This is a genomic window from Demetria terragena DSM 11295, from assembly GCF_000376825.1.
GTDB classification, from domain to species: domain Bacteria; phylum Actinomycetota; class Actinomycetes; order Actinomycetales; family Dermatophilaceae; genus Demetria; species Demetria terragena.
Map to the genome: position 1 here is coordinate 571399 of NZ_AQXW01000004.1, position 56425 is coordinate 627823.

At 64.8% G+C, this 56425-nt stretch carries 57 protein-coding genes and 1 riboswitch (2 of these 58 running past the window's edge); of the genes, 34 read left to right on the forward strand and 23 right to left on the reverse strand.

The features are described from left to right. A protein-coding gene (locus F562_RS0106860) for a dipeptidase (RefSeq protein ID WP_018156202.1) crosses the window boundary here: on the reverse strand, window positions 1-16 show its beginning. 1349 nt of this gene lie to the left of the window's left edge; only the first 16 of its 1365 coding nucleotides appear in the window; the start codon lies at window positions 14-16; its stop codon lies beyond the left edge, outside the window. A gap of 48 nt (window positions 17-64) precedes the next feature. Between F562_RS0106860 and F562_RS0106865 the strand changes: the two genes are divergently transcribed. The 5 genes from F562_RS0106865 to F562_RS0106885 all read left to right on the forward strand — a co-directional run bounded on the left by F562_RS0106865 (window position 65) and on the right by F562_RS0106885 (window position 2092). Beyond that, a complete protein-coding gene (locus F562_RS0106865) occupies window positions 65-664 on the forward strand; it encodes a DUF3043 domain-containing protein (protein ID WP_245553621.1) in 600 nt (199 codons plus the stop codon). Beyond that, the gene (locus tag F562_RS0106870; protein ID WP_018156204.1) at window positions 664-873 is read left to right on the forward strand and encodes a hypothetical protein; all 210 of its coding nucleotides are present in this window, start codon (window positions 664-666) and stop codon (window positions 871-873) included. Before F562_RS0106865 ends, F562_RS0106870 begins: the two co-directional genes overlap by 1 nt. 98 nt (window positions 874-971) lie before the next feature. Next, window positions 972-1340: a hypothetical protein gene (locus F562_RS0106875; protein WP_018156205.1), complete on the forward strand. Its 369-nt coding sequence runs from the start codon at window positions 972-974 to the stop codon at window positions 1338-1340. Continuing rightward, window positions 1337-1708, forward strand: coding sequence for a hypothetical protein (locus tag F562_RS0106880; protein WP_018156206.1), 372 nt, complete (start codon window positions 1337-1339; stop codon window positions 1706-1708). The genes F562_RS0106875 and F562_RS0106880 overlap by 4 nt, the downstream gene beginning before the upstream one ends. A 12-nt stretch (window positions 1709-1720) precedes the next feature. Continuing rightward, window positions 1721-2092 carry a hypothetical protein gene (locus tag F562_RS0106885; RefSeq protein WP_018156207.1) on the forward strand — a complete coding sequence of 124 codons (372 nt, stop codon included), beginning with the start codon at window positions 1721-1723 and terminating at the stop codon, window positions 2090-2092. A gap of 91 nt (window positions 2093-2183) precedes the next feature. Here F562_RS0106885 and F562_RS0106890 read toward each other — a convergent pair whose 3' ends face one another. Together F562_RS0106890 and F562_RS0106895 are read right to left on the reverse strand one after the other, a co-directional pair. Then, window positions 2184-2996: an ABC transporter permease gene (locus F562_RS0106890; protein ID WP_018156208.1), complete on the reverse strand. Its 813-nt coding sequence runs from the start codon at window positions 2994-2996 to the stop codon at window positions 2184-2186. Beyond that, on the reverse strand, window positions 2993-3925 hold the full coding sequence (locus tag F562_RS0106895) for an ABC transporter ATP-binding protein (RefSeq protein WP_018156209.1): 933 nt from the start codon (window positions 3923-3925) through the stop codon (window positions 2993-2995). The genes F562_RS0106890 and F562_RS0106895 overlap by 4 nt, the downstream gene beginning before the upstream one ends. A gap of 109 nt (window positions 3926-4034) precedes the next feature. On the opposite strand from F562_RS0106895, the gene F562_RS0106900 reads away from it, so the two are divergent. The 7 genes from F562_RS0106900 to F562_RS18360 all read left to right on the forward strand — a co-directional run bounded on the left by F562_RS0106900 (window position 4035) and on the right by F562_RS18360 (window position 11549). Continuing rightward, window positions 4035-5669 carry a sensor histidine kinase gene (locus F562_RS0106900; RefSeq protein ID WP_169333369.1) on the forward strand — a complete coding sequence of 545 codons (1635 nt, stop codon included), beginning with the start codon at window positions 4035-4037 and terminating at the stop codon, window positions 5667-5669. Further along, window positions 5666-6364: a response regulator gene (locus F562_RS0106905; RefSeq protein ID WP_018156211.1), complete on the forward strand. Its 699-nt coding sequence runs from the start codon at window positions 5666-5668 to the stop codon at window positions 6362-6364. Before F562_RS0106900 ends, F562_RS0106905 begins: the two co-directional genes overlap by 4 nt. Window positions 6365-6412: 48 nt before the next feature. Continuing rightward, window positions 6413-6500: riboswitch (adenosylcobalamin-variant (AdoCbl-variant) riboswitch) on the forward strand. A 98-nt stretch (window positions 6501-6598) separates the two neighbouring features. Continuing rightward, window positions 6599-7303, forward strand: coding sequence for an SCO2322 family protein (locus tag F562_RS18355; protein ID WP_018156212.1), 705 nt, complete (start codon window positions 6599-6601; stop codon window positions 7301-7303). Between the two features lie 5 nt (window positions 7304-7308). Next, window positions 7309-8460, forward strand: a complete 1152-nt coding sequence (locus F562_RS0106915; RefSeq protein ID WP_018156213.1) for an energy-coupling factor transporter transmembrane component T — start codon at window positions 7309-7311, stop codon at window positions 8458-8460. Further along, window positions 8457-10070: an ABC transporter ATP-binding protein gene (locus F562_RS0106920; RefSeq protein ID WP_018156214.1), complete on the forward strand. Its 1614-nt coding sequence runs from the start codon at window positions 8457-8459 to the stop codon at window positions 10068-10070. The genes F562_RS0106915 and F562_RS0106920 overlap by 4 nt, the downstream gene beginning before the upstream one ends. Further along, window positions 10067-10942 (forward strand): ECF transporter S component, encoded by an 876-nt coding sequence (locus F562_RS0106925; RefSeq protein ID WP_018156215.1) that lies wholly within the window; start codon window positions 10067-10069, stop codon window positions 10940-10942. Before F562_RS0106920 ends, F562_RS0106925 begins: the two co-directional genes overlap by 4 nt. Window positions 10943-10985: 43 nt before the next feature. Then, on the forward strand, window positions 10986-11549 hold the full coding sequence (locus F562_RS18360; RefSeq protein WP_018156216.1) for a bifunctional adenosylcobinamide kinase/adenosylcobinamide-phosphate guanylyltransferase: 564 nt from the start codon (window positions 10986-10988) through the stop codon (window positions 11547-11549). Between the two features lie 15 nt (window positions 11550-11564). Here the strand turns inward: F562_RS18360 and F562_RS0106935 are convergent, their stop codons facing one another. Next, a complete protein-coding gene (locus F562_RS0106935) occupies window positions 11565-12995 on the reverse strand; it encodes an APC family permease (protein ID WP_018156217.1) in 1431 nt (476 codons plus the stop codon). Window positions 12996-13022: 27 nt separating this feature from the next. Beyond that, entirely contained in the window at window positions 13023-14129 is a 1107-nt protein-coding gene (gene gcvT / locus F562_RS0106940; RefSeq protein ID WP_040385254.1) for a glycine cleavage system aminomethyltransferase GcvT, read from the reverse strand. 95 nt (window positions 14130-14224) lie between these two features. On the opposite strand from gcvT, the gene F562_RS0106945 reads away from it, so the two are divergent. Next, window positions 14225-15730, forward strand: coding sequence for a leucyl aminopeptidase (locus F562_RS0106945; RefSeq protein WP_018156219.1), 1506 nt, complete (start codon window positions 14225-14227; stop codon window positions 15728-15730). A 90-nt stretch (window positions 15731-15820) separates the two neighbouring features. Here F562_RS0106945 and F562_RS0106950 read toward each other — a convergent pair whose 3' ends face one another. Next, window positions 15821-16027 carry a DUF5302 domain-containing protein gene (locus F562_RS0106950; RefSeq protein ID WP_026181073.1) on the reverse strand — a complete coding sequence of 69 codons (207 nt, stop codon included), beginning with the start codon at window positions 16025-16027 and terminating at the stop codon, window positions 15821-15823. Window positions 16028-16252: 225 nt separating this feature from the next. Between F562_RS0106950 and lpdA the strand changes: the two genes are divergently transcribed. From lpdA to F562_RS0106965, 3 genes are all read left to right on the forward strand, one after another. Further along, the gene (gene lpdA, locus F562_RS0106955) at window positions 16253-17635 is read left to right on the forward strand and encodes a dihydrolipoyl dehydrogenase (protein WP_018156221.1); all 1383 of its coding nucleotides are present in this window, start codon (window positions 16253-16255) and stop codon (window positions 17633-17635) included. Window positions 17636-17725: 90 nt separating this feature from the next. Then, window positions 17726-19528 carry a 2-oxoglutarate dehydrogenase, E2 component, dihydrolipoamide succinyltransferase gene (gene sucB, locus F562_RS0106960; protein ID WP_018156222.1) on the forward strand — a complete coding sequence of 601 codons (1803 nt, stop codon included), beginning with the start codon at window positions 17726-17728 and terminating at the stop codon, window positions 19526-19528. A gap of 5 nt (window positions 19529-19533) precedes the next feature. Continuing rightward, on the forward strand, window positions 19534-20442 hold the full coding sequence (locus F562_RS0106965) for a TIGR01777 family oxidoreductase (protein ID WP_018156223.1): 909 nt from the start codon (window positions 19534-19536) through the stop codon (window positions 20440-20442). Window positions 20443-20456: 14 nt separating this feature from the next. Here the strand turns inward: F562_RS0106965 and F562_RS0106970 are convergent, their stop codons facing one another. Further along, entirely contained in the window at window positions 20457-22019 is a 1563-nt protein-coding gene (locus tag F562_RS0106970; RefSeq protein ID WP_026181074.1) for a serine/threonine protein kinase, read from the reverse strand. A gap of 92 nt (window positions 22020-22111) precedes the next feature. Here F562_RS0106970 and F562_RS0106975 point away from each other — a divergent pair, with 92 nt between their 5' ends. Next, window positions 22112-23290, forward strand: coding sequence for a citrate/2-methylcitrate synthase (locus tag F562_RS0106975; RefSeq protein ID WP_018156225.1), 1179 nt, complete (start codon window positions 22112-22114; stop codon window positions 23288-23290). On the opposite strand, the gene F562_RS0106980 is transcribed toward F562_RS0106975, so the two are convergent. Next, window positions 23247-24389, reverse strand: a complete 1143-nt coding sequence (locus F562_RS0106980) for a citrate/2-methylcitrate synthase (RefSeq protein ID WP_018156226.1) — start codon at window positions 24387-24389, stop codon at window positions 23247-23249. The two genes, F562_RS0106975 and F562_RS0106980, sit on opposite strands and share 44 nt — an antisense overlap. A 134-nt stretch (window positions 24390-24523) precedes the next feature. Here F562_RS0106980 and dhaK point away from each other — a divergent pair, with 134 nt between their 5' ends. The 3 genes from dhaK to dhaM are packed head-to-tail and all read left to right on the forward strand — an operon-like array spanning window position 24524 to window position 28467. Then, window positions 24524-25525: a dihydroxyacetone kinase subunit DhaK gene (gene dhaK, locus F562_RS0106985; RefSeq protein ID WP_018156227.1), complete on the forward strand. Its 1002-nt coding sequence runs from the start codon at window positions 24524-24526 to the stop codon at window positions 25523-25525. Then, the gene (gene dhaL / locus F562_RS0106990; protein WP_018156228.1) at window positions 25526-26161 is read left to right on the forward strand and encodes a dihydroxyacetone kinase subunit DhaL; all 636 of its coding nucleotides are present in this window, start codon (window positions 25526-25528) and stop codon (window positions 26159-26161) included. Continuing rightward, the gene (gene dhaM, locus F562_RS0106995) at window positions 26158-28467 is read left to right on the forward strand and encodes a dihydroxyacetone kinase phosphoryl donor subunit DhaM (RefSeq protein ID WP_083915485.1); all 2310 of its coding nucleotides are present in this window, start codon (window positions 26158-26160) and stop codon (window positions 28465-28467) included. The genes dhaL and dhaM overlap by 4 nt, the downstream gene beginning before the upstream one ends. Window positions 28468-28469: 2 nt before the next feature. On the opposite strand, the gene F562_RS0107000 is transcribed toward dhaM, so the two are convergent. Further along, window positions 28470-29480 (reverse strand): Gfo/Idh/MocA family protein, encoded by a 1011-nt coding sequence (locus F562_RS0107000; RefSeq protein ID WP_018156230.1) that lies wholly within the window; start codon window positions 29478-29480, stop codon window positions 28470-28472. After that, complete coding sequence (locus tag F562_RS0107005) at window positions 29477-31675, reverse strand: MMPL family transporter (protein ID WP_018156231.1); 2199 nt, start codon at window positions 31673-31675, stop codon at window positions 29477-29479. The genes F562_RS0107000 and F562_RS0107005 overlap by 4 nt, the downstream gene beginning before the upstream one ends. A 33-nt stretch (window positions 31676-31708) precedes the next feature. On the opposite strand from F562_RS0107005, the gene lipB reads away from it, so the two are divergent. Continuing rightward, a complete protein-coding gene (gene lipB / locus F562_RS0107010) occupies window positions 31709-32341 on the forward strand; it encodes a lipoyl(octanoyl) transferase LipB (RefSeq protein ID WP_018156232.1) in 633 nt (210 codons plus the stop codon). Window positions 32342-32349: 8 nt separating this feature from the next. Here the strand turns inward: lipB and F562_RS0107015 are convergent, their stop codons facing one another. Next, window positions 32350-32901, reverse strand: a complete 552-nt coding sequence (locus F562_RS0107015) for a hypothetical protein (protein ID WP_169333370.1) — start codon at window positions 32899-32901, stop codon at window positions 32350-32352. 215 nt (window positions 32902-33116) lie between these two features. On the opposite strand from F562_RS0107015, the gene lipA reads away from it, so the two are divergent. The 4 genes from lipA to glnA all read left to right on the forward strand — a co-directional run bounded on the left by lipA (window position 33117) and on the right by glnA (window position 38010). Further along, window positions 33117-34142 (forward strand): lipoyl synthase, encoded by a 1026-nt coding sequence (gene lipA / locus F562_RS0107020; protein ID WP_018156234.1) that lies wholly within the window; start codon window positions 33117-33119, stop codon window positions 34140-34142. Between the two features lie 5 nt (window positions 34143-34147). Continuing rightward, window positions 34148-34924 carry a DUF4191 domain-containing protein gene (locus F562_RS0107025; RefSeq protein WP_018156235.1) on the forward strand — a complete coding sequence of 259 codons (777 nt, stop codon included), beginning with the start codon at window positions 34148-34150 and terminating at the stop codon, window positions 34922-34924. Window positions 34925-35182: 258 nt separating this feature from the next. Continuing rightward, window positions 35183-36370, forward strand: coding sequence for a Cmx/CmrA family chloramphenicol efflux MFS transporter (locus F562_RS0107030; RefSeq protein WP_018156236.1), 1188 nt, complete (start codon window positions 35183-35185; stop codon window positions 36368-36370). Between the two features lie 215 nt (window positions 36371-36585). Then, entirely contained in the window at window positions 36586-38010 is a 1425-nt protein-coding gene (gene glnA / locus F562_RS0107035) for a type I glutamate--ammonia ligase (RefSeq protein WP_018156237.1), read from the forward strand. 521 nt (window positions 38011-38531) lie between these two features. Here the strand turns inward: glnA and F562_RS0107040 are convergent. Together F562_RS0107040 and F562_RS18365 are read right to left on the reverse strand one after the other, a co-directional pair. After that, entirely contained in the window at window positions 38532-38879 is a 348-nt protein-coding gene (locus F562_RS0107040; protein WP_018156238.1) for a hypothetical protein, read from the reverse strand. Beyond that, window positions 38872-39198 (reverse strand): antibiotic biosynthesis monooxygenase family protein, encoded by a 327-nt coding sequence (locus F562_RS18365; protein WP_169333371.1) that lies wholly within the window; start codon window positions 39196-39198, stop codon window positions 38872-38874. The genes F562_RS0107040 and F562_RS18365 overlap by 8 nt, the downstream gene beginning before the upstream one ends. A gap of 197 nt (window positions 39199-39395) precedes the next feature. On the opposite strand from F562_RS18365, the gene F562_RS0107050 reads away from it, so the two are divergent. Then, window positions 39396-40283 (forward strand): helix-turn-helix domain-containing protein, encoded by an 888-nt coding sequence (locus tag F562_RS0107050; protein ID WP_169333372.1) that lies wholly within the window; start codon window positions 39396-39398, stop codon window positions 40281-40283. Between the two features lie 196 nt (window positions 40284-40479). Here F562_RS0107050 and F562_RS0107055 read toward each other — a convergent pair whose 3' ends face one another. Both F562_RS0107055 and F562_RS0107060 read right to left on the reverse strand, forming a co-directional pair. Continuing rightward, a complete protein-coding gene (locus tag F562_RS0107055; protein WP_018156240.1) occupies window positions 40480-42189 on the reverse strand; it encodes a ribonuclease H-like domain-containing protein in 1710 nt (569 codons plus the stop codon). After that, entirely contained in the window at window positions 42186-42545 is a 360-nt protein-coding gene (locus F562_RS0107060; RefSeq protein ID WP_026181077.1) for a DUF2200 domain-containing protein, read from the reverse strand. Before F562_RS0107060 ends, F562_RS0107055 begins: the two co-directional genes overlap by 4 nt. Window positions 42546-42651: 106 nt before the next feature. Between F562_RS0107060 and F562_RS0107065 the strand changes: the two genes are divergently transcribed. From F562_RS0107065 to F562_RS18370, 4 genes are all read left to right on the forward strand, one after another. Next, entirely contained in the window at window positions 42652-43437 is a 786-nt protein-coding gene (locus F562_RS0107065) for a nitrilase-related carbon-nitrogen hydrolase (RefSeq protein WP_018156242.1), read from the forward strand. Beyond that, window positions 43434-44765 (forward strand): APC family permease, encoded by a 1332-nt coding sequence (locus F562_RS0107070; protein WP_018156243.1) that lies wholly within the window; start codon window positions 43434-43436, stop codon window positions 44763-44765. Before F562_RS0107065 ends, F562_RS0107070 begins: the two co-directional genes overlap by 4 nt. Before the next feature lie 30 nt (window positions 44766-44795). After that, window positions 44796-45530: a DinB family protein gene (locus F562_RS0107075; RefSeq protein ID WP_018156244.1), complete on the forward strand. Its 735-nt coding sequence runs from the start codon at window positions 44796-44798 to the stop codon at window positions 45528-45530. 116 nt (window positions 45531-45646) lie between these two features. Continuing rightward, a complete protein-coding gene (locus F562_RS18370) occupies window positions 45647-46048 on the forward strand; it encodes a cupin domain-containing protein (RefSeq protein WP_156822567.1) in 402 nt (133 codons plus the stop codon). Window positions 46049-46051: 3 nt separating this feature from the next. Here the strand turns inward: F562_RS18370 and F562_RS0107085 are convergent, their stop codons facing one another. From F562_RS0107085 to F562_RS21365, 3 genes are read right to left on the reverse strand one after another with little or no spacing between them, the layout of a single operon-like run. Next, window positions 46052-47029 (reverse strand): NYN domain-containing protein, encoded by a 978-nt coding sequence (locus tag F562_RS0107085; protein WP_018156246.1) that lies wholly within the window; start codon window positions 47027-47029, stop codon window positions 46052-46054. Between the two features lie 25 nt (window positions 47030-47054). After that, window positions 47055-48182 carry a flavin monoamine oxidase family protein gene (locus tag F562_RS18375; protein WP_018156247.1) on the reverse strand — a complete coding sequence of 376 codons (1128 nt, stop codon included), beginning with the start codon at window positions 48180-48182 and terminating at the stop codon, window positions 47055-47057. Next, window positions 48125-48409: a flavin monoamine oxidase family protein gene (locus tag F562_RS21365; protein WP_156822568.1), complete on the reverse strand. Its 285-nt coding sequence runs from the start codon at window positions 48407-48409 to the stop codon at window positions 48125-48127. The genes F562_RS18375 and F562_RS21365 overlap by 58 nt, the downstream gene beginning before the upstream one ends. 117 nt (window positions 48410-48526) lie before the next feature. Between F562_RS21365 and F562_RS0107095 the strand changes: the two genes are divergently transcribed. Together F562_RS0107095 and F562_RS0107100 are read left to right on the forward strand one after the other, a co-directional pair. Continuing rightward, window positions 48527-50047 (forward strand): APC family permease, encoded by a 1521-nt coding sequence (locus F562_RS0107095; protein ID WP_018156249.1) that lies wholly within the window; start codon window positions 48527-48529, stop codon window positions 50045-50047. Window positions 50048-50050: 3 nt separating this feature from the next. Continuing rightward, window positions 50051-50464 carry a universal stress protein gene (locus F562_RS0107100; RefSeq protein ID WP_018156250.1) on the forward strand — a complete coding sequence of 138 codons (414 nt, stop codon included), beginning with the start codon at window positions 50051-50053 and terminating at the stop codon, window positions 50462-50464. Between the two features lie 24 nt (window positions 50465-50488). Here F562_RS0107100 and F562_RS0107105 read toward each other — a convergent pair whose 3' ends face one another. From F562_RS0107105 to F562_RS0107120, 4 genes are read right to left on the reverse strand one after another with little or no spacing between them, the layout of a single operon-like run. Further along, on the reverse strand, window positions 50489-51721 hold the full coding sequence (locus tag F562_RS0107105) for a chloride channel protein (RefSeq protein WP_018156251.1): 1233 nt from the start codon (window positions 51719-51721) through the stop codon (window positions 50489-50491). 19 nt (window positions 51722-51740) lie between these two features. Continuing rightward, complete coding sequence (locus F562_RS20090; RefSeq protein ID WP_156822569.1) at window positions 51741-52367, reverse strand: lysoplasmalogenase family protein; 627 nt, start codon at window positions 52365-52367, stop codon at window positions 51741-51743. 43 nt (window positions 52368-52410) lie between these two features. Beyond that, window positions 52411-53649, reverse strand: a complete 1239-nt coding sequence (locus F562_RS0107115; protein WP_018156253.1) for an acyl-CoA dehydrogenase family protein — start codon at window positions 53647-53649, stop codon at window positions 52411-52413. Window positions 53650-53700: 51 nt separating this feature from the next. Next, window positions 53701-54723, reverse strand: coding sequence for a phosphotransferase family protein (locus tag F562_RS0107120; protein WP_018156254.1), 1023 nt, complete (start codon window positions 54721-54723; stop codon window positions 53701-53703). A gap of 166 nt (window positions 54724-54889) precedes the next feature. On the opposite strand from F562_RS0107120, the gene F562_RS0107125 reads away from it, so the two are divergent. Both F562_RS0107125 and F562_RS0107130 read left to right on the forward strand, forming a co-directional pair. Beyond that, complete coding sequence (locus tag F562_RS0107125; protein WP_245553683.1) at window positions 54890-55729, forward strand: TetR-type transcription factor C-terminal domain-containing protein; 840 nt, start codon at window positions 54890-54892, stop codon at window positions 55727-55729. Further along, window positions 55726-55977, forward strand: coding sequence for a DUF4031 domain-containing protein (locus F562_RS0107130; protein ID WP_018156256.1), 252 nt, complete (start codon window positions 55726-55728; stop codon window positions 55975-55977). The genes F562_RS0107125 and F562_RS0107130 overlap by 4 nt, the downstream gene beginning before the upstream one ends. Here the strand turns inward: F562_RS0107130 and F562_RS0107135 are convergent. Next, window positions 55974-56425, reverse strand: the final stretch of a protein-coding gene (locus F562_RS0107135; protein WP_018156257.1) for a discoidin domain-containing protein. Its footprint extends 733 nt past the window's final position; the window shows 452 of its 1185 coding nt (coding positions 734-1185); its start codon lies beyond the right edge, outside the window; its stop codon occupies window positions 55974-55976. The genes F562_RS0107130 and F562_RS0107135 overlap by 4 nt on opposite strands.

The following is a 56425-nucleotide window of genomic DNA, read 5'->3' on the forward strand; positions in this document are numbered from 1 at the left end:
CAGGCAACGTGTTCACGACATCCAGTGTCTCTAGTAGACCCACGACAGCCGTAGAGTGGGTCCCGTGCTTGGCTGGAAAAAGAACACCTCAGAACCCGACGTCAACTCCGTGACCCCAGAATCGGTCACGTCTCCGACGCAGCCCGGCAAGAAGGGCCGCCCGACGCCTAAGCGCCGGGAATCCGAAGCCGCTCGCCGTCGCCCCCTTGTGCCGGACGACCGACAGGCCGCCAAGAAGGCCAACCGCGAGGAAGCACGCAAGGCCCGCATGACGCAGCGTGAGGCCATGGCCAGGGGCGATGAAAAAGCCCTTCCCGCCCGCGATCGTGGCCCGATCAAGCGCTTCATCCGCAATACCGTCGACTCCCGGTTATCCATCGGCGAGATCCTGCTGCCCCTCATGCTCATCGTGCTGGTCCTGATGTTCATTCGGGTCCAGGCTGTGGTGTTCTTCGCGATGATCCTGGTCTGGGGCATCGTCATCGCCGGCATCCTCGATGCCGTGCTGATGTGGCGTCGGACCAAGAAGGCGATCATCGAGAAGTTCGGCGAGGAGCCTCCACGCGGTTCTGCCTCGTACGCGGTGATGCGCTCATTCCAGATGCGGATCTCGCGGATGCCTAAGCCCCAGGTCAAGCGCGGCGACAAAAGCTGGAAAGCCTGATGTCCTGGACCTGGACGTACGCCGATGCGGCCGGGGCACCGGTCTCCGGCACGACCCTCGTCACCTCGGCGTTCCCGACCCAGTCCGACGCCGAGTCCTGGCTAGGTGAGTCCTGGCAGGACCTGGCCGACGCCGGCGTGGCAGCCGTCACGCTCCACGAAAACGACTCGGTCGTCTACGGCCCGATGAGTCTGACGCCGGAAAGCTAAGCGCAGCAGACCCTCCCGTAGTCTCGATGTAGTTCCGATATAGCCAGCCTCCCTAGCGTCACTGGTGTCTTGCACACCACGACACTAAGGAGCGCCACATGAAACGCGCTATCGCCTCAATGGGCGCAATCGCGGCCGGACTGACGTTCGCTCTCTCGAACGCCGCTCCGGCACAGGCTGCGGATAAGACCATCACCCTTAAGAACCCGTCCGGCACCGTCATCGCTCGGGCGACCTGGGACGACAGCCACGACACCCTGTGCGTGCGCAGTTTCGTCAAGGGCCGCACGGCGACCGTGACGATGGAACTCTTAGACGACCCGAAGTACCCGGTGGTGCGCAAGTCGCACGCAGGGTCCTCATCGACGGCAGCCTGCACCGGGAACCTTTCGATCCCTGAAGACAAGAGGGCGTTCGCGATCGTCGGCAATGAGGATCGCAGCACCGACGGGGTGTTCTTCACATGAGTTCGCGGACCATCCGTGCTCTCGCCAAGATGACCGCCGTGGCCGGAGCGCTCGCGACTACTGTCGCCGTCGCACCGACTGCCGAAGCCAACGACGTCACGCTGCTCTTGCGCGACGGCGGCAAGGTCGTCGCCAAGGCTTGGTACGACGACTCGGTCGACACCCTGTGCGTCCGCAGCCAGGTCAAAGGCACGATGGCCACCGTCCAGATCGGTCCGATCGACGGCGCACCCCGCGCCACGGCGCGAGACGCCGGCTTTGGAAAGTCGACCAACTGCACCGGCAACCTGTCCATCCCCGAAGACCGTCGGTTCTGGCTCCGTCTGGAGTCCAACGGCCGGTCCACGGACACCACCTTCTTCACGTAGAGGACCGCGGCAATGAAGCGAACCATCCTGATGACGGCTGCGTTGACCCTGGCCGCGACGACCGTGGCCGCACCAGCGGAGGCCGCTGACAAGACCATTCAACTGAAGAGCCCGTCGGGCTCAGTGCATGCCGTCCTGAACTGGGACGACTCGGTCGACACCCTGTGCCTGACCTTGAAGTCGACAGCGGGCAGCCCGCACGCCAGTGCCGACATGCGGCTGGCCGACGGATCCCATGCGCGCACGCTCAGCGCATCCCCGAGCAAACGAAAAGCCTGCACCGGCAACCTGTCGATCCCCGAGGACCGGCTGGGCGAGATGCGCGTCTACGGCAGCACCGACCGCTGGTCAGACACCAGCGGATGGAAGCCGTTCTACACCTGACTCACGCTGGCGGCCCAAGAACACGAACGGCCGGTACGCCCCTCCCCCGAGGTGGTACGTACCGGCCGTTTGTGTGCTGCCCGTTGAGCGACTACTTCACTTCGCTCCGAGTCAGACGCCACAACCCCGCGGCCAACGGAATGACCACCCACACGGCGATCGATGTCCCGAGTTTGGCCCAGGCGTCTCCAGTCATATTCGCCTCATATAGCGGAAGCAATGTCGCGTTGGTGTCGAGCCACATCGCGGCGTCCTTCAGCCACGAGATCGACTCCCCAAGGATCGACCACACCATGGGCAGGAGGAGGTAGGTCACGATGGCCGCCGGGGTGTTCTGCAAGATCATGCCGAACGCGACGCCCATCGAGATCACGACGAGTTGTCCCAGGAAGAGACCGACGACTGATTGCCATTCCACGCCCCAGGTGGGGTCAGTGCCTCGCAGCATCATGCCGAGCACGGTGGCAATCGCGGCGATCACGACACCGGCGCAGACCACGAGCACACCGAAGACCCACGACGCGACCAACTTGGCCAGGCCAACGCGAATCCGCCGGGGCTCCAGGGTGAAGGTGGCGAGCCCGGTGCGCTGCGACCATTCCGCTGTCACGAGCAAGATGCCGACCACTGGCAGCAGGAAGCTCTGCGGCAGATAGGTCACCATCACGAAGCTCTCGAAGTCCTTACCCTCGGAGCCTCCGGTGAACAACACGGCGCACAGCACCAGCAGGGTGATGATCCCGATGGCCGCGAGCAGCCATCGGCCGGCACGGGTGTCGACGCCTTTACGGAGCTCGGCTCGCACTAGCCGCCCAAAGGGCACTCCCTGGGTCGGAACATCGTCGAGTCGGCTCGGTAGCCGGATGCCGGCGCGGGCGGACGGGTTCGTTGTCGGGGCGCTCATGCTGCCAATCCCTCTCGTGCGTCATCAGCGGTGAGCTCAAGGAACATGTCCTCCAGCCCAGTGGACCCCGCGGTACGGAGTTCAGTCAGGACGATGCGATGCTGCGCCGCCACCGTGCCGACCTGGGTCGCCTCGGCCTGTACGACCAGACCCTGTGGGCCCTCTTCGACCTCATAACCCTCCTTGCGCAGCAAGCCCGCAAGGTTGGCGTCATCGAGACTCTTGGCGACGACCCCAGCGGCACTCATCAGTTCTGCCTTGGTGCCCGATGCCACGATCTTGCCGCGGCCAATCACCAGCAGATCGTCGGCGATGACCTCGATCTCGTGCAGCAAGTGCGAGGACAGGAAGACCGTGCCGCCCTCCTCGGCGTAGCCACGCAACAGGGAGCGCATCCAGCGAATACCTGCCGGGTCGAGACCATTGGCCGGCTCATCCAGGACGAGCACCTGCGGGTCGCCCATCAGCGCGTACGCGATCCCGAGGCGTTGGCGCATTCCGAGGCTGTAACCCCCGACGCGCCGGTCGGCTTCAACCTCTGAGAGGCCCACGACCGCGAGCATCTCCGTGACACGCTCCTTGGGCAAGCCCATGACGGTCGCGGCCAGGCTCAGGACCTCGCGGCCAGAGCGCCCGGAGTGCTGAGCGCTGGCATCCAGCAACACGCCGACATGGCGTCCGGGGTTAGGAAGTTCTTGGTACGGCCGACCAAGGACAGTCGCTGTCCCAGCGGAAGGCGGAGTGAGACCCACCATCATGCGCATGCACGTGGACTTCCCCGCGCCGTTCGGCCCGAGGAATCCAGTCACCTGGCCTGGGCGCACGGTGAAGCTCACGTCATCGACGGCGGTGTAGGAACCGTAGGTCCTCGTGAGGTTTTTGACTTCGATCATGGTCACCATCATTGAGGAGATACGGACATCGCGCATCAGCCGAGAGTCCCATTCATCGCGAACTTTGGTAGGGGATCTCCATCCGGAAGTAGCACGAGTCCGGCGGTGGCTCGCCCACAGGGTCCGCGGCTTCTACCCTGCTCAGGTGGCCGACACATCGATCTTTCAGCGCCAAGGCTGGGCCCTGTGGTCTCGCCTAGCCCTAGCGCTCGTGCTGGGGGTCGGGGCGCTGGCGATCACCGAGGCCGGCCCTGATCCCACCGTGCAAACCGGTGGCGCCTGGCCCTACGTTGATGCGCTGATTGGTCTCCTAGCCCTTCCCGCTGTCGCGTTCCGCCACCGGTGGCCAATCCCCGTGATGCTCATCACTGCGCTCCTGGCGAGCACCTCGAGTGTCGCTTCGGGGGCAGCCGTGGTTATCGCTGTGTCGGTGTGCACCCGCCATCGGTGGAAAGAAATGGTCCTCACCGGGCTGGCCACTTACACCAGTTCGGTGATCTACACCGTGCTGTTCGCCGCGAAGGAGGAGCGCATCGCCACGCTCGCATGGGCGATCGCACTGACCGCACTCATCGTGGCTACGGGCTGGCTGATCGGGGAATGGCGTAGAGATCGTCGAAACGCGTGGGGCAACGCCTGGAGGATGGTGCTCGCGCTGCTCGTAGGTTTCCTGCTCTGCGTTGCGGTTGCCGACCAAGGCACCGCGACGGGCTATCAAGATAACGACCTCTGGCTCGTCATCGACCTTCTGCTCGGACTCGTCGCCGCCGCGTTCATTCCGTTGCGGCGCACCCTGCCCGTGGCCACGCTCGTCATCACGGGTGCCATTGCCCTGGTATCAGCGACGGCGAGCGGCACGTTCATTCTCGTGCTCGTATCGATCGCGACCGGACGCAACTGGCGTCGCATCGCGCTCGCGGTTGGCATATCCCTCACCACCTCGTTCCTGTTTGGGGTGATCCACGGCATCCCAAACTCCGTCACCGATCTCATCCTCAACACACTGAGCACCGCTCTCGCGATCGCCTTCGGGCTGTTCATCGGCGCCCGGCGCGAGCTCGTCAACAACCTGCGGGCACAGGTCGACACCGCCCGGCGTGAGCAGGAAGCGCGCGTAGCTCAGGCCAGGACCCATGAGCGCACCCGCATCGCGCGGGAAATGCATGACGTTCTGGCCCATCGAATCTCCCTGGTCGCAATGCACTCCGGCGCTCTTGCTTTCCGCGATGACCTCCCGCCTGACCAGGTCCGCAGTACGGCCAACTTGCTCCACGAGACGTCCCACCAGGCGCTGGTAGAACTTCGCGAGGTTCTCGGTGTGCTGCGCGCCCAGGACGGCGAGCAGTCAGCGGCACCCGAGCCACCACAGCCCACGCTTGCAGACCTGGACGAACTCATCTCGTCAACGCGTGAAAGTGGTCAGCGCCTATCAGTAAGTCTCGAGGCAGACTTCATGACGGCGCCAAATGTGCTGTCCCGTAACGCTTTCCGCATAGTTCAAGAAAGTTTGACCAACGCACGGAAGCACGCGCCGGACGAGGACGTCGCGCTGACCCTAGCCGGACGCCCCGGTGACACCCTCACCATTGAAGTACGAAATACGCGCCCCACCAGGCCGCCTGGGCTGGCCGTGACACCTGGCTCCGGCTATGGCCTCGTGGGGCTGCGTGAACGCGCCAGCCTCAGCGGTGGCACGCTGACCGCGGGCCCGGATCGTCGGGGACACTTCGTGGTCCGAGCACGCCTGCCGTGGACCGTGGAAGAGGAGAGACTCACATGACATCGACCACAGGCGAGGCCGCGACAGACCAGCCCGCAATGATCCGTCTTGTCCTTGTGGACGACGACCCGCTGGTGCGCTCCGGGCTGCAGATGATTCTCGGCGGGTCACCCGACATCGAGATCGTGGCCGAGGCCGTCGACGGCGAGGATGCCCTCGAGAAAATCGAGAGATGCCAGCCCGATCTTGTGCTCATGGATGTCCGTATGCCGCGGCTCGACGGTGTCTCCGCCACCGAGCGGATCCTGGCCCGTCATGGTGAAAATGTCCGCGTTGTCGTCCTTACCACCTTCGACACCGATGACCTGGTCATGCGCGCCTTGCGCGCGGGAGCCAGTGGATTTCTCCTGAAAGACACGCCCCCGGCCCGACTCGTCGAGGCGGTGCGCACGGCCGCAGCCGGTCAGCCGATCCTCTCGCCACAGATCACGGCCAGCCTGATTGCCCAGGTGTCCGGTGCACCATCGGGTGATCGTGCCGCGCAAGCGCGCGCCCAACTAGCTCTCCTGAGCGAGCGCGAGTTGGAGGTGGCGCGGGCCGTCGGACAGGGCCTGTCGAACGCGGAAATCTCGCGATCGCTCTATCTCAGCGTTCCTACGGTCAAGGCGCATGTCTCCCGACTGCTCGACAAACTCGACTGCGCTAACCGCGTTCAAGTCGCGCTCGTCGTCCATGACGCAGGCGAAGACACGTAGTCCGTCTTTGACAAGGTCAGGGGCGGATGGGAATGTTCGCACACCGAATGTCTGTCTTTGAGGGGAAGCCGGTGTGACTCCGGCGCTGTCCCGCAACCGTGTGGCCCTGTGGCCGAGCCGGAGCACCTCGTAGACCGAATCGGCTCATTGATCCGTCGCGGAAATGCGGACGAGCCGGCATCGGGGCCTACCAGGCCCTCGCCTGCCGGACTTGCCCGGCAGGAGGAACTACTCATGACCATCGTTCACCGCGTGGCAACGCGTACCGCCGCAGCGTTCGCTGCCTTCCTCGGAGCCATGCTGTTCGCACTCAGCGTCGCGCCGACCGCAGACGCCGCCTCGGCCTACCGGTTCTGGGGTTACTTCCAACTCAAGGACGGCGCGTGGGCGTTCTCAACTAAGGGACCGGACCAGGTCAAGCCGGCTGATGGATCGGTCGAAGGGTGGCGCTATGCCCTCGCCGGACCTACTGACAGTCGGGCACCCCGCGACACGGTCTCGTTTAAGGAAGCATGCGCAGGTACCCCAGCCAAGGAAGGCACCAAGCGCGTCGGGGTGGTCATCGACTACGGCCGCACCGCGGACGCGGAGTCGGGCACCCCACCTAAGCCTGTCGCTGAGTGCGCCCAGGTACCGGCGGCTGCGAACGGGTCACAGGTGCTGGCAGCGGTCACCGACGCCGTGCGCGTCGAAAAGGGTCTGACCTGCGGGGTCGATGACTGGCCAGCCAAGGGCTGTGGTGGTGAAGTCAAGACGGTGCCTGCTGCCGCGAAGGCTAAAGACAAGCCGGTCTCGATCACGGCGCCCGCTGCGAAAGAAACCGACGAAGACTCCTCGAGTGCACCGATCCTGATCGGTGGTGGCGTGGTACTGGTTCTGCTCCTTGGTGGCGGCGCGGCCGTGGCGATGCGTCGGCGACAGAGCGCTGAGTCCGCCTGACGCGCGTGACGCCGCTCGCTGACCGACTCTCTCGCCCCCGGCTACTCCATCCGGTGGCGTGGTGGCTGTGGGGTTTGACGTTGGCTGCTGCCGCATCACGTACGACCAACCCGTTTTACCTCGTGGTGATTGTGCTGGTCATTGGCATTGTGGTCCTGCAACGGCGCGAGGTTGGTGCGTCTTCCACGCTGGGGATCTTCCTCGGTATTGCCGCGGTAGCGATCGCACTACGCGTTCTGATGACCATCGTGTTCGGCAACGGCGTGGTGGGAACGCACGTGCTATTCACCTTGCCCGAGATTCCGCTTCCGGACTGGCTGGCGGGGATCCGGCTCGGCGGGCCCGTCAGCCTTGAGGCGGTGCTCGTAGCGTTCTACTACGGGCTGCAGTTAGCCGCGATCTTGGTCTGTGTGGGCGCGTGCAACGTGCTCGCCGACCCGCGGAGATTGCTGCGCTATGTCCCGGCCACCCTGTATGACGTGGGGACCGCCATCGTGGTCGCCCTCACGTATGTCCCGCGGTTGGCAGAGGAAGCTCGCCAGGTACGCGCCGCGCGGCGCTTGCGCGGGCATTCAGGGCGGGGCGTGCGAGAGCTGGCCCGATTGGCCCTGCCCGTCATGGAAAGCTCGCTCGAACGCTCACTGCAACTCGCCGCGTCGATGGAATCACGCGGGTATGGCCGGATCACCCTCGATCCGCGGACTCGGCGCCGAGCCACGGCGATGACCGTCCTTGGACTCGTGGGGGTCGTGGTCGGTCTGTACGGACTGCTCGGCGGCTCCACGCCCACTGCCGTCGGCCTCCCCACGCTGCTCATCGGGTGTGCGCTGGCGCTCGGGGCCTTGCTCACCGGGGCCCGCCAGGACCGACGCACGCCCTATCGCCGCGACCGGTGGCGCCTGTCGGAGTGGCTGGTCCTGGCGAGCGCACTTCCCGCAGCCGTCGCCCTGACCATCCTTGCTGCGCATGGCGATCCTTCGATCATGCCGCGGCAGTCCCCAGCCGAGGTCCCCCAGGTGGTTCCACTCGCACTCGTCGCCCTCGCGCTTCCCAGCCTTGCGGGCATCCTCGCGCCTCGCACTCCCCGCCGCGCCCACCTTGAGGACCTCGCAGCCCAACGGGCACGCGACCTCGAACTTGAAGCGACGCCAGCATGATTCACCTGTCATCGGTGAAGGTGACCTATGCCAATGCACCGGCTCCGGCGCTCAGCACTCCCGATCTCATCATTCCCGAGGGCGACTTGGTGCTGCTCGTCGGACCGACCGGGAGCGGGAAGTCCACCCTCCTTCGTACCGTGAACGGTTTGGTGCCCCATTTCAGCGGCGGCCGGTTGACTGGTCGAGTTGTCGTCGACGGACGGGATACGCGCGATCACCGACCTCGCGACCTTGCCGAGGTGGTCGGTTTCGTCGGACAGGATCCACTGTCTTCCTTTGTGACCGAGACGGTCGAAGACGAAATCGCCTACGGCATGGAGACGCTCGCCATCGGGCCTGCTGCCATGCGCCGACGTGTCGAGGAAAGCCTCGATGTGCTGGGAGTCGCCGACCTGCGGAACCGCGCCCTCCTCGAATTGAGCGGCGGTCAGCAGCAACGTGTAGCGGTCGCCGCGGTCCTTGCTGCCGGGCCACGCATCTTGGTGATGGACGAACCCACCTCATCACTGGACCCGGTCTCGGCTGAAGATGTCCTTGCTGCCGTTCACCGCCTGGTGCATGACCTCGGGGTCACCGTGCTCATGGCCGAACACCGCCTTGAACGAGTGGTCCACCACGCCGACCAAGTCCTGTTGGTCGACCAGGGCCAGGTGTCCGAGCTGCTTGCACCCGCCGAGGCGATGGAACGCTCGCCGATCGCTCCACCGGTCGTTCGACTGGGGCGCAGGCTTGGATGGCGCCCGCTCCCCCTGTCGATTCGCGATGCTCGACGTCGGGCTGTCTCGACGAGAGAGGCGCAGTTTCCTGACCCTGCGCCGCAGCCGGGCGACCATGGGCCACCGCAGACCAGCGGCGTGGCCAGCAGTGTTGCGACCTCTCACGGGTTGCACGTACGGCGGCGTGGCGTGACCGCGCTAGGCGACCTCGATGTCTCCTTCGCTCCGGCCAAGGTCACCGCGCTGATGGGACGTAACGGCGCAGGCAAGTCCACCCTGCTTGGGTGTTTCTCGGGCCTGGTCAAACCGACGGCTGGTTCGGTGTCGATCGACGGCCTCGACCCCTCGGCCACGTCCCCGCAACGCATGCGCGGGCATGTCGGGATGGTGCCTCAGGATGCGCGAACTCTCCTCTACCACCCCACGATTGGCGCCGAGTGTGACGCTGCCGACCAGGAGGTCAAGGTCTCCTGCGGGACCACTCGCCAACTTCTTCAGCGACTCGCCGGGGACCTGGATGAGAGCACGCACCCGCGCGACCTGTCCGAGGGCGGGCGAGTCCTCTTGGCGCTGGCCATCATTCTGGTGGGTGAGCCGAAGGTACTGCTCCTGGATGAACCCACCCGCGGCCTCGACTATGGCGCAAAAACTCGCCTTGGCGAGATTCTTCAAGAACAAGCCGCGGCCGGGCGGACCGTCATCGTCGCGACCCACGATGTCGAGCTCGCCGCCGAGATTGCCGACGACGTCGTCCTACTCGCCGATGCCGAAGTCATCGGCCACGGCCCATCCCGCGAAATCCTCTGCGATTCACCAGCATTCGCCCCGCAGGTGGCCAAGATCATGCATCCGCGTGCCTTCCTGACCGTTGACGAGGTGCCGGCGCCATGACGGCGAAAGCCATCCACCCGAAGCCGCGACAGCCTGCCCCAGACCGGGAGATCATCCCGTGGGACCTGGCCACGTCCCTCAGCATGGTCCTGGTTACTGTCGTCGGCGCGGCCTCGTTCACTTGGCCGTTCTTCATCTCGGATGAGGCCGCCCTGGCCCACGGCAATGACGCTCCCTGGCTCTTTCCCGTACTGGTTGGCCTGTTAGGTGCGGTCCTTCTCGCCCAAGTCAGCCGAGGCGGCCTCGACGCCAAAGCCGTTGCCACACTTGGGGTTCTGGCCGCACTGGGCGGTGCTCTACGGGTGCTATCCGCTGGAACGGCTGGCCTGGAGCCGACGTTCTTTCTCATCATCCTGGGTGGCCGGGTGCTCGGGCGCGCTGGCGGATTCTTGCTCGGCGCGTTGGCGATCCTCACGGGCGCCTTCTTGACTGGCGGTGTGGGACCTTGGCTGCCGTACCAGATGCTGGCAGCAGGCTGGGTTGGGTTGGGCGCCGCGCTCCTTCCGCAGGTCTCGCCGCGGGCCGAGCGGTGGCTGCTAGCGGCATACGGGCTGCTCACCGGTGTGCTCTTTGGCGTGGTGATGAATCTGTGGTTTTGGCCATTCTTAGGTGCGAGCGCACCATCGGGCGCGGGCTTCGACGCGAGCGCGCCGCTGACCGATCAGCTCAGCAACTATGCCGTTTTCTATACCCTGACCTCGTTGGGATGGGACCTCCCACGCGGATTGCTCAACGGCGCGCTGCTCCTTCTCGCGGCGCCTACCCTCCTTGCTGCCTTACGCCGAGCCGTCCAACGCGCCGCATTTGGCGACACGAACAGTGTTGACACTGTTGCGGTTCAACCACGATCGAACGGCTCACCGATACAGTGAGTGAACGGATAACGGTGCACCACCAGCCAGGAGAGCCACACCGATGACCACGACCACACTCGTGCTCGGGGGGACCCAGAGCGGAATGAGCCGACACGCCCAATCGCTGTTGCCGCGTGACCACGCGGTCACCGCGATTGAGGTCCGCCAACCCGGAAGCCGCAGCGACCCCGAACGCTCCTCGCGGACTACGCGCGACCAGCAGGAGCGGCCACAAGAGTGGACGACCGTGGAGGCCACGGACATCACTCGGGCCATCATCCACGCTCGAAGTCCGGTTCTCGTGGACGATCTGGGCAGTTGGGTTACGGCGACCATTGACGAAGCAAATCTGTGGAAGTCACCCGCGAAGGCGCTGCGGCTGGTCGAGGAAAAGACCGCCGAGCTCGTGGCGTTGTGGGCATGGGCGCCGTACGACGCGGTCGCCCTGTCCCATGAGGTGGGCGTGTCACTGACGCCGCAGACCCCTGCCGAACGCCTCTTCCACGATGCCCTAGAGCACGTGAATGTCTCACTCTCCGCAGTGAGTCAGCAGGTTTACCTGGTCATCGCCGGACGGCTTCTCGACCTCAGTGAGGCACCGGCAATCTCGCCGCCCACGTCGTAACGCCTTCGACCGACGTCAGCCCTGACCAGCAAGAAGTCGTTCCTCGGCATCTGGGCCTGGCGCGACGCTCGGCACCCGCAGGAGCAGCAGGAAACCGGCAACCCACCACAGCCCAAAGAGTGCCCAGGGCTCGGGCGGTAGCGCCGATGGCATACCGGGCAGGTAAAGGGTGGCAAGCCCGGCCGTGAGCACGATCGCTGCCACTCCAATGATCAATCCACCCTGGCCAGCCCCGCCGATGCGCAACGGGCGCTCCATTCCTGGTTCCCGCCGCCGCAGGATGACGAAGGCGATGGCCACGAGTAGGTAGCCGATGACCACGCTCGGTGAACCTGAGTCGACCAGCCAGCCGAGTGCGTCGGCGCCCAGCCACGGTGCTGCGGCTGACAACCCGCCAATGAACAGCAGCGCCGTCACTGGCGTACGGAACCGTGGGCTAAGCCGACCGAACGCAGCCGGCAGCATGCGTGAGCGTCCCATGGCGTAAAGCAACCGAGAAGCCCCGATGAGGAAGGCATTCCAGGACGTCAGGATGCCTGCTAGCCCGCCCGCCACCAGCACCTTGGCAAAGATGTCCGAGCCCCACAGCGCGCCCAGGGCATCGGCGGTGGCGAGATCGGACTTCATGAGCTCCCCGCGGTCCATCGCCAAGCTGGCACCGCCCACCATGAGGATGTAGAAGATGGTCGCCATCGCGACGGACACGACGATCAGTTTGCCCATGACAGGGAACGGGAGCTTGATCTCCTCGGCGGACTGGGGAATCACGTCAAATCCGACGAACAGAAAAGGCACGACGACCAATACAGACACGAACCCGCCGAACCCACCGGAGAAGAACGGTTCAGCCTCGTCTAACGATCCACCGACGAACCCACCGGTCAGCATCAACACGGCAACGAGCACCAAGAAACTCACGACGAAGGTTTGGATCATCGATGCGGGGCGGATACCGACGATGTTGATTGCGGTCAGCAACACAGCGGCGATCGTCCCGATCAGGCCCCACCCGAGATAGACCGGCGACCCCGCCACGCTCCACAACTCAACGTCGCTCACCGACGGCCAGAGGTATGCGGCGGTTCGCGGCAGCGCGACTGCCTCGAACGCGGCGATCGTGGCATATCCACCCACCAGAGCCCATGACGCGAGAAACGAGAGGCGTGAGCCCATCGCACGCATGACGTAGTTGTGTTCGCCGCCCGCGTGCGGCATCGCAGCGACCAGCTCGGCATACGTCAACCCGACCAACCCCATAATCGCGCCGCCGACGACGAACGCCAGCACGGCACCGAGACTGCCTGCGGCATCGAGCCATTCGCCGGTCAACACCACCCAGCCGAAGCCGATCATGGCGCCAAAGCCGATGGCGAGCGCATCCCACCGGCCGAGCTGACGGATAAAACCTGTCTCCTCGGGCGCTGGACGCCCAGCTGGTTCGCTCATGGGACGGCAGGTTAGGGCATTGGTCGCTCAGGCGGTGCCTGTCTCCACAAACGGTGGCTTGGCCACGACCGCACTCAACTCGCGCCCTCGGACGTCGACCACCACGTCGTCGCCGATGCCGACTCCCCGATCGAGCAGGGCCAACGCAATGCCTTGCTTGAGGGTGGGTGACATGGTCCCGGAGGTGACGACCCCGATGACCTGCCCGTCGGAGTTCTTCACCTCGCAACCCGCTCGCGGGATCCCGCGACCGGTCAGGGTGAGGCCGCGAGCCAGGCGACAAGACTTCTCAGCCCGTTGCGCCGCGAGAACGTCTTTCCCCCAGAACGATTCTTTGTCCCAGCCCACTGCCCACCCGGCACGCGCCATGTTGGGGGTGATGTCCGTGGACAGGTCGTTTCCGTGCAGCGGATAGCCCATCTCCATGCGCAGGGTGTCGCGTGCGCCAAGACCGCAGGGCAGTCCGTCGTAGGGCTCCATGGCCGCCACGAGCGCATCCCACAAGGCTCCCGCGTCGTCCCACCGCGGCATCAGCTCAAACCCCTTCTCCCCCGTGTAGCCCGAGCACAGAACGATCACCTTGGCGCCGTTCCACTCGGCCTCCTCGAAGGACATGTAGGCCAGGTCGGTCGGCAAGCCCAACGCGCCGACAACATCGACAGATTTCGGACCTTGAACGGCAATGACGGCGTATTCGGAGTGCTGGTCGGTCACCGAAACACCCTCAGGCACAACTTCGTTCATGCGGCGTACGACCTCGGCAGTGTTGGCGGCGTTCGGCACCAGCAGCACTTCATCTTCGCTCTTGAAGTACTGGATCAGATCGTCGACAACGCCACCGGTGGCCGGGTCGCAGCACATCGTGTACTGCGCCTTGGGCGGTTGCACCTTGCGCAAATCGTTGGTGAAGCAGGAATTGACGAAGTCGGCCGCGCCAGGCCCACGGACGACGGCCTTACCGAGGTGACTGACGTCAAAGATCCCGACCCTCTGGCGTACGGCCTCGTGCTCCTTGAGAACGCCACCTCCGGGATATTCGATCGGCATGTGCCAGCCGCCGAAGTCAGCCATCTTGGCCGACAACGCGAGGTGGTGATCGTGCAGAGGTGAAGTCTTCAGCGCCATGTCCGTCATACGGACAAACTAACGGAGCCGGAGTCGATAGAGTCGTCGGGACGGCCCGACTGATCGTCGAGACCGCACCCATCCCTCAAGGAGTGACCACACCTGTGACGACCCTGACTCTCACTGACAAGGACACCGCGGCGCTCAAGGCCGACGTACTCGTGCTCCTGTCACGGACATCAGACGGAGACACGCGGCTCGTCACGGCGCACGGTGTCGCCGCCGAGACCGAGGAACACATCAACGCGACTCTCGCGGCGATCGGCGCCAAGGGTCGGCTCAATGAGACCACCAAGTTGACTGGGGTGCCGGGCGTCTCCGCTCCCCTGGTGGTGGTCTCTGGAACGTCGTTGGAGGATGAACCGCAGGCCTCTGACCACGAGTCCATTCGCCAGGCCGTCGGCGCCGCCATTCGCGGGCTCAAGGGCACGCAGCACGCTGCTGTAGCGGTGCCCGGTCCTAGCTCCGAACTCGCTGGCGCCGTCGCCGAAGGCGCCCTCTTTGGTGCCTACGCCTTCAACGCGTACCGCAGCGCGCCCAAGCCCTCATCCGAGCCGGTCGCCAAGGTATCTGTCATCTCCTCCGCTGCGCGTACTGCTGCCGCTAAGGCCGCAGCCAAGCGGGCCGAGGTGCTTGCCGAAACCCAGGCCTTCGCCCGCGACCTGGTCAACACTCCGCCCAACGATCTGTACCCCGAGTCTTTCGCCGACAAGGTCAAGAAGCGCCTCTCGGGCACCAAGGTCAAGGTGTCGGTCATGGAGGAGCGCGCACTGGCGAAGGCGAACTGCGGAGGCCTGATCGGAGTCGGTCAGGGATCGGCTCGCCCGCCACGCCTGGTCACGCTGACCTACGCGCCGGAGAAGGCGACCCGGCACGTCGCGATCGTCGGGAAGGGCATCACCTTCGATTCCGGTGGCCTTTGTCTCAAGCCGGCCACCTCAATGATCACCATGAAGTGCGACATGGCGGGCGCCGCCGCAGCGGTCGCAGCCGTTGAGGCGCTCGCACGTCTCGGCACCCCGGTCGCGGTTACCGCGTATCTGTGTCTCGCCGAGAACATGACCGGCTCCAACGCACAGCGCCCGGGCGACGTCGTGACCATGCACAACGGCAAGACCGTCGAAATCATCAACACCGACGCCGAGGGCCGCCTCGTCATGGCAGACGGCTTGTCCTTTGCTTCAGAGATCACGCCCGACGTGGTCGTTGATATCGCTACGCTCACCGGCGCGGCCATGATGGCGCTTGGCGTGCGCACTGCCGCAGTGCTTTCCAACAACGACGACGCCCGCGAGCGCATGGTGACCGCGGCCAGTCGAGTCGGCGAACGCCAGTGGGCGATGCCTCTGGCCGAGGAACTACGGCCGCCCATGGACTCGCAGGTTGCTGACTTCAAACACACCGGTGAGAAGCACGGCGGCATGATCACCGCAGCCCTGTTCCTGCGAGAGTTCGTAGGCGACAACGCAGACGGCGAGCAGATTCCGTGGGTGCACGTCGACATCGCGGGGCCTGCCTTTAACAGTGACGGTGCGCACGGCTACACCCCCACCGGCGCTACCGGCTATGGCGTACGCAGCCTGGTGAGTTTTGCCGAAGCCAACGTCTGAGCGGCACTGATGCACAGCAACGGCGGCCCACCACTCTGTGTGGTGGGCCGCCGTTGTGCTGGCGCGAGCGTCATCGCCAGATCAATTCATTCAGGCACCCGACTTGCGGCGGAACATCTGCTGTGCGCCACTGGTCTCTGCGGCGTGGGTGCCACCGACCTTTGAGTGACCACTGCGGTCGGAAACGTCTTTGCCACCGTGGGACTGCTTCTTATCGAGCGCCTCGCGGAACTTGCGCCGCGTCTCCTCGTCCGGCCCCGGCTTCTTGTCAGCGTCGCCGCTTGAGGTGTCGGCCATGTCAGTCTCCTTGGTCGCACGGTTCGGCACCGGCACGGTGCCCGACACCACTGTGGCACGGCGGGCGGCCCGAACAACACCAATTTTCCGCTCGACGCCATCACGGGGAGGGACGACCCGGAACCTGGTTCAGCGTGTGGAGTTGGCAGGTGGAAGGATGCAGCCGATGGTCGACGAACGATCTTCGTCGCCTCGCGGAGCACACAACACGAGGGAGCGTTCTGCATGAGTTCAGCCGATGCGTCAACCTTTGACCTGGTCATCCTTGGCGGCGGCAGCGGCGGATACGCCTGTGCCTTTCGCGCCGCCGAACTCGGACTCCGAGTCGCGCTGATCGAGAAGGACAAACTCGGCGGAACGTGCCTGCACCGCGGGTGCATTCCCACCAAGGCGCTCCTGCATGCGGCTGAAGTTGCCGACTCCGCGCGAGAAGGTGCCAAGTTCGGCGTACACACCACGCTCGAGTCGATCGACATGGCCGGTGTGCACGCGTACAAGGACGGCGTCATCGCTCGGCTCTACAAGGGACTTCAGGGCCTCGCGACCTCTCATCAAGTCGAATTCATTGAGGGCGAAGGACGTCTCACCTCCCCCACTGAAGTCACCGTGGGCGAACGCACTGTCACCGGCTCGAAGGTCGTGCTCGCCACTGGCTCCTATGCCAAGAGCATTCCCGGACTCACCGTGGGCGGGCGAGTGATGACGAGCGATGAGGCGCTGTCCCTTGACCATGTCCCCGAGCGTGTCGTCGTGCTCGGCGGCGGCGTCATCGGCGTCGAATTCGCTTCAGTGTTCGCCTCATTCGGGGCTCAGGTCACCGTGTTGGAGGCGCTCCCCCGGCTGGTCCCCGCTGAAGATGAGGCGATCTCCAAGCAATTGGAGCGCTCCTTCAAGAAGCGCAAGATCACCGTCAAGACCGGGACCCGAATCGCTGGTGCGACTGATGGCGACCACGCAGTCACTCTCGACATCGAAGGTGGCGACCCCCTTGAGGCCGACCTCCTCCTCGTAGCCGTAGGACGTGGGCCGGTCACCGACGGTCTCGGTTATGACGAAGTCGGCGTCGCCATGGATCGCGGATTCGTGACGACCAATGAGCGACTGGAGACCTCGGTGCCGGGGGTGTACGCGGTCGGCGACATCGTGCCCGGCTTGCAGTTGGCGCACCGCGGCTTTGCGCAGGGCATCTTTGTCGCCGAAGAGATCGCCGGGTTGCAGCCGGCAGCCATCAACGAATCTGGCATCCCGCGCGTCACCTATTGCGAGCCTGAGATTGCCTCGGTTGGTCTGACCGAGCAGCAGGCTCGCGAAATTCATGGTGATGCTGTGGAGACCTACGACTACAACCTGGGCGGCAACGGAAAGAGCCAGATCCTGGGCACCCAAGGCTTCATCAAACTGGTGCGGACCAAGGACGGCCCGGTGCTCGGCGTTCACATGGTCGGGGCCCGCATGGGCGAACAGATCGGCGAAGCACAGCTGATCGTTGGATGGGAAGCCCTTCCGGACGATGTCGCGCCCCTGATCCATGCTCACCCCACCCAGAACGAGGCGCTCGGTGAAGCGCACCTCGCCCTGGCCGGCAAACCTCTGCACGCCCACGGATGATCGCCATGTCGACATCGATCGTCCCGTTCCGTGGACCTCAATCAGAGACAAACCTGCACATCCACCTCGATATCCGGGAGACTGTGACTCATGTCTGAACGTGTGACCATGCCCGCCCTTGGAGAGTCCGTTACAGAGGGCACCGTGACCCGGTGGCTTAAGGACGTTGGCGACGAAGTCGCCGTCGACGAACCACTGCTCGAAGTATCAACCGACAAGGTCGATACCGAGATCCCCTCACCGGTCTCCGGAACCCTTCAGGAAGTGCTCGTCGAGGTCGACGAGACCGTGCCGGTTGGTGCTGATCTTGCCGTCATCGGCGAGGGTGCCGCCGCATCCGGTGATTCTGACGATGCCCCCCAGGAAGAGTCTGCTGCTCCGGAGCCGCAGCAGGACTCCGCTGATCAGGGCGAGCAGCAAGAGTCCGAAGCGCCTGCGCAGGAAGAGGCCGCCGAGCCCGTTTCCACAGATGACGCACCGGCAGATGACGCTGGGTCTAGTGACTCCGCTTCTGGTGGCGAGACCATCACGATGCCCGCGCTCGGTGAATCGGTCACCGAGGGCACGATCACGCGGTGGTTGAAGGAAGAGGGCGACGATGTCGCCGTCGACGAGCCGCTGCTGGAGGTCTCGACGGACAAGGTCGACACCGAAGTTCCCTCCCCCGCGGCCGGCAAGCTCACCAAGATCTTGGTTCAGGTGGACGAGACGGTTCCCGTGGGCGCCGAACTGGCCGTCGTGGGCGGCTCCGCTGGCGGTGGCTCGGATGCCGCTGCGCCTGCGAAGGAAGAGGCCCCCAAGCAGGAAGAGGCGCCCAAGCAAGAGGCAACTCCCGAGCCCGAGGCGCCCAAGCAGGGGGAAGCGCCCAAGCAAGAGGCACCTTCGGAGCCGACGCCCCCAAAGCAGGAACCAGCTCCGGCCCCGGCAGCGCCCGCGGCGCAGGACGAAACTGGCAGTAGCGCAGAGCGGGATGCGGCGGCATACGTCACTCCCCTGGTCCGCAAACTTGCCCAGGAGAAGGGCATCGATCTCGGCGCCATCACCGGCACCGGCGTCGGTGGTCGGATCCGCAAGCAAGACGTGCTCGCCGCTGCTGAGGCTGCAGCAGCACCAGCCGAAACCGAAGCCCCGGCGGCACAGAGCGCGGCTCCGGCAGCAGCGGGCGGTGACAGCCAGGCCGTCTCCGCGAAGCGTGGCACCACCGAGAAGATGTCCCGCATCCGCAAGGTGATCGCCAAGAACATGGTCGACAGCTTGCAGACTGCGGCCCAACTGACCACCGTGATCGAGGTGGACGTCACGAAGGTCGCGCGGTTGCGTGCCAAGCACAAGGCGGCGTTCGCGGAGCGTGAGGGCGTCAAGTTGTCCTTCATGCCGTTCTTCGCGCTGGCCACCTGCGAGGCGTTGAAGGCCTTCCCGGTTCTCAACGCCAGCATTGATGGTGACGAGGTGATCTACCACGGCCAGGAAAACCTCGGCATTGCGGTCGACACCGAGAAGGGCCTGATGGTCCCGGTCATCAAGGACGCCGGCGACCTCAACATTGCGGGCATGGCCCGCAAGATCGCCGACCTCGCCGAACGGACCCGGACAAACCAGATCTCTCCGGACGAGCTCAGCGGTGCGACGTTCTCACTCACCAACACCGGGAGCCGAGGTGCACTGTTCGATACGCCGATCTTCGGCCAGCCTCAGGTCGGCATCCTGGGCACGGGTGCGGTCGTCAAGCGTCCAGTCGTGGTGACTGACGTCGACGGTGGCGAAACCATCGCCATCCGGTCGATGGTCTACCTCGCCTTGTCCTACGATCACCGCCTGGTCGACGGCGCCGACGCCGCTCGCTTCCTCGCCGACGTGAAGGAGCGCCTGGAAGAAGGCGCGTTCGAGGTCTGAACTTCATGAGCGACACACGACAGCGCGTTGCCATCGCCGGTTCATCCGGTCTGATCGGCGACGCGCTGTCGTCGTTCCTGCGAAACCGCGGCGACGAGGTCGTCCACCTAGTTCGGCGCGAACCGGAATCTCCGCACGAGGTCGAGTGGGACCCGGCGAACGGTCGACTGGACCCCGAGTCGCTGGGCGCCGTTACTGCTGCCGTCAACCTGGCTGGCGCCGGGATCGGTGACAAGCGCTGGACCGATCAATACAAACGCCTGCTGGTCTCGTCCCGCGTCGACAGCACCCGGACGCTTGCCACAACGCTGGCCAAGCTCGACGGCGACATCCGGCTGGTGAACGGTTCCGCCATGGGCTTCTATGGCGACCGCGGGGAGGACGTGTTAGACGAGACTGAGCCCGCCGGCTCGGCGTTCCTGTCGGACCTGGTCCAGCAGTGGGAGGCGGCCGCGCAGCCCGCGATCGATGCTGGCTACCCAGTGGCGTACGCCCGCACCGGGCTGGTGTTCGCCGGCGGCGGGATGATGGAGCGCGTGCTACCGCTGGCCAAGTTTGGGCTGGGCGGTCCGCTCGGGTCGGGTCGACAGTGGTGGTCATGGATCACGCTGGTCGACGAGGTCCGGGCCCTTGCCCACCTCATCGACCATCCCGAGATCACCGGGCCGGTGAACGTGGTCGCGCCGAACCCGGAGCGTCAAAAGGACGTGATGCGTGTCCTCGGCCGATTGCTCGGTCGGCCTGCTGTACTTCCAGCCCCCAAGCCTGCCCTGCGGCTCGTGCTGGGCGAGTTGTCTAGCGACATCCTCAGCAGCCAGCGCCTGGACCCTGCAGTGCTTCGCGAGTCGGGCTTCATCTGGGAGCACGAGAACGTTGAGTCCGGGCTGCGCTTCGTGCTGCGCGACGCTGAATAAGGCTCGCGGCACCGTTAGGCAGCCGTCCAATTGGCGATGCGCCAGCCTCGATCTGTGTGGGTCAGGTTGAGCACCACCCGTTGTCCCGTTCGAGCGGGAGCCGCCGCCTCATCCTGCCCCACGACGCGATAGCTCGATCGGTCAATCACCGTGGCAACCACGGCCGACGTGGAGGTCGCAGAGCGGACGGTGGCGGAGCGTACGAGGAAACTCAGTCCGTCATAGCGCGCCCCCGCCGAAGCCGCCCGGCGCAGGTCAGTGCTGTCGCGCTTCCACGCGACCGAATTCGCGGTGAAGGCCTGAGCGAGGTGGCTCGTTCCGCCAGTCCAGGCGTGCGCCCGCGCATCGACGAGGCGTTGAACTGCGGTCTCCGGGTCGTCTCGAAGGTCAACGACATGCGCAGGAGAAACTCGCCTCGGCGGACCCTTCGTGGCCTTTGGTTTGGCGGCGGGTTGAGATTCAGGGTCGGATGTGGACGTTGCCCTGGGAGGGCGCTTGGGCCTGGGCTTGACGGTGACCGGTGCGTCTGGCTGGTGCAGCGCGGCTCCTCTGGCATCCGCGGCAACCAGGTGCGCCTGCACCTGCATTGGTGCAGGCTCTGGCCAGACGACACCCGCCCCGACCAGCACGCCTCCAGAGGCAGCCGCCACCATCGTCCGGCGCGCGAATCGTGTCTGATACCAACGTGGTAGCGGTTCTGGTTCTGGATGAACGGCCCGTTCCCGAATGCGCTGCGTCAGGCCTGCCCATGGATCGCTCGTGACTGCTCGGGCCCCCTCAGAACCCGCCCGAGGAGCCGGTTCGGGCGGTGCTGAGTCCCAGATGGCCAAGGCGAACGACCCGGCGTCGGGTCGGGTCTGGGCCGTATGGGACAGCGCACTCAGGATGAGGTCACAGGCGGAGGCGCTGGCCTGGGGTGCCACATCGGGAAGGTGTGGACGCAGCGCCGCGGGTGGCGGCGCCTCGCCCACCAGCGCGGTCCAGGCCAGCGCACCCAGGGCATAGACGTCGCTTGCCGAACCGGGAGCCTCACCAGCAAGCACTTCTGGCGCCACGAAGCCCTCCGTACCCCACGCCGACGCGTCCCGATCCGCCGCAAGTCGCGCCACCCCGAAGTCGGCAAGCATGGGCTTGCCGTCAGCATCGAGCAGGACGTTGGCCGGACTGAGGTCGCCGTGCACCAGACCCTGGCCGTGCAGGTCGTGCAAGGTGCGGGCCACCGGGGTCAGCACGGTGACCAACTCGCCCATCGTCAGGTGCCCACGTCCCGCGATCGCGCTCCCCAGCGAGCCACCTTCAGCAAGGTCGGTGATCATCGCCAACCGAAGATCCGGACCAGATGAGTCGACGACCGAGTCATGCAGACGCACCACATGCTCGTGCTGGAGGCGCTCCAGGTAGGCAACCTCGGTCAACGCCTCCTCTAAGGGCAGGTGCAACACCTTTGCCGCGAGCCGAGCCTCGTCACTGACCCGGGTCACGGCCCATACTCCACCGCTGGCTCCCCCGCCCAGGTAGCGCCCAAGACGGTAGCCAGGAAGGACTGGCTCGCGCAGATCGTCTGGTTCCGTACTCACCCCAAGAGACTGGCAGCGTCATGGTCCCCGTAACGGTTATCCACAGCCACCAATCGTCGCAGCCTGTCCTCCCATCGGTACTGTCCTGAACCATGACCGACCGCGAGCAGATGAGCGTCTCCGCCGCCGCGGATCTCCTCGGTGTCCGCAAAGAAACGGTCTATGCCTACGTCAGTCGCGGTCTCCTTCGAAGGACCTATGCCTCTGGACCTGACGGACGTCGAGTGTCCCGTCTCGACCTCCGACAGGTCCGCGAACTCGCGGCACAGACACATCGCACTCGACCGGGGCAGTGGGAACTGAGCATCGACAGTTCCATCTCCGAACTCGACGCCCGGGGGCGCCTGTCGTATCGAGGCCAGGACGCCATCGCCCTGGCTGAGGCCATGTCGTATGAGGAGGTAGCCGAGACTCTCTGGCAGCAGGTGCCCTCGGGTTCCTGGCACCCGGACGAGGCCAGGGACGGGCATTGGCAACGAGCGCAGTCGGCCGCACCATCCGAGGCAACTCCGGCTGACCGGGCGCGAATCGTGCTCGCCCTGCTGGCCGCCGAGAACACCGAGCGATCTGCCCTGGACAGCGCGCGGACCGCGATCATCAGGTGCGCCCAGTCGCTCGGGCCTAGACCTGTCAGTTGGCAAGGAGACGTGGCAACCACCGTCACGAAGGCACTCAGCCTCACGGTTCCCACCGCGAGCACAACCGACCTCGTGCGGCGTGCGCTATGCCTGCTTGCCGATCACGAACTCGCGACCTCCACCGTCGCCGCCCGCGCGGCGGCAGGGACGGGCGCCGCCCTCCCGATCGTGCTCCTTACGGGCGCCGCTGCTCTGGGCGGGCCACGACACGGGCGCGCCTCCACCATCGCCGAACAGACCCTGAGCATCTGGCTCAACACAGGAGAACTCAACTCTGCTGTAGGCGGATTCGGCCATAGCGTGTATGCCGACGTGGACCCACGCGCCGAGGCTCTGCTCGCAGCGACACTTGCATCTCATCCTGAGATGGAGGGGCCAATCCACGCCCTGAGTCTGCAGGTGCTGCGGCGCGACGGACTCCACCCCAACATCGATCTTGCACTTGCCACGATGACGCACGCGACGTCCCTGCGTCCCGGCGCTGGCGAGGCGATCTTTCTCGTCGCTCGATTGGCCGGCTTCACCGCGCATGCCGTGGAGGAGCGCGATCAGCCGATGCGGTTTCGGCCACGGGCGATCTATACCGGCATCATGCAGGCGGCGGACCGACGTACCGAGCGTCCGGACGGATGATCTTTCGCTGCTCGCACTGCTCGAGGATGTGCGCGGTCCACCCGATGACCCGGCTCACCGCAAACGTCGGGGTGAACATCTCCCGCGGCACGCCGCACTCCTGCATGACGACTCCGGCGTAGTACTCGACGTTGGCCCGGAGGATGCGATCTGGCTTGCGCTCACCGAGCGCCCGGATGACCTCGGCCTCGGCCTGGACGGCCAACTCGACCGTTGGCCCACCGAGCTGCACTGCGGTGGCTTTCAACAGTTCCGATCGTGGGTCCACTCCGCGGTAGACCGCGTGCCCGAACCCCATGACTCGTTCACCGGACTCCAGTTGGGCCACGGCCCAGTCATAGGCACGGTCAGCCGATCCGATCGCGTCGAGGGCATCGAGTGCGCGTGACGGAGCACCGCCGTGCAACGGACCCGACAGGGAGCCGATAGCGCCCACGACGCAGGCGGCCAGGTCGGCCCCCGTTGAGGCAATCACCCGGGCGGTGAAGGTTGAGGCATTGAAGCCGTGGTCGACGGTGAGACATAGATAGCGACTGAGCGATTGAACTGCCGCTGGCGACGGGTCCTCTACGCCCATCAGCTGTAGGTAATTCGCCACGACGCCACGCTCGGAACTTGGTGTCATGGGCTCGCGGCCGGCCCGGATTGCGTACGCAGAGGTCACCAGCCAGGGCACGACCGCGGCAACGCGTATGGCGTCCTCAGTGCGGTCCGCTGCGCCCAGATCCCAGAGCGGCCGCATCCCGGTCAGCGCGCCATATGCCGATATCCCGGTGCGGAGCGACACCAAAGGATCCTCGCTTGCCGTCCGTCGGAGCACGTCGATGAGTGCGCCGCGCAGGGCTTCGTCCAGAACCGCGGCATCGGCGATCTTGGCGCGCCATGATGTGCTTGTGCCACTGTCCGGAAGGTCCCCGGCGATCATCAGGTGCCATACGTCCTCGAATGCAGCATCCCGAGCCAACCGCGTGGCGTCGTGCTGGCGGTAATGAAAGAAACCTTCGCGGCCTCGTACCTGGCCGATGCTCGTGTCCGCGACGATGACACCGGCCAGGCCAGGTGGTGCGATGAGTGCCTGATCTGCTGTGGGAGTGGTCATAGTGCGCACTCTGGATCCCTGCCACTACGGCGGCCACATTGATCCAATCAATGTCTGTCCTCAGACGGCTGGTACCTCGGAGGAGAACAGGGCAAGATCAACAGTGACGCCGTTGCCCATGCGAGGAGCCAGACGTGAAGAAGATCATCAATGACCCCAACAACGTCGTACGCGAATCGCTGGAAGGCATGGCACTGGCTCACCCGGATCTCATCCAGTACCACGCGGATCCGACCTTCCTCGTCCGTGCTGACGGTCCAGTCCAGAACAAGGTCGCGGTCATATCTGGCGGCGGCTCCGGCCACGAACCGCTCCACGGCGGCTTCGTCGGACACGGGATGCTTGCCGCTGCCTGCCCGGGAGCGATGTTCACCTCGCCCACTCCCGACCAAGTGCTCGCGGCAGCGAAGGCGGCCCACGGAGGTGCGGGCGTTCTCCACATCGTAAAGAACTACACCGGCGACGTGCTCAACTTTGAGACTGCTGCCGAGTTGGCTGCTGCCGAAGACATCGAGGTCCGAAGCGTGGTCGTCGACGATGACGTTGCCGTCCAGGATTCCAGCTTTACGGCTGGCCGGCGCGGCGTCGGCGGGACGGTGCTGATGGAGAAGATCGTGGGCGCTGCGGCTGAGCGTGGCGACGACCTCGACACCGTGACGAGTTTGGCTGAGAAGGTCAACAGCCAAGTGCGATCCATGGGGGTGGCGCTGCGGCCCTGCACCGTTCCGCACTCCGGCGAGCCATCCTTCGAGCTCGGCGAGGACGAGATGGAGATGGGTATCGGCATCCACGGCGAACCCGGCCGGGAGAAAGTTGCCCTCGCCCCGGCCGATGACATCGTCGCGACTCTGTTGACCGCGATCCTTGAAGACCTGCCGTTCGAGGAAGGCGATCAGACGCTGCTCTTCGTCAACGGCATGGGCGGCACGCCGCTCATCGAACTCTACCTAGCGTACAATTCAGCTCGAAAGTTCTTGGCAGACAAGGGAATCGAGGCAAGCCGGTCCCTTGTCGGCAACTACATCACATCTCTAGAAATGCAGGGGATGTCGATCACGTTACTTCGCCTGGACGATGAACTCACCGAGTTGTGGGACGCGCCCGTACACACCGCTTCACTCCGTTGGGGACTCTAAATGACTGACTGCAGCACTGAAGGAATCACGCGGGCCGTTGTCGCCCTTCACGACACCATCCAAGCGCACCATGAAGAACTCACCACGCTCGATCGTGCGATCGGTGACGGCGACCACGGCGCCAATCTCGTGCGCGGCTTTGCGGCCGTGGCTGAACGCCTCTCCGAGGGTGAGCAACCCACTCCAGGCGCGGCGCTCAAAGTCGTGGCAACCACGTTGATTTCGACTGTGGGTGGCGCCTCGGGTCCGCTTTTCGGGACCGCTTTCCTGCGCGCGGCGACGTCGCTCGGCACGGCAGAGACGGTGACGGCGCGGCAGATCGCGGACGCACTAGAGGCTGCGGCTGCTGGCGTCGTGGCACGAGGCAAGGCCGAACTCGGAGATAAGACCATGATCGATGCCTTCCAGCCTGCCCTGGAGGCCGCTCGCGACGCGGCCGGGTCCGGAGCCGACATTGCGGGGGTTCTCGACGCGGCCGCAACAGCGGCTGAGCAAGGCGCTGCGGCTACCGCACCGCTTCAGGCTAGGAAGGGCCGCGCCTCCTACCTGGGCGAACGATCCGTCGGGCACGTCGATCCAGGCGCCCAGAGCACCGCCTACTTGTTGCGCAGTCTCGCGACCTCTGCCGCATCGTGACCGTCGGACTCGTTGTCGTTTCGCACAGCGCCGGAATCGCTTCCGGGGTATGCGAACTCGCGTCTCAAATGGCGCCGTCGATCACCATCGCACCCGCCGGTGGTGACGACGATGGCGCTCTCGGGACCTCGTTCACTCTCATCCAGGAGGCCCTCGAGAGGGCTGACACCGGCGATGGCGTCGTCGTGCTCTATGACCTCGGATCCGCCCTCCTCACGACCGAAATGGTGGTTGAGATGGGCGACCCGGATGTGGTCGATACGTGGCGAATCGTCGACGCCCCTCTCATCGAAGGCACTATCGCCGCCGCCGTTGAGGCCGAGGGGCAAGGCGATCTTGATGCCGTGGCGCTAGCGGCACAGAAGACCGGCGGTGCGGCACCGGAGGAAGAAGCTGACGGCTCGCCCGAAGGGGACACCTCGGAGCGCGAGGTCGAGATCGTCAATCCCCTTGGCCTGCACGCCCGCCCGGCTGCAGCACTTGCCCGGATGGTCAGCGACGTCGGCACCAAAGTCAGCGTGTCCGTGCGCGGCGGCCCTCCGGTCGACCTGCGCGCCATCATGTCAGTTGTCGGGCTCGCGACCCGACGTGGCGATGTCGTCCGCCTGGTCGCCAGTGGCGTACGCGCCGCACAGGCCCTTGACCGGGTCGCCGGCGCCATCATGGACGGATTCGGCGAGAGCGGCGCCGACGGCAGTTGGGCAACCGCCACCCGAGACGCATCCGATGAGCGGTCAGCGGCCGGTGGCTCACCCGGCGTCGCCGTCGGCCCGTTGCATCGTTTGGAGTCGCTCCCGCGCACTATCCCCGCTGATCAGTCCAGCAAACCGGACGATGACCGAGCCGAGTTGGACAAGCTGTCTCACGCCATCGACAAAGCCGCCAAGCTGCTCGACGCCGGCAACGACATCGCACGCGCACACGCAGCCATGATCCGCGATCCTGAACTGCTCTCCATGGCGCACGAACGGGTCGGCCAAGGTGCGGCGTCAGCATGGTGGGAAGCAGTGAATCTACACGCCGACGCGGCGGCGGCTTCCCCCGACGAAGTCATTGCTGCGCGGGCCGTCGATGTCCGCGAAGCAGGTCTCGTCGTACTCCGACAGCTCGATGTCTTCTTGGACCGCATCGGCGAACGCGTCCGCGACTGTGTGCTCCTTGCCGATGAAATAGGTCCCGGCGAAGTGCCAAAGTTGTTGGAGCATGGATGCGCTGGCGTAGTGCTCCGCAACGGGTCTCCCACGGCGCACGCCATCGTGGTGGCGCGCGGACTGGGGTTGCCTGTCATCGTGAACGTCGGGAGCGTGCTCGATGACATTAAGGACGGCCAGATCGTCATCGCCGATGGATCAACAGGAACCGTTGAGCCAGCACCGACGGCGGAGGCAATCCAGACCGCCGAACAGAATGCCCGTACCGACGCCGCGGCTACTCTCGAACTTCGTGCGATGGCATCCGAGCCGGTGACCTACCAGGGCAAGCCAGTGCTGGTGGCGGCCAACGTTGGATCGCTCGTCGAGGCGCACGCCGCGGTCGAGAACGGCGCCGATGCAATCGGCCTACTGCGCACCGAACTGCTTCTCTTAGAACGTGATTCATACCCCACTGAAGACGAGCAAGTAGCCGACCTCACCGCCATCCTCCACGTCGTCGGTGATCGACCCACCGTCATTCGCGTCCTCGACGCGGGAGGTGACAAGCCGGTCCGCAGCCTTGACCTCGACCCTCTACACAACGGCTTCCTCGGTGTACGTGGCCTGCGCTATCTCCTCGAACATCCGGATCTGCTGCGGACCCAGTTGCGCGCGATCTTTCGTGCGTCGAAGGGCCATCAGGTTGCGGTGATGGCCCCGATGGTGACGGTGCCCGACGAGGCACGTGCGTTCCGTACGCATGTCGATGAGGCGCTCGAGTCACTCCGTGCCGACGACCTCGAACACGACGAACCCACCGGTGTCGGTGTGATGATCGAGGTTCCCGCGGCGGCACTGACGGCCCGAGCTTTTGGCGGCATCGTGGATTTTGTATCAGTGGGGTCAAACGACCTCCTGAGCTATCTTGCGGCGGCCGACCGAACCGAGGCCGGAACCGCGCACCTGCTCGACACCGGGTCACCTGCTCTGGCTCGATTGCTGGACGCCGTCACCGAAGACAGCACCGCCGTGGGCCTACCGATCGCGATCTGCGGCGAACTCGCCGGAGATCCCACGCATACCCAGGCGCTACTCGACCGCGGAGTTCACGAACTGTCGATGGCACCTGCGCGAATCCCCCTGGTGAAGAAGATCATTCGCGACCTGGGTTAGCGCTAGAGGCTGATGACTTGATGCTCTGCGGCTGAGCGCCGTGCTGCATCGATCACTTCGAGCACATGCACCGCGTCTGCCGGGTCCACCGGCATCGCACCTTGGGGATCGGCACTGCCCAGTGCGGCCGCGACCGCGCGATAGAAGTCTGCCTGGTCAGCGGGCTCTGCCTGGACGGGTTCACGCACGTCGCCGCGAACTAACCAACCCGACTGCCCATCCTGGTGGCGAAGATCCGGGTAGACCGACGGTTCTTCCTCGAAGTCGTCCAGCAGGTAGGTGCCCGCTCGCCCCAGTACGCGCAACCGTGGCCCCGGTGCGCCAGCGAGGGACGTGGCGCTGAGGTGCGAGGTCACTCCCCCAGCGTGCTCGCACACCACAAAAGCGTCGTCCTCGGCGCGGGTACTGCGTGCGGCGACTTGGGCAAACACTCGCTCGACCGGCCCGAACAGATCGATTGAGGCGTCGACAAGGTGAGAGTGCAGGTCGAGAAGGAGACCGCCACCGTCAGCAGCAGAGGCGTTCTCTCGCCACCTGTCCTTCGGCTCCGGACGCCAGCGTTCCCAACGGAATTCGTGTCGGAAGACCTCGCCGAGCTGGCCGTCCTTGAGCAACCTGCGCAACGTGGTGTGCTGCGGGTCAAAGCGCCGGTTTTGAAACACGGTGAGCGGAGTCTTGGTGGTCTTCGAACGCTCCACCAGGAGCGCCGCACCAGCTGGGTCGACGGCCAAGGGCTTGTCCACGACGACTGGCTGACCAGCGTCGAGGCACAACGTCGCGTGGTCGAGGTGGTCGCCGCTGGGTGTGGCCAGGACCAGCACATCGGCCTTGAGGTCGAGCAGTGCATTCAGGTCGCGCACCACCTCAGCCTCCGGGAAGTCGGCCTTGACCTGCTCTGCCCGGGTTGGATTGCTCGTACTGACCCCGATTACCGTCAAGCCGGCTGGCTCGAAGAGGGGGCCGTGGATGCCTCGACCAGCGGAACCGTATCCAGCGATGGCGACAGTAGTCATTCCACCACTGTAGAAGACGGCTGCGAGTGTTCCGGGCCATCAGCCGGGGCCTCACCTCGCGAGCGCACCGACGAACCTGGCCACCAAGATCGATCACCGATCTCAATGGTCAAGGACGGCACGAGCAATGAACGCACCACCAGCGTGTCGAGCAGGACGCCGAAGGCCACCAGGAACGCGATCTGCAGCAGGAACAATAAGGGAATCACTGCCAGTGCCGAGAAGGTCGCAGCGAGCACAATGCCAGCGCTGGTGATGACTCCACCGGTGACGGCGAGTGCGAGCAAAGTGCCGCGTGTGGTCCCGTGTCGAATCGACTCCTCACGTGCCCTGGTCATGAGGAAGATCGAGTAGTCCACACCGAGCGCCACCAGGAACACGTAGGCGTAGAGCGGAACCTGCGGGTCAACCGATGGCAGGTTCAAGATGGGGCCGAAGACCAACGCCGCGACACCAAGGGTCGCGGCGAAGGAGAGCACGTTGGCGGCCACCAGGACGAGTGGAGCCACTAGCGAACGCAACAACACGGCCAGAACGATCGTGACCACGAGCAGAATCGCCGGCACGATCACCCGCAGGTCCCGGCTGCTGGCCTCCAGGAGGTCCAACGCCTCGGCCGTCGGGCCCCCGACCAGGATGTCGGAGTCGACGGCGTCTCGAATGCGAATCACAGTCTTCTCGGCGGCCTCGGTATCCGAAGGGTCCGCCAGAGTTGCCTGCACCAAGACCTTGCCGTCCTGCCCGCTTCCTGGCTGCGTGCTCGCGGAAGCCACCCCGTCCACCTGCTCGACCGTCTCAACGACCTCTCGCGAACGATCTTCCGGAACGACCATCGTTGCGGGCTCGCCCACTCCGATATCGAAGTTTTCTTCCAGAACCTTTTGGCCAGAGACAGATTCGACCGATGTGCGAAAGATATCCGCCTGACGAATGCCACCGATGTCCAAGGCGGGCGCACCGGCAGCACAGATGCCCAGCGCGATGACGGTGGTGGCCCATACCGCACGCGGGCGCCGCCCCACCAGCCGCGCAACGCGTACCCACAGGCCGTTGCCGGACAAATCGACATCGTCCTGAACCGCGTCGTCATGCCGAGGGATCGCTGGCCAGAAAACACGCCGTCCCACCAGCACCAAGACCGCCGGGAGGAAGGTCAGTGCCGCAACCAGCGCTCCGATGATTCCCAGGATGCCGACGGGACCCAACCCTCGGGTATTGCCCAACTCTGACAGCAGCAGGCAGGCGAGCCCGAGGATGACGGTGAGCCCGCTCGCCAGGATTGGCTCGACAGATGCACGCCACGCAGCACGCATGGCGTCGGTCGCGCGTTCGTGTCCGTGCAACTCTTCGCGATATCGGCTCACCAAGAGCAAGGCGTAGTCGGTGGCCGCTCCGACTACCAGGATGAAGAGAATGCCTTGGCTTTGGCCGCTCAGCTCGAGGCGACCCGCATCAGCAAGGGGATAGATCACCAGAGCAGCCATCGACAGGCCAAGGATCGCCGAGAAGAGCACCGCAAACGGAAGGATCGGGCTGCGATAGACCACGAGCAAGATGAACAGCACCACGCCGAGCGCGACGAGGAGCAGCAGTCCGTCGATGCCCGCGAAGGCCGTTGACAGGTCAGCGACGAACCCGCCAGGGCCGGTGACATAGGTGTCCATACCTGCGGACCCCAGATCTGCGGCAAGGCGTTCGCGCAAGTCTTCGACTGCCAGGAAGGTCACCGATTCCTCGCCGATCATCTCTTCCGCCTGGGAAGCGGACAGGTTGATCACCGCGAGGTACGCCTTCGGGTCCGCGCGATCATCCGGAATGACGCGCGGAGGCGGCCCCTTCGCCAGGTAGTCCGACCATGGGTGCCCCGGAGCGATCTCGGCGTCGGGCAGGCCACGAAGCAAGCCCTCGACCTTTTCGCGGTCCGCCGCGTTCAGCCCGGAGTCGCGAGATACCACCACGAACAGAGGCAGTGCTTCTTGGGAGCGCACCGTTCGGGCTTGCTCCGCCGCGAGCGTCGACTCAGCGCTAGAGGGAAGGAACGTGGCGTTGTCGTTTTCCTGGACGCTCGACAATTGACCGACACGAGGCCCGCCGAATGCCGCGACGGCGAACCACACGACGACCACGGCAAGCGCCAGCCCCCTGGCGAGCCCGGTACGTGGTTGGCGATGGCGTCCAGCCGTCGAGGTCCTCATGCGGAAAGGGTATGGCGGTTGCACCGGCGTACCGTGTCGAACATGCAAATCCAGCACCTCGGGTACGCGCCGGACTATGTCGACTACGAGCAGGCGTGGTACCTCCAGCGCGAGGTTCACGCTCAGGTCGTCTCCGGCGAGCGGCCAAACGTCACGTTGCTGCTGGAGCACCCACCGGTCTACACGGCTGGCAAATTGACCGAGGATCATGAGCGCCCACAAGACGGCACGCCCGTCATTGATGTCGACCGGGGCGGCAAGATCACCTGGCACGGCCCGGGCCAACTTGTCGGGTATCCGATCGTGCAGTTAGAGCGCAGGCTCGACGTCGTCGGGCACGTTCGTCGCCTCGAGGAGATGCTCATCGCCGTCTGCGCCGACCTCGGTCTCGAAACGACCCGAGTCAAAGGACGCAGCGGTGTCTGGCTGACCGGTGCCGGACCGGAACGCAAGGTGGCCCAGATCGGCATCCGCGTGAGCCGGAACGTCACGATGCACGGCTTTTCGCTCAACGTGAACTGCGACCTCGGCTGGACCGACACGATCGTTCCGTGCGGCATCGCCGACGCCGAGGTGACCACGCTGGCCCGGGAACTGGGGCGAGACGTCACGATCTCTGATGTGCTGCCGTATGTCGAGAAGCGGCTGCCGGACGTCGTCGGCTGAGGCCGTCGCTACAGCATGTCGTGCCGGACACGCCGCTGGAGAAACTGCAGACCGAGCGTGGCCCCGAGGAGGAGCCCGACGACGGTCGCCCCCACCCGAACGGTCCAGCTCTTGCGCCGGACATCGCGCTCGAGTTGCTGCACTGCAGGACTCGCCCCGGGCAGCAGCACGTGCTCACCCCCGGTGAGTTTCTTGATGTCTACCGGCTCCTGAGCGCCGCGAAAACTGAGTTGCGTGAGTCCGTCCTCAGTGCGCTCGAGGACGAAGAGTTGTCGCCCTGTCGAGATCGGCCCGCCGAAGCACCAATCGCCCGTCGGGGTCGAGATCAACACCCGCTCGTGCACCGACCCGGAGTACAGCCGCTCGACTGCCACCGTGTGTCCGTGCCGACGTATGCCGTGCTCGTAATGGTCATCGACTCGTGTCACCTGCCCGATGAACACCACGTCCGCGGCACGAACGACCTGGTGCATTGGTGGTGGAATCCTGGCGCTGCAGGCCGACGCCGTGCTCGCCGGCAGGAGCAACATTCCGAGGAACAGGCTCGCAATCGCCGTCACCGCGCGCATCCGTGTCATAGGCATGCGACGGCCCGACGGTGGCGGTTGGTTCCCCACGCCCGCTCAGGTGGGTACCCGCCGCACTCCCATGAGGCACCCAACCTCGTGACGTCACCTGAGGGAATGTCCGGGGTCAGGCGTACGCTGGACATACCGCCTGCACCACCACTGGCACAGCACCAGTCGCACCACGACGACACGCACCAGGAGCCTGAATGACCGTCGCACCCGAGGGACGGCGCATGCTGCGCGTTGAGGCCAAGAACGCCGAAACGCCCATCGAGCGCAAACCTGAGTGGATCCGCACCACCGCCAAGATGGGCCCCGAATACACCGCGATGAACGCGCGGGTCAAAGGCCAGGGCCTGCACACCGTGTGCCAGGAGGCCGGGTGTCCCAACATCTTCGAGTGCTGGGAGGACCGCGAGGCGACCTTCCTCATCGGTGGGGACGTGTGTACGCGCCGGTGCGACTTCTGCGACATCGCCACCGGGCGCCCCACCGAACTCGACATGGACGAACCGCGGCGAGTCGCCGAGTCAATCCAGGAGATGAACCTTCGGTATGCCACCGTCACTGGCGTCGCGCGCGATGACCGCGCCGACGGTGCCGCCGGGCTCTACGCCGAAACGATCCGTCAGATCCACGCCCTCAACCCCAACACCGGCGTAGAGATCCTTCCCCCCGACTTCGGTGCCAAGCCCGAACTGGTGGGGCAGGTCTTTGACGCCCGTCCGGAAGTCTTTGCGCACAACCTGGAGACGGTGCCGCGCATCTTCCGGCGCATCCGTCCGGCGTTCACCTATGAGAAGTCCCTGCGCGTGCTGACGATGGCGCACGAGCAAGAGTTGATCACCAAGTCCAACCTCATCCTCGGGATGGGCGAGGAAGACCACGAGATCGATCAGGCGCTGGTCGACCTGCACGAGTCCGGTTGCGACATCCTCACCATCACGCAGTACCTCCGCCCCTCGAAGATGCACCACCCGATCGACCGGTGGGTCAAGCCCGAGGAGTTCGTGCACTGGTCGGACCGTGCGCGTGAGATCGGCTTCAAGGGCGTCATGGCGGGTCCGTTGGTTCGGTCCTCTTACCGTGCTGGGCGGCTGTTCACCCAGACGATGGCGGCGTACGGCCGACCGTTGCCCGAGAACCTGAGCCACCTCGCCCAGGCCGCATCCGATCCCGCACGCCAGGAAGCAGCGTCGTTGCTGGCCCGCCCGGTGCGCAACGTATCCTGACTGTCATGGCCGATACCCCCGAGAAGAAGTCCCGGTTCCGACGCAAGCCGAAGGCCGAGAAGGCGTCCAAGGAGCCGGGTCGGCTCGCGCAGATCAAGCAGGTCTACCAGCAGACCCAGGCACAGGACCCCAACCTCACCTGGATCTTGCTGCTCGCGTTCCTGGTGGTGTTCGGTGTCTTCCTGCTGATCGGCTTTGCGATCGGCCACCCCGTCTACCTCGGACTCATCGGTTTCATGCTCGGCCTCATTGCCGTGATGTTCCTGCTGGGGCGCCGCGCTGAGAAGGCTGCCTACGGTTCGATCGCAGGTACGCCGGGCGCTTCCGGGGCGGCGATGTCCTCGCTGCGCCGCGGTTGGATGTATGAAAAGGAGCCGGTGGCGGCCGACGCAGGTGGGCGGACGCGCAGTGTCAAAGACATCGGCAACGCCGCGATGGTGTTCCGTGCAGTGGGTCGTCCGGGGGTCGTGCTCGTCGGCGAGGGGCCGAAGGGCGCCGCGGTACGACTGCTGAAATCTGAGAGTCGGAAAGTCAATCGGGTTGCTGGACCTGAGGTGCCCGTGCACACGCTGCGGGTGGGCACTGACGGTGACGCCGTGCCGGTCGGCGAGCTGACCAAGCGCATGGGCAAACTCGACAAGAAGCTCACTAAGGCCGAGGTTGACGCCGTCACCAAGCGGCTGCGGGCCCTCGGCGGAGCCAAGCCCCCCATCCCCCAGGGCATGGACCCGCGCAACCCCAAGTCGGCACGCATGGACCGTAAGGCATTGCGCGGTCGCTAACTGGTGCGGGTCAGGAACGGGTCGAGGATGTCGCGGCTCGTACCGAGCGATGTGCAGTGTCGGGGCAGCGCCGGTAGGGTGACGAACATGTCGAGCCCTGAATCAGACACTCCGGGGGCTTTCGGTCACACCGTCAGCCCCCAGAAGCCCTGAGTACTTAGCCTCCCCCGGCTCCGCCGGTGCGATAGTTGGGCTCCCCGGCGCTGGCCGTGGTGACGAGACGTTCCCCTTCTTCGTCCTCGTTCCTCGGAGTCATCCATGCCCTTCGCCCTTTACCTGCTTGCCCTGGCGGTCTTCGCCATGGGCACATCTGAGTTCATGCTCGCTGGCCTTGTGCCAGACATCGCCGCCAGTGTCGGTGTCTCGATCGGCACCGCGGGGCTGCTCACGTCGGCTTTCGCGGTCGGGATGGTTCTCGGTGCGCCCGCCATGGCGGCTATAACCCGTCGGTGGCCCGCCCGGACCACTCTGCTCGGGTGTTTGATCATCTTCGCCGCCTGTCACGTCGTTGCCGCCACCGCCGAGACCTTCTCCGTGTTGTTCGCAACTCGTGTGGTGGCTGCGGTTGCCAACGCCGGTTTCCTGGCCGTTGCTCTCAGCACCGCGACCCGTCTCGTGGCCCCCAACCTGAAAGGACGCGCTCTTGCCATCCTCCTCTCAGGCACCACGATCGCCATGATCGCCGGAGTGCCCGCGGGCGCATTGCTCGGCGCGGCACTCGGTTGGCGGGCCACATTTTGGGCCGTCGCCCTCCTGTGCATCCCTGCCGCCCTCGGGATCCTCACCGGGATCCGACTACAGCAGCCGAGAGGCACGCGCGGCGAAGCAGGCGACGGGCCGTCGCTCGCCTTCGAGGTGGCACAACTCCGTAAACCCAGCCTTTTCGCAGCCATGCTGCTCGCTGCGCTAGTCAATGGCGGGACTTTCGCCGCGTTTACGTTCCTCGCGCCGGTCGTGACCGAGACCGCGGGGCTGGGCCGCGTGTGGATACCTGTGACGCTGGTGTTGTTCGGCATCGGGTCCTTCGTGGGAGTCAGCGCCGCCGGGAGGCTGTCCGATCAGCACCCGCGAGGGCTTCTCGAGGTGGCCACGCCCCTCCTCCTGGTTGGGTGGACGTTGCTCGCGGTGCTTGCGGGGTATCCCGTCGCGCTGCTCGTCATGGTCCTGCTCCTGGGGGTACTGGCATTCGCGGTGGGAAGCACCTTGATCGCTCGAGTGCTTTACGCAGCATCCGCAGCACCCACCATGGGTGGTTCCTACGCGACCGCCGCTCTCAACATCGGGGCCGCTGCCGGTCCGGCGATCGGAGCGATAGCGCTCGAGAACTCGAGCAACCTTGGGGCCGTATGGGCAGCGTCCGCGCTGACCGCCCTCGCGCTCACTGTGATGCTGCCGACGCTGCGCGTGGTCGCCCCGCGGGTACCGAAGGTGGAGGCTGCCACATGACGCACGCTCATGGTCCACTGAGCCTTGACGGTCGCCGCCCTGATCACCGTGGCATTGCGGGAATCCTGCTTTGTCTCCTAGGCGCCGGGCATCCGGCATCTGTAACACCGGTGAAACATGTGGGCTCATTTGGCGAAACGGCCGGTCGATAGAGTCGTCCCAAGACGACACGCACATGCGAAGTGAAAGCAGCGTGCGCCCGACCAGGAGGATTCATGTTCACCAGCCCCGACGAGGTCCTGAAGTTCATTAAGGACGAGCAGGTCGAGTTCATCGACATCCGCTTCTGTGACCTCCCCGGTGTGATGCAGCACTTCAACGTGCCGGCAGCGACCTTTGACGCCGATGCCTTCGAGAACGGCCAGATGTTTGACGGCTCCTCGATCCGCGGATTCCAGGCCATCCACGAGTCAGACATGAAGTTGATCCCGGACGCGGCATCGGCATACGTCGACCCGTTCCGGAAGCACAAGACGCTGGTGATGAACTTCTCCATCGTTGACCCCTTCACCAACGAGCCGTACAGCCGTGACCCGCGCAATATCGCGTCGAAGGCAGAGGCATACCTGAAGTCGACTGGCATCGCGGACACCGCGTTCTTTGGCGCAGAGGCGGAGTTCTACGTCTTCGACGACATTCGCTTCGAGACCCGCCAGGATGCCAGTTTCTACTTCATCGATTCCGTTGAAGCGGCGTGGAACTCGGGCCGTGAAGAAGAGGGCGGAAACCTCGGCTACAAGACTCGCGTCAAGGGTGGCTACTTCCCGGTCCCGCCGGTTGACCACTTCGCCGACATTCGCGACGACATGGTCACCGCGATGACCCAGGTCGGCATGGAGGTGGAGCGCGCGCACCACGAGGTCGGCACCGCCGGTCAGCAGGAGATCAACTACAAGTTCGCGACGCTGCTCGGCGCCGGCGATGATCTGATGAAGTTTAAATACATCATCAAGAACACCGCATTCGCCCACAACAAGTCAGCGACCTTTATGCCGAAGCCGCTGTTTGGCGACAACGGTTCGGGCATGCACACCCACCAGTCGCTGTGGAAGGACGGTTCGCCGTTGTTCTACGACGAAAAGGGCTACGGCGGCCTGTCTGACATCGCCCGCTGGTACATCGGTGGTCTGTTGAAGCACGCTCCGTCGCTGCTGGCATTCACCAACCCGTCGATGAACTCCTATCACCGCTTGGTTCCGGGCTACGAGGCCCCGGTCAACCTGGTCTACTCGGCGCGTAACCGCTCGGCGTGCGTACGCATCCCGATCACGGGTACGTCCGCGAAGGCCAAGCGCGTGGAGTTCCGCGTTCCGGACCCCTCGAGCAACCCGTACCTGTGTTTCTCGGCTCAGCTCATGGCTGGCATCGACGGCATCAAGAACCGCATCGAGCCGCCGGAGCCGGTCGACAAGGACCTCTACGAACTCCCCCCGGAGGAGCACGCCGAGATCGCTCAGGTTCCGACGTCACTTCCCGACGTGCTCGATGCACTCGAGGCCGACCACGCCTACCTCACCGAGGGCGACGTGTTCACCAGCGACCTCATCGAGACCTGGATCGACTACAAGCGCGAAAACGAAGTCGACCCGATCCGGTTGCGCCCGCACCCGCACGAGTTTGAGCTCTACTACGACATCTGATCCGAGGGCTTCCACCCTCACTCGGTAGTTGTCGAGAACGGCGGCTGACCTGCGAAGGCGTCTTTAGGACGACTTCATAGCGTCAGCCGCCGTTTTTTCGTCGGTGTACTTCATGAGTGTGGCCTCCAGTGGGTCACACTGCTCCGCGTCTGCAGGTCCCCCACCAACACACCAGCCGATCTATGTCACCTGGCTAGCACTCGGTGGCGCCACCACCGCTCGCACCGACTCCGGGGTCGCGCCACTGGTGCCTGGCGGGCTGACCGCTGCCGTGGTGCATGAGACCGGCAATTTCCTTTCCGATCGCCTCGACTTCATCGTTCCCAGGCGCAAGGGCACCCGCCTACCAGACGTGCGGCTGCGAGGCATCGGAGTGGCTGCTCAAAGGCGGGCTGGGCATGCTCGCGCGGGTCCCCCGCTCCCACACCACCAAGGACGTCGACCTCGCACTGACCAAGAGCTCGAACCCACCGTTGGTCCGTACATAGTCCGCAGGTGAGTCTGACGCGAGGCCGGGCTTCTTACGAGCCTGCCGCCGCGACGCCACTGATCCACACCGCTGCCGGTTCTGTTGAGTCGTTGCGCCACCAGCAGCGACCCGCCAGCGCGTACTCATTCCCCGACATCCATCGGACTGCTTCGGGCTCACTCTCAAGAAAGCAAGCCAACTCGCCCGATTCCATCCTGGCCGTTGCACCGGCGTCACCGAAGTCACGAACCGACACAACCCCGTCTGGCGCCACGCTCAGGCGGCAACCTCGGAGCGACACTTCCTGCACCGATCGACTGACATTCGTGTCCGCCTCGACCCGAAAATCTCTCCAGGGGACATCAATGCTCCAGTCGTTCTCGTTGAGCGCTTCAGTCATCACGCACCTCGACATGCTCGTGCGGCTCCTGCCGCAAAACCCGGATCGCCTGACAGACGGTAATGGTGTAATCCTCGAAGAAGTCGTGCCGGCCGTGCCGCATCGCAACCCGATGAACGGGGTGGGCCAGCCACCGGTTGTGCGAAGCCTCGTCCTCGAACTCCACGATCGTGCAATTCTCGCCATCGTCGGCGCGGAATCGTTTGAAGGAGATCAGCCCCGGCACATCTTGCGCCGCGGCGATCACGCCAGCACCAAGAGCGTGATACTCATCATCGACACCATCTCGAGTGCGTTGCCGGAAAACGGTCACAATCACGTTGGCTCCCAAGCCTTGCCACACCTGACCCGCCATGGTCCACGGCGGTTTTTGGTTCTCGGCACCAGCTCGCTGATGTCAACGCCCATCGTACGGCCGCAACGCGGCCCCCCCCCTGAGACGGCCGGGCGCAGAGCGGGTTAATACTGCACGCTGACTGCCTGCAATCGTTCATGCGCATCTCTCATACTGGTGTCGTGCCCCCTCAGCCCGGCTCAACTGGAGCGATCCTCATCGACCTACGCTTGAGCGTCGGTGCCAGTCAAGCGCAACTGGCCAAGCGATCCGGCGTGAGCGAACGCACCATCCGCGACCTAGAAGCCGGTCGAGTGGCATCGCCGCGGACCGGCACCGTGCTCGCGCTCGCCGCCGGACTGGACCTGCCGCGCGATGTCACCGAGCAGTTCATCGTGACCGCCAGAAACATGGAACGCGCGCGAAGCTTCCGTCAAATCGCCTTGAGCAGAGATCTTTTCGACGTGCGCAGCGCCATCAAAGAAGACCTCATCCGGAGCTTTCTCGACAAGCGCGTGGTCTCCGCGTCCCGCACGATTCACATCGGCGCGAACCGCCAAATTGCCTACGAACGCTATGTGACCGTTGTCGAAGCCCTGACCGACGGCGTCGACAGTCACGTGGTGGCCTCACAAGCCGGCTCGTCGCAAGACGACATGGGGATGGTGGAGTTCGACGAGCTCGTCGGCTGCGCGGTGCGTACCCGAGCTTTGGACAAAAACCATCGGGCACTCGCGGTCGAGCTTGACCTGGGAAAACCGTTACGCACCGGGGAAACTAAGGTCCTCGGCTGGCGCGAACTGAACGGATGGGCCAGCCACCCGCCCAAGACCGCCGAGGGTGTCGCTCGGATTGACACCGCCTACACCAACCGGTTCTTACGACCGACCAGCGTGCTCTCGTTTCACCTCGTTTTCGAAGGCGAACGCCCCAGCCGGATATGGCAAGTGCGCGGCATGGACGAGTTCGTGGACCGGCACGATCTTGAACTTGACGAGTTCGGCACCGCAACCGCCACCTGGGAGAATGCTGGCCCGAGTTGGTTTCGCGCTGAGTGGCGCTGGGATTAGCGATGGTGGGCGGTCCCGGGAACCCCCTGCCTTCCCGGGACCGCCCCACCAGTGCGGATCGGCCTCGATGGGCCATCCTTTGTCAAGCCAGAGCTTCCGGGACCCCGGCGACTAGGACCCTAGCCATGGAAGGCCCATCCGGCGCACGAAATGTCGCGGAACTGCCGCCGATCTGCCGGTATGCCCCCGCCACGGCCTACCGCTGGCGGCCAATCGGGGACTGTCCTTCGATGCCAACGCCGAGCCGCCGCAACCCATCCCGTACAGCCGCCTGCGCTGCCACATCGGACTCGTTGTATCGCAGACACCATTCCCGCGCAGCGCGACCGTCGCGCCCGCCGGCGCGCGCAGTCTCAATGATTGCAATCGACGCGAAGCCTCCGGGATCGTCTACGCCCCAACGAAACCCGAGCGCGGTCGCGACCGACTTGATGGAGGACGAACCCAGCGCGAAGTAGTGCGCACCAAACCACTTGTACAGATCCAGCGTCCTCCCCTCAAGGGCTGCCGCCATCTCAGGAAACTTGCGCGTCTTGCTGATCTCGACGTGACTCCAGTGATAGATCGCGAACGACTTCCCCGCTGACTTCGCTTCCTGAGCGGCCCGCTCAATCCTCGCGGCCGCTTCCTGCGCAAGGGCCACCTCCGATGCAGCGTCGAGCAGGTCGAAGGACACGATGGGCTCGTAAAGCGCGGTCTCCTCGTCCTGCGCCTCGCGAATCCGTATGCCCCACTGGTAAATTCGCTGATCGGCATCCCATTCAATATCGAAGTCGACTTCGATATCCGCCTCCGGAATCTGCGGCGACGCCTCCCCCAGCGGCTCAAAGTCAAGGCCCTCCACGGTCATCCGCGCGCGGCGTACGGCATGGGCGAGGCGCTCCGCCGGGCGTGCCGTATTCACTGAGTGCTGTTCAAAACCCTGAGTTTTTTTATCCAGGTCGACCGCCGCGAGATCCGCCATGCTGAACTCACCCGAGTCGGGATAGAGGTGCAGCCATTCGCGCGCGTTCAGCCGGCCAGTACGCAGTCCGAACGATGCGTCATCAGCGGGCACGACACTCGCGCAATAGTCCAACCACATACAGGTGTCGCATTCCGGAACGCCGATGGGGCGTACGAGTTCACGCCCCTGTCGCGCAGCCTTCGCCACCTCGAGCCGGAAGCCGAATTCATGGTCATATCGCTCCAACGCGGATCGCTTGGCACGATGGGTGGGCGCGCTCGCCGAATAGGTCTCCTGATCCTGAGTCGTGAGGTCATACCAGGTGAATCCCCAGTGTTCGCCGGTGATTTCGTCAAATGGGTTGGTGCCGACGATCGCGCCAATCAATGTCTCAGGGTGCGCGTCAGCCCCACCAGGGTGCATACCAAGTGACTGCAGCATGCGGGTGTAATGCGCGAGCTGCATGACGTCATCGCGCCACCGTTTGCCTTTGTCGCTGTAGCCCTCCAGAACCTGAAGGTCGCCGGGCGCGCTCAAGGCAGATACCGTGACGGCCCCCTTACCCCGTTTGAGCGTTCGGTGATTCTTAGCGTCCGCCGGCAGATATCCGTCGCGCCAACGGATCAGCAGGTCCGGTGCCCCGCGCCGTCCGTCAATCGTCGGGAGCCGACCACCAACTATCAGCGGCGCCTTCCCTTTCATGGCAGCCAAAGTGGCGCGTTCGGCCTCGGTTCCGTACGCCTCTCCCAGGTTCAGCAGCGCGGACGGTTCGTCATGCAGGGCGGTCAGTACCGCGATCACCTCGACTTCAAATGCGTGGCCAGCGTCGAAGAGCCGCTGGACCTCAGGGGCGACCTCGGCAGGCACCGTCGCGGTGTTCGGGTCGAACTCGTTGTGGGTGGCCCGTGGGCACTTCTTGGCGGGATAACCGCCCAGCGCGATCTCGTCCTTGCGAGTCATGATCCTGACGGGTCACTGCCCCGCAGAACCTTTTCCATCGTTTTGCCCTTGGCTAACTCATCCACCAACTTGTCGAGATAGCGGATCTGTCGCATCAGCGGATCTTCCACCTCCTGCACCTTCACCCCACAGACCGACCCGGTGATCAGGTTGGCGTTCGGGTTCAGTTCAGAGGCACCGAAAAAGTCCTCGAATGTCGTCCCCGAGTCAAGCTCGTGCTGCAACCGGGTGTCATCAAAGCCGGTGAGCCATTCGATGACCTCGCGCAGTTCGGCCTCAGTGCGCCCCTTCTTCGTCACCTTGGTCACGTAGTGCGGGTAAACGTCGGCCACGCTCGTCGTAAAAATCCTGCTCATACCACCCACGTTAACCGCGCTCACGGGTGCCAATGCGCGAGGATGACCAGATGATGACCTGCCCCACCCGATTGACGCCGCAAGCGTCCGTACCAAGGTCGCGCGCGTGACGGCGCCCTTGACCGTCGCTGCCTGGCAATACTGCCCGGACCCCCGCGACCGCCACGCAAATCTCAGTCGGCTGACAGATGCCGCGCGCGTTGCCAGGGACGGGGGTGCCCACCTTCTGGTCACTCCCGAGCTCGTGTTGACCGGGTACGACGTCGCCCGCCTCGAACGCGCTGACCTTGAGGGTGCTGTCGAACGCGTCGCCGAGGCAGCGAAGACCGCCGGGATGGCGCTGATCGCGGGCGTCGCCCGGCTCGACCAGGACGGCCAGACTCGCAACAGCGCGGTCGCAGTGGACTCGGACGGAACAGTGCTCGCCATCCACGACAAGGCCCACCTTTTTGGAGACATCGACCTACGGTTCACCCCTGGCAATGTGCCTGTCACCGTCGTCGAACTCGCCGGGCGCCGCATCGGTTTGCTCATCTGCTACGAAATCGAGTTTCCAGAGCCGGCCCGAATTGCCGCGCTCGAACGCATCGACCTGCTTGCCGTTCCGACCGCGAATATGCAGCCATACCAGGGTGTTCACGACATCCTGGTCCCTGCGAGAGCCCTAGAGAACGGCATACCGGTCGTCTATGCCAACCGGGTCGGCCAGGAGCGAAGCACGCACTATCTGGGTCGTAGCCTCCTGGTCGACGGTGATGGCGTCATTCAGGCCGAGGGGAGTCCCGCCGGGGATGAAGTCCTCGTCGCGTCTCTCGCAGCCGGGAGGTCAACTCAGTTGCAGGACCGGCGGACACCGTTGTTCTCCCCTCTCAGCCAGGAGCACCGTCGATGACCACGACCGACACCCCCACCCTGCAACGGGCCCTGGGCTTGCCGGCACTGGTGCTCTTTGGCCTGGCCTATCTCGTTCCGCTGACTGTTTTCACGACGTACGGCATCGTCACGGAGGAGACTGGTGGGCGGGTTGCGCTCGCCTACGTCGTTACCACGATCGCGATGTTCTTCACCGCGCTGAGTTATGCGCGCATGGTGAAGGCGTTCCCGGTCGCGGGATCTGCCTACACCTTCACTCAGCGCACCTTCGGTGGGCACGCCGGTTTCCTCGCGGGGTGGACGCTGCTCCTGGACTACCTCTTCCTCCCGATGATCAACTACCTCGTCATTGGGATCTACCTCTCGGCCGAATTCCCTTCCGTGCCAACGTGGGTATGGATCCTCTCGGCCATCGCCATCGTGACTACGTTGAACGTCTTGGGCATCACCAGCATTGCGAGGGCGAGCACCATCATCGTGGCGGTCCAGGTGATCTTCGTGATCGTGTTCTGCACATTGGCAATTCGCAATGTCACGGGAACGTCCGATCCGGTCACCAACCCGCTCATCGGAGACGGCTCCGCGACCGGTATGGCACCGCTGCTCGCGGGCGCGGCCATCCTGTGCCTCAGTTTCCTTGGATTCGATGCGGTGTCCACCATGGCCGAGGAAGCAACCCGACCGACCATCGATATCCCCCGCGCCATCGTGACCGTCACGCTCCTCGGCGGCGTCATGTTCGTGGTGCTTTCGGCCCTCGCCCAATTGGCTCACTCGCCCACCACCTTCGATGACCCGGATGCCGCGACTCTGGATGTGACAGCGGCGGTATCCGGACCCTGGCTCGGAACTTTCTTCACGGCCGCCTACGTCGCGGGATGCATGGGCTCGGCGCTGACCTCGCAGGCATCAGTCACCCGCATCATGTACGTCATGGGCCGCGAGGGTGTTCTCCCTCAGCCGCTGGCCACCCTTGCTGAGCGGTGGCGTACGCCGGTCGTAGCGATCGGGCTCGTCTCGACTGTGTCACTATTGGCGGTCGTGGTTCCGCTGAGCCTTCTCACATCGGTCGTGAGTTTCGGTGCGCTCATAGCGTTTTCGGCGGTGAACCTTGCCGTGGTGAAGCACTACGCCGTCGACCAGGGCCGCAGACAGGGGCTCGACGCGGCACGCTACATCGTCGCGCCTCTCCTCGGGCTGGCCATGTGCCTGTGGCTCTGGACCTCGCTCAGCGCGAACTCTCTCCTGCTCGGTCTCGGCTGGTTGGCCGTCGGCGCCCTCTGGCTCGGATTCCTGACCCGCGGATTCCGCCGCCCGCCGCCTCAGTTGTCCTTCCAAGAGTCCTGAGCCGTCGGTGGTGTAGTCAATACTCGGAGAATGACCACCTACTCAGGGACAAATGAGTTCGAAGGCGCCACCTTCATCCAAGCCAGTTTCAAAGGCGCAACCATACGGTTCTCCGACATGAGTGGCGCGACCATGCGCAGCGTCGATGTCGGCGGGCTCGACATCGACAGCCACGACCTGATGTTCGGCAGCCTCTATGTCAACGGGGTGGACGTCGTACCGCTGGTCGAGGCCGAACTCAACACACGATTTCCTGGCCGCGAACTGCAGAGTTCGCAGACTCCCCAGGGCCTAAGCGAAGCCTGGGTCGCGGTGCAAAGCGCGTGGAAATCCACGGAGACCAACACACCGCCAGAGTTGCGGACAGCTCACGTCGAAGATGAGTGGTCGCTGGAACAGACCCTCCGACACCTCATCCTGGCGACTGACACCTGGTTGCGCCGCGCGGTCTTGGGTGTTGCTGAGCCATTCCATGAGATCGGCCAGATCTTCACCGGCGCAGAAGAGATGGGCTTCGACATGTCCATCTTTCGCGCGGAGCCGCCGACCTATCAGGAGATCTTGACCGTGCGCGCCGAGCGGCAGCAGATGGTCACCGACTTCCTTGCCACCAGCACGCCTGAACTCCTCGCGGAAGAACGCACTAACCCCTGGGGACCAGACGACGACTGGCACCCCACTGTCGGCGACTGCATCCGCGTGATCCTGGAGGAAGAATGGGCGCACCTGCGCTACATCCAACGAGATCTCGCGCTGTTGCGCTGAACTCCGCCTCAGCGCGAGAATGCTGATGGAAATCAACCATGTCGAGTGCCGGGGCGGCCCTCATCACGTCGTATTTATGCCAGAAGATGGCCGCGGCGCGTTCTACCGTCAAGCCCATGTCTGCACAGAACACACAGCCATTAGTCGTTAGTCCCGAGACAATCAACTGGACGGCCGTTCACCCAGACGGAACGAAGTCAGCAACTCTGGTCGGTAGGCGTGAGCCTGGAGTGATGTTCTCGTACGCGTTCTTCATTCCCGCAGGAGTGTTCGATGCCCACCACAGCCACACCGCCGATGCTCATCTCCACGTCGCCTCGGGTGCACTTCGGCTGGGATTCGGAGACATGACGACTCGAGAAGAGACGGTGACCTTTCCGGCCGGGTCCTTCCTGTTTGTACCAGCCGGTGCAGTTCACCTTGACGGTGCTGACGAAGACACCGTGTTGATCGGAACGGCGACTGGCCCGTGGTCGACCGACTACGTGTCAGGTGATCCGTCACCGGGTCCCGACTAGCCCTCAGCGCGAGACCAGCCGCACCTGAAGGTCGCCGCCGTCGCCCCGGGTCTCCACCAGGTCAGGGCACGATGCGATGAAGGCACTGAACGTCTTGAACCCCAACGATTTTTCCTTGAATCCAGGATCCATCCGCTGCATCTGACTTTTGACGCCACCGCCGAAGAACCACTCGTCGTCATCGCCTCGATCCGCCGCGATCTGCAAGGCGCGTACCAGGAGCTCGGTCGCCTCACGCTGACGCGCGACCTCCGGATCTTCCGGCGCCTTCGTGGGGGACGTCGCCTTACGAGCAGTCTTACGAGCGCTGGTCTTCTTGGCTGACGCCGCCTTCTTGGCGGGAGCCGTCTGCTTGGTCGATGCCTGCTCGGCAGGTGGGTCCGGCTCGACCGCTCGCGTCGCCACCGGCCCGGGCTCCCGCACGCCGGGCAGCGCGTCATACGAACTGAATTCGTCGCAAGCCGCGACCAATGCCCGACTCGTCGAGCCGGTGACGCCGATTCCCACCACGAAGCGTCCCCATTGCTTGGTCCGCTGCGCGAGCGCGATGTAGTCGGAGTCGCCGCCAACAATCACCACATGCGTCAGGTCCTCGTGATGAACCAGGTCCTCCATCGCATCAATCGACAGTCGGATATCCGCGCCATTCTTGGTGCCGGACACGGGGAACAATTGAGTCAGATCGACTGCGCGATCCACGAGTTGGCGCCGGTATGCCGCATTGGCTGGCACCGACCAGTCGGCGTACGCCCGCGCTAGAGCCACCGTGCCAAACGAGGAGGCGTAGTCCAGCACCGCGCCGATATCGACCATTGCCTCCGCCAAACGCACCGCGACCGGGTTCGAACTGGTCTCATCCGGAGCGTGATCGCGCGCACCATCGGCGCGCCACGGATCTCGACGGCCAGCGTGGACCTGGTCGTAACGGGAGATGACGACATTGTCGAAGTCGATGTAGACCGCGACGCGTGGATCAGCCATCTACCCACCGTAGCCCGCGCATCGCTCAACCGAGTGATTCAACCACCGCTCGCGCCGCGCGCTCCCCCGCATCCAGCGCGCCTTCCATATAGCCACTCCACCTGTCCGCCGTTTCTGTTGCAGCCCAGTGGATTGCGCCCACAGGCTCGGCTAGCGCAACGCCGAAGTGGGTCCAACCGCCCGGGCCCGGATTGGCGTTGTAGCAGCCGCGGGTCCACTGACGTTCGCTCCATTCACCTTCGACGATGAGCTCCGGTCTGGCCGCGCGCGGTCCAAAATGGCGGGCGAGTTCGGTCCTGAATGCCTCGTGCCGACGCTCAATCTCCCACCGGCCCTCGACCCGCGCGTTAGGGCCTTCCAGGAAACCGAGAATGATCCCCTGGTCCCCGTCGGGCATGCCCGAGTCGTTGGACATCCGCGCCGGTCCCAGCGTCGAGATGAGCTGTCCGTTGAGGCCGTCGGCACGCCAGAACGGCTCGTCATAGATCGCGAACATCTTCATCGCTGAGGCCTGCGGCATGCGTTGGGTCAGTTGATCGCGCAGGCCGGGCATCGGTGGGTCATACATGATCCGTCCGGCCAACGTCGGCGCAAGCGCCACGATCACTCGTCGACCACGCGCGATCTCACCCCCACGACAGGTCACCGTCACCGAGTCCGCGGTGTGCTCAATGGTTTGTACGGGCGCCTCCAGCACGACCCGATCCCCGAGCTCCGCGGCGAGCAGACCTGGGATACGCGCCGTCCCACCGACAAATCGTTGAGTCTGCGCACCGCCTTCAGACTCGGACAGAAGATCTGCGGTCACACCGCAGGTGACGACATTAGCTAGCAGCCCCAGCAGCGAGACCTCCTCCAGCGGGACCGCGAGGATGCCGATCGTGCAGATCTCCAGCAGCGACGTGCCCACTGGGTCCAGACCATGGCTGTCGTACCACTGGCGCACGGTGATCTGATCCCACTCCGCAGCCCGGGGCGCCGCCCACGGTGCCGATGGGTCGACCTGCTCGGCCATCGTGTCCAAGGTGCGCAGCACCTGCTCGACCGCCGCGACGTTGCTGGCATATCGATCATGGAAGTCGCTCTCTCGACGGATTACCCCGTCGAGTTCGTAGCTGGTCTCCCCGTCCTCGAACTGGTCGTAAATCTGCACCCCCACAGCTCGCCCGCAAGCGCGCGCATCCGGTCATGAGTGTCACCGATCCATTGAGCACCCAGCTCGAGGAAGACGCCGGGCTGCACCTCCTCGCTCAGAATGCGACCACCAACACGATCGGAGGCCTCAAGCACGACCGGCTCGTAGCCCGCGCGTACCAACTCGCGCGCCGCAACTAATCCAGACAAGCCAGCACCAACGATGACGACATCTGCTTCACGCATGGCAACCTCCACTTCCCGTCCGACCAAAGTAGGCCAAAGTTCGTACGCGCTGTCCTGCAACGGAGTACAACGTCATCATCGCCTGAATTTCAGGCCAGCACAGAGAGGCTGCGACCCATGCCTACCGCGCCCCCAGAATCCTCCCCGGCGCGCCTCAAAGAGGACGCCATCGGCTTCGTCGATGCGCTGGTCATCGGCCTCAACGCCACCTCACCGGCATATTCGCTCGCCGCGGTCATCGGCCCGATCGCAGCACTCGTCGGCGTCTATGCGCCGGGCGTGCTGCTGGCGAGCTTCGTACCGATGGCGCTCATCGCCACCGCCTTCTTCTACCTCAATCGGGTTGACCAGGACTGCGGCACGACCTTCAGCTGGGTCACCCGCGCGATGGGTCCCTGGGCCGGTTGGATCGGTGGCTGGTCCATCGCCATGACCGGTGTGCTGGTGGTGGGTTCACTTGCCGACGTCGGGGTGCGGTACGGCCTCTACACCGTGGGCCTGGACGCCATGGCCGACAGCACGCCGATCAGGATGGGCCTAGCGGTCGTGCTGATCCTGTTGATGACTTGGCTGTGCGTGCTCGGCACCGACGTCTCGGCCAAGCTGCAGAACGGCCTGATCGTCGCTCAGGTGACGGCCCTCCTGGTGTTTGCTGGGGTCGCCTTGGCCAGGGTCTACGGCGACAACGCGATGGAGGGTGGTCTGCACCCTTCGGTGAGTTGGCTCAACCCCTCTGGCTCCGGAGGGGCAGCCCTGAGCGGTGGCCTACTCCTTGGCGTATTCGCTTACTGGGGTTGGGAATCCGCAGTCAACCTGTCCGAAGAAACCAAGGATGGTGACAGCGCCCCGGGCCGGGCCGGCGTCTGGTCGACCCTGATCCTGCTGGCCACTTACATTTCGGTTGGCATCGCGGTTGTCGCCTTTGCTGGCCCCGCCTGGCTGAGTGAGAACGCAGAAGAAGAGGAAGCGGTCTTCGCTCTGCTGTCGACCGAGGTGATGGGCAGTTGGGACTGGGTGGTCTACTTCGCCGTCGCGACCTCTGCAGTCGCCTCAACCCAGACCACCATCATTCCGGCCTCGCGCACGGCACTATCGATGGCTCGGCGGCATGCCCTTCCCCAGACCTTCGGGCATATCAGCCCGGCACACCGTACGCCCGACGTCTCGACCTGGTGGGTCGCCGGCATCGCGATCGTCTGGTACTTCGGGATTTCGGCGATCAGCGAAAACGCCCTGTTCGATTCGCTGACCGCGCTCTCTCTGCTGATCGCGTTCTACTACGCGCTCACCGGCGTCGCGTGCGCGGTGTATCACCGCCGCCACCTGACCGAGAGCGTGCGAAACCTGGTGCTCATCGGGATCGGGCCCGTCGTCGGCGCCCTGCTCCTGCTCTGGCTATTGGCCCTATCCATCCGCGACATGGCCAACCCGGAGAACTCCTACAGCGGGCAGGCCTGGCTGGGCGTTGGTCCACCACTGGTCATTGGAATCAGCGTCCTCCTTGCGGGTGTCCTCACGATGTTCTGGTGGCGGGCCAAAGACGGTCGCTTCTGGCAGGAGAAGGCCGGCCTGCCAGACCCCGACGTCGTGCACGGCATTCGACGCGCCGCCGCCGACCCTGACGATTTGGAAGGCTGAGCCATGAGTGTGGTGCTGGGATATGACGAGTCCGAAGGCTCCCAAGTCGCCCTGCGTACGGCGCTAGAGGTCGCGCGCCGATTCGGTGAGGAACTCGTCCTGGTCTATGGCGCCGCTCCCCCCGGAGGCGTCGGCGAAGAGTGGAATGCGCACCGAGCCGCGTTGCGCGAGATGGGCCGTACGGCGCTAGATCACGCCATGGCCACCGCCGCAGAGGCCGGGATCACCGCACGCGTCGAGATCGTAGACGCCAAGCCAGCCGAGGCGCTGATCGCCGTCGGAGATGCCGAGAACGCCACGTGCATCGTCGTCGGAATCTCCGGTGAGTCGCCGCTGCGCGGCGCCATGATGGGCTCGACCCCGCACAAGTTGCTGCAGCTCAGCACTCGCCCCGTGTTGTGCGTCCCCATCCAATAATCGAAGCCCAGTGCGCGGCGTTGGCTAACCCTCGCCCAGCACCTTTTGCTTGAGCCCCGTGGCATGCACCACGATGAACGCCGTCACGATCGCGGTAGCCGGAACGGCCGCGACATCAATACGCAGGTCAAAGAGCAACGTCACCAAGATAACGATCATCAGCGGCAACGGCGTCATCATGGACGTGACTGCGGCAGCCATCGCGGGTACCGCCACCACCATCGGGATACTCGGAATCACCTCATGCACAAGCACTCCCGAGGCCCCGCCGATGAACAGCAACGGGAAGATCGCTCCACCAAATCCGCCCCATCGCATCGACACCGTCAGCGTCAGGACCTTCAAGAGCATCGCGGCCGCGACCACCCCCACGGCTGCCTCTCCCGCGACGATCGGAGCAAGTTCCTCGCGCCCGCTAAACATGGTTAGCGGTAGCGCGACCCCCATGGCAGCCACGATGGCGCCAGCAGCGATGGCCCGCACCCGCGGGTCCTTGATGCGAGCGCCGAGCGCGGCGATGGCGCCATACGCCGCGGTGAGTGCGAGGCCGAGCAGTGCCGCCACGACGCCGAGCCCAGCAGCGACCAGCAACCACCAGGCTTTAAGCCCCTCCTGACCACCCACGTCGTAGACCTTCAGCAACGGGGTGCCGATAAGCGGGTACAGCACCCCGAGCGCAACGACGCCAGCCACCAGGCCGGGGATCAACCTGCCGTAGGACCCGAAGCGCTTTCCGGCGTGCGTCTCCATGGCGATGATCGGAGCGGCGAATGGGAAAGACGCCAATGCACCGAACACGCCTGATACGCCTGCAAAAGTCAGGTCTTTGGAGTGCTCGTCATCCAACTTCATCCGTCGCGCAGTCTCGTGCCCCACGCCCGCGCCCAGCCCAGCCACCGGTGCTTCTGGCCCCACGGACCCACCGCCAACCAGTGATGCCAGCGCAAGGACGCCGCGTTGCAGAGATTCGCGTAGCGGGGCATGCCCGGACACCATCTCCTCCACAAAGTTCGGGTCTGGGCCATCGAGCTTCCACAGTTTGCGCAAGATGCCAGCAACGGCAAATGCCACCAGGGCAATCGGGACGTAGACCCATTCACCAGAACCCCAGGTCACCCCCGGCTCCTCGCGCTCGCCCCACACCAGGTGTTGGAGGGCGTGCTCGATCAGCAGGAAGACCAGAGTCCCCAGACCGGCAACAACACCCACCAGGACTGACCCAGCGAGCACACGTGCGTATCCCGGTTCGCGTTCCACAGGGGCGACCCTAGCCGCCCTATCGGGGCGCCAATCGCTCGATGAACCCATCGATCAGGCTCCGCTGCGCTACGGCGTAGGTCGCCATGACAAAAAGGCCAGCAGCAATCGCCGCGTTCGAACCCTCTTTCAGCACCTGTTCGCGTAGCAAGATCATGGCGTCCGAGGCCAAGAACACTATGCCGCCCAACCGAATTCGCTGATCTGCGGACTCCGCCGCGTGAGCAGCCATTGCGCCGAGCAGCACGCCGTACGTCGTCACGATCGGGTCCGGCGCTGACTGCTTGGCCGTGTCCAATGAGGCGAGTCCTGCGAGCACAGCGGCGATGGGAAGCGATGAGCGCCAGCGTGGGCGTGCGCCCACCAACCGAAGCAAGGCCAGGTAGCCGACTTGCTGCACGCCGAACGCCATCGCGCCACGCTGCAGCCTCCTCCGAGAATCCTCAGGTGAGTCGCCGGCCGCTGGCGCCACGAGCAACAGGTCCCCCACCAACGCCGCCGTGGTGGCACCGAGAAGCACTCCGCGGGACGGCGCGGCCAATTCCTTCCAATGCCGAACCACGCTCCCCTGGAGGGCAGGAACCATGGCCGCCTTGCTCGCCGAGTGCACCCGCTGCGGCCCACACGCACCCGTCACTGTCGTCACGAGCGAAGTCGCGGCATAGGCAATCCGCTCGCCTCGCACGGCGTCAGCGCTGAGCGCGTGCGGCCAATGGGAGCGGACTCTCTGCGTAAGGGCGTTCGCGGCGCACTTCGGTACGCGCCAAGGTACGCCGGTGGACGGCGTCCGGACCGTCGACGATCCGGAGGGTACGAGCCACGGCCGAAAAGCGGGCGAGCGGGAAGTCTCCCGTCACGCCCGCGGCACCGAAGATGTCGATGGCCCGATCAACCACACTCGTCAACGCTGCCGGCGCTGCGACCTTGATTGCCGAGATCTCAGCACGCGCTGCCTTGGCGCCCTGGGTGTCGATCAACCAGGCAGTCTTTTGCACGAGCAACCGAGCCTGATCAATCTCCAACCGAGAGTTGGCGATCTGCTCCTGCACCACACCTTGGTCAATGAGCGGGCCACCAAAGGCAACTCGCTCTTGGGCGCGAGCAACCATCAGCCCAAGGCTGCGTTCGGCCATACCGATGGCGCGCATGGCGTGGTGAATCCGCCCCGGGCCCAGCCGCGCTTGAGCGATCATGAATCCGTCGCCCTCCTCACGCACCAAGTTCGTGGCTGGGACGCGCACGTTGTCGAAGACGAGCTCGGAATGCCCGTGCTGATCCTGATAGCCGATCACCGGCAAGTGACGCTCGATGGTGAGCCCAGGGGTGTCGCGTTCGACCAAGACCATCGACTGTTGCCGGTGACTCTCGGCACTCGGATCGGTCTTGCCCATGACGATGAAAATCTTGCAGCGGGTATCAGCCGCACCGCTGATGAACCATTTGCGGCCGTTGAGGACATACTCGTCGCCATCCCGCTCAATTCGGGTCTCGATATTCGTTGCGTCCGACGACGCAACCAGCGGCTCGGTCATCGCGAAGCCGGAGCGAATCTCCCCAGCCAGCAACGGTTTGAGGTAGTTCTCCTGTTGTTCGGGCGTGCCGAACATGTGCAGGACTTCCATGTTCCCGGTGTCGGGCGCGGCGCAGTTAGTCGCCTCCGGCGCCAACGACGGGGACCACCCGGTGATCTCGGCGAACGAGGCGTACTCGAGGTTGGTCAGACCGGACACATCGGGCATAAAGAGGTTCCACAGTCCCCGCTCCCGAGCCGAGGCCTTGAGTCGTTCCAGCACCGGTGGGTGCGCATGCGGGTCGCCCTCCGCAAGAAAGCTGTCGTATTCCACCTCGGCCGCGAAGACCTCCTCCCGCATGAAGTCCCACATGCGATCGCACAACTCGGTCGTCCGCTTACTAGGCTCGAAATCCACTGCTACTCCTCGATATTCGCGTCGATGCAAATCGCCGTACGGTTGGTGTTATTAGCGATCCAAGATGGCCAGTCCGTGCTCGGCAAGCGCCGGCGCGAGACCTTCGTGGTCGGAGAAATCCTGGCCCCCCATGGCGCCCGCTTTCGCCCGCATCGAGACGCCCTGGGCGATCGCGGCAAACTTGAGTCGCGCGAACGCCTCGTAGAACGCCAGGTGCGTGAGATCCAGACCCGAGACTGCGGCATACCGTTCGGCAAGCTCGCGCCGGGTCGGGAACCCCGGCTGCTCGGTCACCGAGGGCACGAGCGCGGTCACTGGATCACCAGACTCGGCCCAGTAGAGCAGCGTCATGCCAAGGTCAGCGAGCGGGTCGCCCAGGGTCGACAGTTCCCAGTCCAGCACGGCCCGGATGCGACCTGGGTCCGCAGAGTCGTAGATGCAGTTGTCGATCCGGTAGTCCCCGTGCACGATCGCGGTCGACTGTGCCTGTGGCACGCCCGCGGCCAACCGCCGCGCAAGTTCGTCAACGGCGGGCTCCTCGTTCTCCTTGGCCAGCTCCCACTGCTTGGTCCAGCGCGCCACCTGCCGCGCCATGAATCCCTCGGGCCTGCCGTAATCGCGCAGTCCCGCCGCGTCCAGATCAACCGTATGCAGCGCCGCGAGGACATCAACCAGGGCCGTGGCCATCGCCTCACGGCCACCGTGGTCGGCGTACCCCGTCGGTAGGACGTCCCGAATAACCTCGCCTTGGACATCGGCCATCACATAGAACGGCGCTCCGGTGATGCTCTCGTCGACCTCCTCGTGCAGGATCGCCGCGACAGGAACGGCAGACTGGGCAAGCCCGCGCTGCACCGTGGCCTCTCGGCCCATGTCGTGTGCCTTCGGCAGGATGTGCCCCGTTGGTGGCCGACGTAACACCACCGAACCGGCAGCGCTGCTCAGGCGATAGGTCAGATTCGACTTTCCGCCGGTAATCAGCGCGGCGGACAGATCGCGCCAGGCTGCCTCATCGAGGACCTCGGCCAGCCGAGCACCAACGGCGCTCACCTCAAGTCCAGGGGTGTCGGTCATGGAGCCGGCTCCTTTGCACGTGCGTGCCGAACGACTGATCGGTGCGTTCGGGTGACCTGAGCAAGGCAACCGGTCAATCACGGTGTCGTCAACCGAATCAGACCCGATACGCGTTCACAACTTCTTGCACGACGTTGCCAAGATGATCAGGCATACTGAACACGTGATGATGCCCGCAGCTCTCGTGCGAGAGCGTTCGGGGGCGTGTGTACGCACCGCGCGTCTGCGTCACGGCCTGACCGTGCGCCAACTGGCCACCATGGTCCACGTGAGCCCAGCCACGATTACAGCGATCGAGCATGGTCGGACCTCGATCACCCTTGAGCGCCTCACCGCCTTGGCGAGTGCATTGGAAACCCCAGCCACCGACCTTCTTGGCATCCAGCAGGCATCGGGGTCCGTGCCCGTGCAGCACTGGCGCGACTTCGCACCCCTTGACCTCGACCCGGCGCTCTCCGGCGCAGCGCGGGCCTTCGTCAGCACCGGGTATCACGGCGCGACCATGCGGTCGATAGCCCTGACCGCCGGGGTCAGCCCTGCCGGGATCTACCACCACTACGCCAGCAAGCACGACCTGCTGCGTGAGTTGATGATCCGAGGAGTCACCGACCTGCTGTGGAGAGTGGAGTCAGCCTTCGATGAGGGCGCTGGCGAGGCGCGCCGGCTGGAAGCGGTCGTGGAATCCCTGGCCTTGTGGCATGCCAGACGAGGCGACATCGCTGTCATCGGAGCATCGGAGATGCGCAGCCTCGACGCCATCGCCCATCGCGAGGTGGTGCTGGTCCGGCGGCGGGTACAGCACCTGCTCGACGAGGCCACCCTGCAAGCCGCTCCAACACTCGACCGTCGTGAGGCGCTAGACACCGCGCGGGCCATCGCCACGATGTGTACCTCGATTCCACGATGGTTCAAACCGGAGGGTGACATGTCTCCCGAAGATGTTGCCCGGCAACACGCCAGATTCGCGCTACGCCTCGCCGGACACCACCTGGAGTCGCCCTCATGACTGTCCTCATCGACCGCCCCATCTGGCCCGGCTGGGACACCCTGTGGTCCCACCTGGTGAGCGACTCCTCGCTTGAGGAGCTCCACGAAACGGCCCGCGCGATCGGCCTACCGGACCACCTGTTCGACCAGGATCACTACGACGTACCGATCAAGTTGTACGACCAGGCCATCGCCTGCGGCGCCGAGCCGGTCGAGGGGCGCGAACTGATTCGCCGCCTCATCGGCAGCGGCCTGCGCAAACGCTAGACGGCGGTCGCGTAGATCCCGACGTCGAAAAGCGTGTAATAGCCGTTGCCGGACGCGCGCTGAGTGCCGTGAACTCGCACGTATCGCCCGGTCCCGGACAGGCCGGTCAGGTAGTCGACTCCCCCGTTACCGGTACTGGTGGAGTACACGGTTGTCCATTTGGTTGCGTCGTCAGATACCTGCACGGTGTAGTTTTTCGCAGAAGAACCCCAGAGCAAGCTCGCGGAATGGATTTTCTGACGAGAACCGAGATCGATCTTTAGCCATTGTGGATCCGAAGCCTTACTGACCCAGCGGGTTGTCGGGTCGCCATCCGTCGCATACTTGGCCGGATAGTTGGCCGAATGAATCTGCGAGGCGGTGGTGGGTCTGCCGAGGGCAGCCGACCGTGGCGGATTGGACTGCAAAAAGTCGATAAACGCCTTCGTCGAACGGATGACTGGTTTCG

Excerpts from the sequence above, each read along its gene's own strand:
- F562_RS0106950 (WP_026181073.1), bottom strand. The coding sequence starts at position 16,027 with ATGGCCGACACCTCAAGCGGCGACGCTGACAAGAAGCCGGGGCCGGAC.
- lpdA (WP_018156221.1), top strand. The coding sequence starts at position 16,253 with ATGAGTTCAGCCGATGCGTCAACCTTTGACCTGGTCATCCTTGGCGGC.
- F562_RS0107025 (WP_018156235.1), top strand. The coding sequence starts at position 34,148 with ATGGCCGATACCCCCGAGAAGAAGTCCCGGTTCCGACGCAAGCCGAAG.
- F562_RS0107055 (WP_018156240.1), bottom strand. The coding sequence starts at position 42,189 with ATGACTCGCAAGGACGAGATCGCGCTGGGCGGTTATCCCGCCAAGAAG.
- F562_RS0107100 (WP_018156250.1), top strand. The coding sequence starts at position 50,051 with ATGAGTGTGGTGCTGGGATATGACGAGTCCGAAGGCTCCCAAGTCGCC.
- F562_RS0106935 (WP_018156217.1), bottom strand. The coding sequence starts at position 12,995 with ATGAGCGAACCAGCTGGGCGTCCAGCGCCCGAGGAGACAGGTTTTATC.
- F562_RS0106905 (WP_018156211.1), top strand. The coding sequence starts at position 5,666 with ATGACATCGACCACAGGCGAGGCCGCGACAGACCAGCCCGCAATGATC.
- dhaL (WP_018156228.1), top strand. The coding sequence starts at position 25,526 with ATGACTGACTGCAGCACTGAAGGAATCACGCGGGCCGTTGTCGCCCTT.
- F562_RS0107005 (WP_018156231.1), bottom strand. The coding sequence starts at position 31,675 with ATGAGGACCTCGACGGCTGGACGCCATCGCCAACCACGTACCGGGCTC.
- F562_RS0107070 (WP_018156243.1), top strand. The coding sequence starts at position 43,434 with ATGACCACGACCGACACCCCCACCCTGCAACGGGCCCTGGGCTTGCCG.
- glnA (WP_018156237.1), top strand. The coding sequence starts at position 36,586 with ATGTTCACCAGCCCCGACGAGGTCCTGAAGTTCATTAAGGACGAGCAG.
- F562_RS0107000 (WP_018156230.1), bottom strand. The coding sequence starts at position 29,480 with ATGACTACTGTCGCCATCGCTGGATACGGTTCCGCTGGTCGAGGCATC.
- F562_RS0107075 (WP_018156244.1), top strand. The coding sequence starts at position 44,796 with ATGACCACCTACTCAGGGACAAATGAGTTCGAAGGCGCCACCTTCATC.
- gcvT (WP_040385254.1), bottom strand. The coding sequence starts at position 14,129 with ATGACGGACATGGCGCTGAAGACTTCACCTCTGCACGATCACCACCTC.
- lipA (WP_018156234.1), top strand. The coding sequence starts at position 33,117 with ATGACCGTCGCACCCGAGGGACGGCGCATGCTGCGCGTTGAGGCCAAG.
- F562_RS0106975 (WP_018156225.1), top strand. The coding sequence starts at position 22,112 with ATGACCGACCGCGAGCAGATGAGCGTCTCCGCCGCCGCGGATCTCCTC.
- F562_RS0106875 (WP_018156205.1), top strand. The coding sequence starts at position 972 with ATGAAACGCGCTATCGCCTCAATGGGCGCAATCGCGGCCGGACTGACG.
- F562_RS0107040 (WP_018156238.1), bottom strand. The coding sequence starts at position 38,879 with ATGACTGAAGCGCTCAACGAGAACGACTGGAGCATTGATGTCCCCTGG.
- F562_RS0107130 (WP_018156256.1), top strand. The coding sequence starts at position 55,726 with ATGACTGTCCTCATCGACCGCCCCATCTGGCCCGGCTGGGACACCCTG.
- F562_RS0107125 (WP_245553683.1), top strand. The coding sequence starts at position 54,890 with ATGATGCCCGCAGCTCTCGTGCGAGAGCGTTCGGGGGCGTGTGTACGC.
- F562_RS0106920 (WP_018156214.1), top strand. The coding sequence starts at position 8,457 with ATGATTCACCTGTCATCGGTGAAGGTGACCTATGCCAATGCACCGGCT.
- F562_RS0107095 (WP_018156249.1), top strand. The coding sequence starts at position 48,527 with ATGCCTACCGCGCCCCCAGAATCCTCCCCGGCGCGCCTCAAAGAGGAC.
- F562_RS18370 (WP_156822567.1), top strand. The coding sequence starts at position 45,647 with ATGTCTGCACAGAACACACAGCCATTAGTCGTTAGTCCCGAGACAATC.
- F562_RS0106895 (WP_018156209.1), bottom strand. The coding sequence starts at position 3,925 with ATGCGCGATGTCCGTATCTCCTCAATGATGGTGACCATGATCGAAGTC.
- F562_RS0106890 (WP_018156208.1), bottom strand. The coding sequence starts at position 2,996 with ATGAGCGCCCCGACAACGAACCCGTCCGCCCGCGCCGGCATCCGGCTA.
- F562_RS0106885 (WP_018156207.1), top strand. The coding sequence starts at position 1,721 with ATGAAGCGAACCATCCTGATGACGGCTGCGTTGACCCTGGCCGCGACG.
- F562_RS0106880 (WP_018156206.1), top strand. The coding sequence starts at position 1,337 with ATGAGTTCGCGGACCATCCGTGCTCTCGCCAAGATGACCGCCGTGGCC.
- F562_RS0107120 (WP_018156254.1), bottom strand. The coding sequence starts at position 54,723 with ATGACCGACACCCCTGGACTTGAGGTGAGCGCCGTTGGTGCTCGGCTG.
- F562_RS0107030 (WP_018156236.1), top strand. The coding sequence starts at position 35,183 with ATGCCCTTCGCCCTTTACCTGCTTGCCCTGGCGGTCTTCGCCATGGGC.
- sucB (WP_018156222.1), top strand. The coding sequence starts at position 17,726 with ATGTCTGAACGTGTGACCATGCCCGCCCTTGGAGAGTCCGTTACAGAG.
- F562_RS0106965 (WP_018156223.1), top strand. The coding sequence starts at position 19,534 with ATGAGCGACACACGACAGCGCGTTGCCATCGCCGGTTCATCCGGTCTG.
- F562_RS18360 (WP_018156216.1), top strand. The coding sequence starts at position 10,986 with ATGACCACGACCACACTCGTGCTCGGGGGGACCCAGAGCGGAATGAGC.
- F562_RS0107060 (WP_026181077.1), bottom strand. The coding sequence starts at position 42,545 with ATGAGCAGGATTTTTACGACGAGCGTGGCCGACGTTTACCCGCACTAC.
- F562_RS0106980 (WP_018156226.1), bottom strand. The coding sequence starts at position 24,389 with ATGACCACTCCCACAGCAGATCAGGCACTCATCGCACCACCTGGCCTG.
- F562_RS0106870 (WP_018156204.1), top strand. The coding sequence starts at position 664 with ATGTCCTGGACCTGGACGTACGCCGATGCGGCCGGGGCACCGGTCTCC.
- F562_RS0106925 (WP_018156215.1), top strand. The coding sequence starts at position 10,067 with ATGACGGCGAAAGCCATCCACCCGAAGCCGCGACAGCCTGCCCCAGAC.
- F562_RS0107085 (WP_018156246.1), bottom strand. The coding sequence starts at position 47,029 with ATGGCTGATCCACGCGTCGCGGTCTACATCGACTTCGACAATGTCGTC.
- F562_RS21365 (WP_156822568.1), bottom strand. The coding sequence starts at position 48,409 with ATGCGTGAAGCAGATGTCGTCATCGTTGGTGCTGGCTTGTCTGGATTA.
- F562_RS18355 (WP_018156212.1), top strand. The coding sequence starts at position 6,599 with ATGACCATCGTTCACCGCGTGGCAACGCGTACCGCCGCAGCGTTCGCT.